This window comes from Streptomyces rishiriensis (assembly GCF_003112535.1).
In the GTDB taxonomy this organism is placed as follows: domain Bacteria; phylum Actinomycetota; class Actinomycetes; order Streptomycetales; family Streptomycetaceae; genus Streptomyces; species Streptomyces rishiriensis.
Genome location: NZ_BEWA01000018.1, coordinates 1 through 56,543, shown reverse-complemented (window position 1 = coordinate 56,543; position 56,543 = coordinate 1). Strand labels below are relative to the sequence as shown.

The following is a 56,543-nucleotide window of genomic DNA, read 5'->3' as shown; positions in this document are numbered from 1 at the left end:
GACCTGACGGGCCGCCAGGACATGGGTGGCGGCGGCCCACACCCATGTCGGCGACGGCGGTTCGGCCGGGATCATCGCCAGCGCCTCGCTGCTGTAGGCGAACGCGGCCGTCAGACTGTCGACGCCCATGAGGGTGCCGGCGAGCGTGTAGCGCACGCGCGCGGCGAGCTCGGAGTCGGCGTCCTGGCCCACGCCCGCGAGCGCGGCCCGGGTCAGGGAGACCGCGCGGTGCGCCTCCCCGGCATGGGCGGCCGCCGCCGAGGCGCGCAGCATGAGCGGGACCCGGTCGCTTCCCTCGCCGGACGGTAGGGCCGAGGCCGGCGCCGCCTCCCACAGGTCGAGGACGGCTTCCAGGTGGTGCAGTTCCTCGGCGGGCGCGCCGACCCGCCGGGCGTGGTCGGCGGCCTCCAGGGAGGCGGCGAGCGCCTCGCCCAGGTCGTGGCTCTCGCGGTAGTGGTGAGCGCGTTCCGCGGCGGTGTCGGCGCGGTGGCCGCGACCGGCCAGCAGCGCGGCGAACGCGCCGTGCAGCCGCGAGCGTTCCCCGGGGAGCAGGTCGGCGTAGACCGCCTCGCGCGCGAGGGCGTGCCGGAAGGCGTACGTGCCGTCGTCGCCCGCGACCAGCAGTTGCCGGCCGACCGCCTCCCGCAGCGCCGACTCCAGGTCCTCCTCGGGCAGCCCCACCGCGTCCCGCAGCAGGCCGTGGTCCACGCGCCGGCCGGCGACGGCGGCGGTGCGCAGCACCTGCTGGGCGGTGTCGGGGAGTTGCTCGACCCGGATGAGCAGCAGGTCGGCCAGCCCGCTGGGCATGCCGCCGGACTCCGCGTCCCGGGCCGCCACCAGCTCCTCCGCGTAGAAGGCGTTGCCCTCCGCGCGCTCCACGATCCGGCGCACCGTGGCCTCCGGCAGCGGACGGTCCTCCAGAGCGCGCACCAGACGGGCCACCTCGGCGTCCGCCAGCGGGCGCAGTTCCAGCCGGTCCACCGCCGGCAGCCGCACCAGCTCGGCCAGCAGCGGCCGGAACGGGTGGCGGCGGTGCAGGTCGTCCGTGCGGTAGGAGGCCAGGACGGCCAGCCGGTGCCCCGGCCCGTTGCCCGTGGGCCGCTGCAGGAACCCCCGGCTGAGCAGGAAGCGCAACACGTCGCGGGAGGACGGGTCGGCCCAGTGCAGGTCCTCCAGGACGAGCAGCAGCGGGGTGACCTCGGAGAGGTCGGCGAACAGCGACGCCATGCCCTCCAGCAGCCGCAACCGCCCACCGCCGGAATCCGAACGGGCCCGGGGACCCTCGTCGTCCGGCGCGGCCTGCGCGCCCGCGCCGAGCAGCCGGTCGACCACGGGGTGCGCGGCGAGGACGGAGGCGAACCGCCCGTCCGCGGCGAGCAGGCCCAGGATCTCCGTGAACGGCAGATACGGCAGGCCCACGTCGCCGAGGTCCACGCAGTGCCCGGTGAGCACGGTCATGCCGGTGCGGGCGGCGCGCACCGCGATCTCGTTCAGCACGCGTGTCTTGCCCACGCCCGCGTCTCCGGCGACCAGCACCGCGCGGGGCTCGCCCTCCCGGGCGCGCTCCAGCACGCCGGAGAGCCGGGCGAGTTCCTCGTCCCGGCCGATGAACGGAGTGGCGAACACGGTCTGCGACACGGCCCCATCCTGGCACGCGCCACCGACAGCGCGGCCCACGACCAGGAACGGAAGCCCTGCCCGGCGGCCCGCGCCGGCCTCAGCGACGCAGCGAGCGGGCCCAGTCCGCGGGCACCCGGCCGGCCGGCCCCGGCGTCGGCTGCTCCGCGGGGTGGCTCACCGGAGGGGCGAGCTCCGGCCCGGACTCGTACAGCTCGTCGGTGGAGTAGTCCCAGAACCACTCCTCGCCCGGCTCGTAGCTGCGCACCAGCGGATGCCCGGTGGCCTTGTAATGCGCGGTGGCGTGCTGGGCGGGGGAGGAGTCGCAGCAGCCGATGTGTCCGCAGCTCGTGCAGCGCCGCAGATGGAACCACCAGCCGCCGCTCGCGTCGCATTCCACGCAGCCCGCGCCGCTGGGCGGCACGCTCGGGTCGATGGGGTCCACGTCGGTCATACCGTCTCCTCGGCGTTCTCGGCGTTCTCGGCGTTCTGGGCGTTCTCGGGCTGCCCGTGCTCGTCCTGGGCGTTCTCGGGGTCGGGGGCGGTCAGCGGCAGCAGCACCTGGAACCGGGTGTCGCCTGGAACGGACTCCACCTGCAGGCTGCCGTGGTGCTTGTTGACGACGATCCGCCAGGAGATGTCCAGGCCCAGACCGGTGCCCTCGCCGACCGGCTTGGTGGTGAAGAACGGGTCGAAGATCCGCTCCCGGATGTCCGGCGGGATCCCGGGCCCGGTGTCGCGGAACTCCACCAGCAGCCGGTCGCCCTCGCGAGCCGTCCGCACCGTCAGCGTGCCTTCCCCGCCGGTGCTGTCGACGGCGAAGACGGCGTTGTCGACGAGGTTCGTCCACACCTGGTTCAGCTCGGCCGGGTAGGCCGGGACCTGCGGGAGCGTGCGGTCGTAGTCCTTGACGACCTCGATGCGCCCGCCGATCTTGCCCGAGAGCATCAGCAGCGTGGAGTCGAGCAGTTCGTGCACGTCGACGACCCGGTAGGGGGCGCGGTCGAGCTGCGAGTACTGCTTGGCGGCGTCGACGAGATGGGAGATGCGGTTGGTGGAGTCGCCGATCTCGTCCATCAACAGCTCGGTCTCGACCGTGTAGTTGAGCCATCCGACCGCGCCGGGCAGGATGTCCGGCTCGACGGCGGCCGCGACCTGCTCCAGCCAGCCCACGTCGAGCCCGGCCTGCACGAACGTCGGCGCGACCCGCCAGCCCTCCTCGATGCCGTGGTCGTCGAGCCAGTCGGCGAGGGCGTCCTCCCGGTCGGAGGCCTCCAGCGGGCTCAGCACCGGGGCCTTGGCGACCAGTTCGGCCGTGCGCTCCTGGATCTCTATCAGCCGCGTCAGGGCCTCGGGGTGGTACGCGCCGGACGCGATGACGGCGAGCTTGTGCCGCATCTTCGCCACCCGCTCGCGCAACGTGGCGGTGGCCCGCACCGCCGCCGCGGCCGGGTTGTTCAGCTCGTGCGTGAGGCCGGCCGACAACGAGCCCAGCGCCAGCAGCCGTTCGCGCTGGCCGATCGCCCGCTGGGTGTTCTTCGAGCCGAAGAACAGCCCCTCCAGCAGATGGGCCGCCATCGGGAACCACTCCCGCATGACGGCCGAGAACGACTCGGCGGGCAGTACGAAGAACCGCGTCGGCTCGGTCACCCGCATCGAGTTGTTGTAGACCTGCGGCACCCGGTCGCCCAGGTAGGCCTGCATGGCCCCGGCGTACACCCCGCGCTGGGACGTACGGCTGACCTCGACGTCGTCCGCGCCGACCCGGCGGTACAGCACGACCGTGCCGTCGAGCATCACGTAGAAGCAGGTCGCCGGGTCGCCCTCGGTGTACACCGGGCCGGGCTCGAACTTCTCCACCCGGCCTTCGCCGCACAGCCGTCCCAGCTGCTCGGGGGAGAGCTTCTCGAACAGGAACAGCGAGCTGATCTCGGCCGGGCTGCACGGCATCAGCTTCCCGCTCATGACTGCTCCAGGTAGCGGTGGACGAGCATCACGGCCATGGCTCCCTCTCCGACGGCGGACGCGACGCGCTTGGCGGACTCCGCGCGCGCGTCGCCCGCCACGAACACGCCGGGGATGTTGGTCTCCAGGTGGTACGGCGGCCGGTCGAGCTCCCAGGCGGCCGGGGGCCGCCCGTCCGGCGTGAGGTCGGGGCCGGCGAGGATGAACCCGCGCTCGTCGCGCAGCACCGTGCCGTCCAGCCAGTCGGTCAGCGGGGCCGCGCCGATGAACACGAACATCCACTGCGCGTCGACGAGTTCGGTCCGCCCGCTCGCCACGTCCCGCAGCGTGAGCTGCTCCAGCCGGCCGTCCCCGTGCGCGGACTCGACCACGGTGCCGGGGCGCACCGAGATGTTGGGCGCCTCCTCGATCTGCTGGATCAGGTAGTACGACATCGACGCCGCGAGCGACTCCCCGCGCACCAGCAGCGTGACCGACTTGGCGCCTCTGGCCAGGTACATCGCCGCCTGCCCGGCGGAGTTGGCGCCGCCGACGATGTACACGTCGTGCCCCTGGCAGGAGGACGCCTCCGTGAGCGCGGACCCGTAGTACACCCCGCAGCCGGTCAGGTCGTCGCAGCCCGGGGCGGCCAGCTGCCGGTAGGACACGCCGGTCGCGAGGATCACGCTGTGCGCGGCCACCGCCGAGCCGTCCGAGAACCGCACCACCCGCGCGGACCCGTTGACCTCCAGCCCCGTCACCTCGCGCGCGGTGAGGATCTCGGCGCCGAACTTGCTCGCCTGCCGCCGCGCCCGGTCGGTGAGCTGGGCCCCGGACACACCGTCGGGGAAGCCCAGGTAGTTCTCGATGCGCGAGCTCTGCCCGGCCTGTCCGCCGGTCGCCGAGCGCTCCACGAGCACCGTCCGCAGCCCCTCGGAGGCCCCGTACACGGCCGCGCCGAGGCCGGCCGGTCCGCCGCCGATCACCACGAGGTCGTAGAAGTCGGCGGTCGGCGTGGTCGCCAGCCCGACGTGGGCGGCCAGTTCGGGCGCGTCCGGCTCGACCAGGGGCGTGCCGTCGGCGGTGACCACCAGGGGCAGCCGCTGTCCGTCCACGCCGGCCGCCGCGAGCAGCCGCCGGCCCTCGGGCTCGTCGGCGGAGTACCAGCGGTAGGGGACCTGGTTGCGCGCCAGGAACTCGCGCACGTCGGAGGAGCGCGCCGACCAGCGGTGCCCGACGACCTTCGTCGCCGGCACGGGCCGGTGGTCGCTGGACAGCCAGGCCTCCAGCAGGTCGTCCAGGACCGGGTAGAGCTTCTCCTCGGGCGGGTCCCACGGCTTGAGCAGATAGTGGTCGAGGTCGACGACGTTGATCGCGTCGATGGCCGCGCCGGTGTCCGCGTAGGCGGTCAGCAGCACCCGCCGGGCGCCCGGGTACACGTCCAGGGCCTGCTCGAGGAACTCGATGCCGTTCATCTGCGGCATCCGGTAGTCGGCCAGGATGACGGCCACCAGGTCGCCGCGGAGCTTCAGCTCGCGCAGGGCGTCCAGCGCGGACTCGCCGGACTCGGCCCGCACGATCCGGTACGAGGCGCCGTAGCGGCGCCTGAGGTCACGGGCGACGGCCCGGGATACCCCCGGGTCGTCGTCCACGGTCAGGATGACGGTCCGCGCGGTGTCGGCGGCCTGTGCCATACGTCTCCCACCCCGAGAGGTTCGTTGCTCGTGGCGGCACGGCAGAGCCCCGCGCCGGCTCCGCCCATCGTATGTTCGATCGCCCCGGTCCGCTGCGGGAGGCCGGTGGACCGTGCGCTCCCGGCACAGAGCGGGGCGCACGCCGTCAAGCCTGCTGCCGCACTCCGAGCACGCAGAACTCGTTGCCCTCCGGGTCGGCCAGCACCACCCAGGGCTGCTCGCCCTGGCCGACGTCCGCGCGCCGGGCGCCCAGGGACAGCAGGCGGTCCACCTCGGCCCGCTGGTCGTCGGGGCGGAAGTCGAGGTGGAGCCGGTTCTTGACGGTCTTCCCCTCCGGCACCGGAACGAAGACCAGACCCGGCAACCGGTCCCGCTGCGGCCGGATCTCGTACTCGTCGGCGGCGTCGCCGACCACCACCCAGCCCAGGGCCGCGGCCCACCAGCGTCCCAACGCCACCGGGTCGGCCGCGTCGACCACCGTCTGCTCCCACTCCAGAGTCATGCCGGCAGCGTAGTGAAGACTGACCCCGACCGATGTGATCACGACACGAGGAGGCGGCGGGATGACGGGCCCGATCACGGCAGGCGTCGACGGGACGGACGAGAGCCTCGCGGCGCTCGCCTGGGCGGCCCGGGAGGCCGTCCGGCGCGACCTGGCGCTGCGGGTGGTGCACGCCTGGCGGTTCCAGCCGAACGCGGCGGCCGACGTGGCGGACCGCGACGCGCAGGAGCGATGGGTGCGCGACGCGGTCGAGCGGGCCGTGGCGGCGGTCGCCGGGCGGCACCCCGCGCTGAGCGTCACCGCCGACGTCGAGGAGGGCGGCCCGGTGGAGTCGCTGGTGGCCGCCGCCGCCGAGGCGGAACTGCTGGTGCTCGGCTCGCGCGGACACGGAACCGTCGTGGGATTCCTGCTGGGGTCGGTCGGCCGGCAGGTGATCGCCGAGGCCGCACGCCCCGTCGTGCTGGTGCGGGCCGGCGACCGCCCGTCGGCCGAGGCGGCCGGGCGCGAGATCGTCGTCGGTCAGCAGGGCGAGCCCGAGGACAGCGCGCCGGCCCTGCGCTTCGCGTTCGAGACCGCGGCCGCGCGGGGCGCGGGCGTGCGCGCGGTGCGGGCCTGGACGCTGCCGCCGGTGTTCGCTTACAGCCCCGGCTCGCTCAAGCTCCTCGACGAGGCCGGCGGTCTGGAGCCGTACGAGAAGAAGGCACTGGCCGAGGCGCTGCTGCCGTGGCGGGAGCGGTTCCCCGACGTGCCGGTGGTGGAGCACGTGGAGATGGGCAGCGCGGGCCAGGTGCTGCTGTCGGTCGCCGGCCGGGCGCAGCTGATGGTGGTCGGCCGCCGCGCCCACCGCACGGCGGTCGGCGCCCGGATCGGCTCCGTGGCGCACGGCGTCCTGCACCACGCGGACTGCCCGGTCGCCGTCGTGCCCCACGACTGACCCGCCCCGGGTCCGCGCCGTACCTGTGAGAAGGCGCTCCCGGAGTCACTCCGGGAGGGTCGGCTCCAGGGTCTCGCGCGCCTTGGGCAGGATGTTCCTGATGTAGTCCTCGACCACGGTGTCGAGCCCGATGTCGTGCTGTGCGCGCTCCGACAGGTACCAGCGGTGTTCGAGGAGCTCGTGGTAGATCTCCGCGGAGTCCATCGAGCCGCGCAGGTCGAGCGGCACCGCCCGCACGGTGGGCCGGAAGACGTCCCGCACCCAGCGGTGCGCCAGCACCTCCGGGCGGGCCGCGAGCGGGTCGCCGGGTGCGTAGTCGTCCTGGGTGGCCATCCAGCTCTCCAGGTCGCTCAGCAGCCGCCGGGCCTGGTTCTCCTCGGTGTCCAGGCCGGTCAGGCGCAGCAGCTGACGCTGGTGGTGGCCCGCGTCGACGACCTTGGGCACGAAGGCGACCGTGTCGCCGTTGGAGGAGTGCTCGATCTGCATCTCGGCGACGTCGAAGCCGAGCTCGTTGAGACGGCGGATCCGGCGCTCGATGTAGTGGTACTCGCCCGCCGGGTAGACCGAGGTGCGGGTCAGCTCCTGCCACAGCGCCCCGTACCGGGCGCAGATCTCCCTGCCGAACTCGATCGGGTCCACCGACGGGTGCAGCGCCCCGGAGGCCTCCAGGTCCAGCAGTTCGCCGCTGATGTTGACGCGGGCGAGGTCGAGGTCGTACTCGCGCTGGCCGGTGCTCAGCTGCGGGTGCAGGTCGCCGGTCTCGGCGTCCACGAGGTAGGCGGCGTAGGCGCCGGCGTCCCGCCGGAACAGCGTGTTGGACAGCGAGCAGTCGCCCCAGGCGAACCCGGCCAGGTGCAGTCGCACCAGCAGGACGGCGAGGGCGTCCATCAGCCGGTGCATGGTGGCCGGACGCATCGTCGTCTCGAACATCGAGCGGTACGGCATCGAACCGCCCAGGTGCCGGGTGACCAGCACCGGCTCCAGGGCCGCCCCGTCGCCGTCGGCGCGTCCGGTGACCACGGCCAGCGGGTCGACGGCGGGGATGCCGATCCGGTCGAGGCCGCGCAGCAGCTCGTACTCGCGCAGCGCGGGCCGCTCGGCGAGCTCCTTGACGGCGATCACCTCGTCGCCGGCCCGGGCGTAGCGCACCACGTGGCGGGAGATGCCGCGCGGCAGCGGGACCAGGACCTCTTCGGGCCACTCCTCCAGGGGCAGGTGCCAGGGCAGTTCCAGCAGGAGTGCCGGGTGCTCCGGGTTGGTGGCGCTGATCTGCAAAGCCATGGCCTGACCTTAGACGGCGCGCTCGTGGGCCTGCTGGGCCGCCGCCTTCACGGAGCCCTGGTGGAGCGGTCCGTGTCCGGGCAGCAGCAGCTCGCCCGTCAGCTCCGCGATCACGTCCAGCGAGGCGACCGCGCGGGCGCGCTCGTGGTGGAACATGTCCGGCAGCAGCTGCGGACCGCGCAGGCGCGACGTCGGGTGCCCGCTGACCAGCGCGTCCCCCGACACGACGATCCCGCGGTCCGGGAGGTGGTAGACGGTGTGCCCGTCGGTGTGGCCCGGGGTGTGCACCGGGACCGGCCGGCCGGGCAGGTCGAGCGGGCCCTCGGCGACGGGGAACGCCTCGGGCGCGGTGACCGGGTGCTGTTCGGTGCCGCCTGAGCGCAGCGCGTGCACCATCCACGGCAGCACGCCCGGCCGCCAGGCGTTGCGCAGCACCTCGCCGACGCTCACCTGCTGGAGGAAGTCGCGGCGGGCGTGCGGCACTTCGGCCTCGTGCAGATACACCGGGACGCCGTACGTCGCGCGCAGGTGCTCGGCGGAGCCCAGGTGGTCGTTGTGGGCGTGCGTGACGAGCACGGCCGTGATCGCCTCCGGGGAACTGCCCACGGAGGCCAGGGAGTCGAGGACCAGCCCGCGGTCTCCCGGGTAGCCGGTGTCGATCAGCGTGACCGCGTCCCCGTCGGTGAGGATGACCCAGTTGGTGTTGCTGCCGTGCACCAGGTAGGTGCCGTCCGCCACTTGCCGTACGTCTGCCCGCATGGCCGTCCCGTGTTGTTCCCGAGGTGCTCGACGGGGACAGCAAAGCAGACCGCCGGGAAGAGGCGGAGGGCGGGGCCGGGCGGGCTACCGGCCCGCCGGAGCGGACCGCGTCCGGCTCGCGCGGGCTTCGGGTGGGCTTCGGGTGGGCTCAGCCCACTCCGCGCGGGCGGAACTGGACGCTGATGCGCGGTCCGGCGGCGCGGGTGGACTTGGGGACGCAGTGTTCCCAGGTCCGCTGGCAGGAGCCGCCCATCACGATCAGGTCGCCGTGCCCCAGCGGGCGCCGCACCGTCTCGCCGCCGCCCGCCGGACGCAGCAGCAGGTCGCGCGGGGAGCCCACGGAGAGGATCGCGACCATCGTGTCGACCCGGGCGCCGCGGCCGATCCGGTCGCCGTGCCAGGCGACGCTGTCCCGGCCGTCGCGGTAGTGGCACAGGCCGGCGGTGACGAACGGTTCGCCCAGCTCGTCGGCGTAGTGAGCGGACAGGGTCCGGCGGGCCTCCTCCAGCACCGGGTGGGGCAGGCCGTCGTCCGCTCCGTAGAACGCCAGCAGGCGCGGCACGTCGACGACGCTGTCGTACATCGTGCGGCGCTCGGCGTGCCAGGGGACCTCGGCCGCCAGGTGTTCGAACAGCGCGTCCGAGCCGGTGAGCCAGCCCGGGAGGACGTCGATCCAGGCGCCCGCCCCGAGCGTGGTGCGGCGGAGCCCGTCGAGCGGGCCGAGGCGCAGTTCGTCGGCCTGGTCGAAGAGGGAGCCCTGGAGGTGGTGCGCGGTCATGCGTCCAGCGTACTCCTTAATCGAAAATGTGTTCGTTACTGTCGGCCCGCCCCGTGCGGGTGCCCTGATGCGGGCCCTTTCGATACATCTTCGTATCGGATACATTCACGTATCGAACGGAGGTCCACCCATGGTCGTACGGCAGCCGGAGCCGACGGGACGCGTCACCCGGCGGCGGGCCCGTACCCGTGCCAACCTGCTCGACGCCGCGTTCGCCGTGTTCGCCGCCAAGGGCTTCGGCCGGGTCTCCATCGAGGAGGTCTGCGACGCCGCCGGCTACAGCAGGGGGGCCTTCTACTCCAACTTCGCCAGCCTGGACGAGCTCTTCTTCGCCCTCTACCAGGAGCGCGCCGACCTCATCGCCCAGCAGGTCGCCGACGCCCTCGCCGCCGACGGGCCCGACCTCGCCGTGCCGGCCTCCGTGGACCGCGTCACCGAGGTGCTCCTCCTCGACCTCGACTGGCTGCTGGTGAAGACGGACTTCCTGGTGCACGCCGCCCGTGACGCCACGGTCGCGCAGACCCTCCTGGAGCACCGGACCAGACTGCGCGGCGCGATCGCCGACCGGCTGGCCCGGGCACGCGGCCACACCCCGCTGCCCGCCGTCCTCGGCGACGCCGAATCCGCCGCCCACGCGGTGGTGGCCGCCTACGACGGGGTCACCACCCAATTGCTGCTGGACAAGGACGTGGACCGCGCCCGCGGCTGGCTGAAGCAGCTCCTCACCGCGCTGCTGACCGACGGCAGCACCCCTCCCGGATGTTCCGAATGAGAAAGGCAACCCACGCCATGGATGCGGACGTCATCGTCGTCGGAGCGGGCCTCGCGGGCCTCGTGGCGGCACACGAACTCACCAGCAGAGGCCGACGGGTCGCCCTCGTCGACCAGGAGAACGCCGCCAACCTCGGCGGCCAGGCGTTCTGGTCCTTCGGCGGACTCTTCCTCGTCGACTCCCCGGAGCAGCGCCGGCTCGGCGTCAAGGACTCCTTCGACCTCGCCTGGAGCGACTGGCAGGGCAGCGCGGGGTTCGACCGGACCGAGGACGAGGACTCCTGGGCGGTGCGCTGGGCGCGCGCCTACGTCGAGTGGGCGGCGGGGGAGAAGCGCACCTGGCTCGCCGGGCACGGGATCTCCTTCGTGCCGACCGTCGGCTGGGCCGAGCGCGGCGACCTGCGCGCCGACGGCCACGGCAACTCCGTGCCCCGTTTCCACGTCGCCTGGGGGACGGGCACGGGCGTCGTCGAACCCTTCGCCCGCTACGCCAAGCAGGCGGCCAGGGACGGCCTGCTGACCTTCTACCACCGGCACCGCGTCGACGCGCTGGTCCTGGCGGACGGCGCCGCGCGCGGGGTGCGCGGCACGGTCCTCGCCGCCGACGACTCCGCGCGCGGCGTCGCCTCCAACCGCGACCCGATCGGCGAGTTCGAACTGACCGCCCAGGCCGTGGTCGTCACCAGCGGCGGCATCGGCGCCAACCACGACATCGTCCGCCGCTACTGGCCCGAGCGGCTGGGCACCCCGCCCGCCGAGATGGTCACCGGCGTCCCCGCCTACGTCGACGGCCGGATGCTCGACATCAGCGCCGAGGCCGGCGCCCGCCTCGTCAACCGCGACCGCATGTGGCACTACACCGAGGGCATCCGGAACTGGGACTCCATCTGGCCCGGCCACGGCATCCGCATCCTGCCCGGCCCGTCCTCGATGTGGTTCGACGCGCTCGGCCGCCGGCTGCCCGACCCCTGCCTGCCCGGCTACGACACCCTCAACACCCTCAAGCACCTGCGCACCACCGAGGACATCGCCGGGTACGACCACTCGTGGTTCGTCCTCACCCGCAGAATCGTCGAGAAGGAGTTCGCCCTGTCGGGCTCCGAGCAGAACCCGGACATCACCGCCAAGGACCGCAAGGCCGTCCTGCGCGACCGGCTGCTCGGCAAGGGCGCCCCGGCGCCGGTGCAGGCGTTCCTCGACCACGGCGCGGACTTCGTGATCGCCGACACCCTGGAGAAGCTGGTCGAGAAGATGAACGGGCTGACGGAGAAGGCGCTGCTCGACGCGGACACCCTGCGCCGGCAGATCGAGGCCCGCGACCTGCAGATGGCCAACCCGTACAGCAAGGACGCCCAGATCCAGGGCATCCGCAACGCCCGCCGCTACATCGGCGACCGGCTCGGCCGCGTCGCCACCCCGCACCGCGTCCTCGACCCGGAGGCCGGCCCGCTGATCGCCGTCAAACTGCACGTCCTCACCCGCAAGACGCTCGGCGGCATCCAGACCGACCTCGACTCGCGCGCCCTGGGCGCCGACGGACAGCCCGTCGAGGGCCTGTACGCGGCAGGCGAGGTCGCCGGCTTCGGCGGCGGCGGCGTCCACGGCTACAACGCGCTCGAAGGCACCTTCCTCGGCGGCTGCCTCTTCTCCGGGCGGGCGGCCGGACGGGCGGCGGCGAAGCAGACGGGCTGACGTCCGCGCGTCGTCAGCGCCGGTCCGCCTCCAGCAGGCGGACCAGCACCGCCGTGTGGCTCTGCTCCGGCGACTTCGCGGAGGTGAGCAGCGTCACCGGCCCCCGCCCGGCCAGATCGCCCACGTGGCCGAGGAGTTCGCGCGCCTCGGGCTCGGCGAGTTCGGCCTCGTAGCGGCGGGCGAACTCCTCGTACGTCCCCTCGCCCGCGTGATACCAACGGCGCAGCTCGGTGGACGGGGTGAGCCCCTTGGGCCACTCGTCCACACGGGCCGCCTCCTTGGACACCCCCCGCGGCCACAGCCGGTCCACGAGGACGCGCACACCGTCCTCGGGCTCGGGCGGGTCGTAGACGCGGCGAACGCGGACCGTCATGGTGGCCGTCCTCGGGTCGGCGGGTTCTCCCAGCGTAGACGCGTGGCGTCCGACACTCCCGCCCGGCTTGACCTGAATGAGGGGGAGAAGCGGCGGGCCCGGTCCCTAGTCTGAGGGGGGTTGATCATCCGCCACCCCCTAGGAGCGCACGTGACACACCCCCGCAGACGCCCCGCCCGGCTGCGCCGCAAGGCCGTCGCCGCCACCGTACCCGTCGCCGTGGCCGCACTGCTCACCGCGGCCGGACCCGCGGTGGCGGCCGGCCCCGTCGGCACGGCCGGCGTCGGCGACCCCTACTTCCCGCTCGCGGGCAACGGCGGCTACCACGTGAGCCATTACGACCTGACCCTGCGTTACGACCCGGCCGGCCGCCACCTCGACGGCACAGCCGTCCTGACCGCCCGCGCCACCCAGCGGCTCACCCGCTTCGACCTCGACTTCAAGGGGCTGAAGATCACCGGCCTGACGGTCGACCACGTCAAGGCCGCACACCGGCGCGACGGCCAGGAGCTCGTCGTCACGCCCCGGCGCGCCCTGCGCGCGGGCGAGCGGTTCCAGGTCGCCGTCACCTACAGCGGGACCCCCGGCCCGGTCACCGACCCGGACGGCTCCCTCGACGGCTGGATCCCCACCGACGACGGCGCGTTCGTCGCGGGCGAGCCGCAGGGCGCCATGACCTGGTTCCCGGCGAACAACCATCCCCTCGACAAGTCCTCCTACGATTTCACCCTCACCGTCCCCCAGGGCCGCACCGCCGTCGCCAACGGCGTCCTGCTCGGACAGCGCACCAGGAAGGGCAGGACCACCTTCCACTGGCGCCAGACCGAACCCATGGCCGCCTACCTGGCCACCGCCACCGTGGGGAAGTTCCAGGTCACGCAGTACACGACCCGCGACGGCGTCAAGGTCTACGACGCCGTGGACGCGCGGGAGGCCGCTGCCGCCGGGCCGGTGCTGAAGAAGCTGCCCTCGGTGCTGGAGTGGGAGAGCAAGCTGTTCGGGCCCTACCCCTACCGTGCGGCCGGCTCCATCGTCGACCACGCCCCGGACGTCGGCTACGCGCTGGAGACCCAGACCAGGCCGGTGTACGACAGCGCCCCCGACCTGAGCACGCTCGTCCACGAGAGCGCCCACCAGTGGTTCGGCGACTCCGTCTCCCTCACGTCCTGGAAGGACATCTGGCTCAACGAGGGCTTCGCCACCTACGCCGAGTGGCTCTACGCCGAGCAGCACGGCGGCGACAGCGCCCGGAAGTCCTTCGACGCCCTGTACGCCCGCCCTGCCACCGACGGCCTGTGGGCGTTCCCGCCCGGCGCCCCAGGCAGCGGCGCCAACATCTTCGGCACCCCCGTCTACGCCCGGGGAGCCATGACCCTGCAGGCCCTGCGCACCGCCGTCGGCGACCGCGACTTCTTCCGCGTCCTGCGCGCCTGGGCCGGGCAGCACCGCTACGGCCACGGCACCAGCGCCCAGTTCGAACGTCTCGCGGAACGGCAGTCCGGGAAGAACCTCGACCGGCTGTTCACGACCTGGCTCTACACGAAGGGCAAGCCCCGCCACCCGTGATCCCCGGCCGAACGGGCATGCGGAACCTGACGAGTTCCACACATCTCTCGGCCAAGGTCACCTCATGATCATGCACCGCCCCCGTGCAGCGCTTCTCGCTGCCTCCCTTCTGCTCACCGGATGCGGCGGGGCCGCGTCCGCGGGACCAGCGCACCCCACGTCCGCCGTCAGGGGCGCCCCGGCGCCTCCCGGGCCCGACGCCTCCGCGGGGGCGGTGCAGCGGGAGATACCCGGCCTCGGGGCCAGGACCCGGGCGGCGGTTCCGGCGAACGCACGGCAGGTGGTCGTGGTGAGCGGCCGCGGCAGGAACTCGCCGCTCTCCACGGTCGTCCTGTACCGGCGCACCGGATCGGGCTGGCAGCCCGGCACGTCCTGGCCCGCGCACAACGCGCTGCACGGCTGGAGCGACCGGCACACGGGCGGCGACCTGCGCTCGCCCATCGGCGTCTACGGCCTCACCGACGCCGGCGGGCTGCTGGCCGACCCCGGCGCGAAGCTGCCCTACGACCACGGCCCCGGCTTCCACTCGCCGGGCACCGGTTTCGAGGGTGAGCCGCTGGACGGTTCCTTCGACTACGTGGTCGCCATCAACTACAACCGCGAGCCCGGCACTTCACCGCTCGACTGGACCCGGCCGCTCGGCGCGAGCCGCGGCGGCGGCATCTGGTTCCACGTCGACCACGGCGGGCCCACGCACGGATGTGTGAGCATCGCCGAGGAGCACATGAAGGAACTGCTGCGCACGCTCGACCCCGCGCTGCACCCCGTGGTCGTCATGGGCGACCATGCCTCTCTGGCCCGCTGAGGAAACGGAGTCGTGGCGTGTGCGCTCATGTGCTGGTGGCCGAGGACGACCCGATGCAGGCCGAACTCATCCGCCGCTCGCTCGTCGCCGAGGGGCACACCGCCACCGTGGTGCACGACGGCTCCGCCGCGCTGGACGCGGTACGGCGCGACCGGCCGGACCTCGTCGTCCTCGACCTGATGCTGCCGGTCATCGACGGCTTCGGGGTCTGCAGGGTGCTGCGCCGGGACGACGACCTGCCGGTGCTGATGCTCACCGCCCGCGCCGCCGAGGACGATGTGCTGCTCGGCCTGGAACTCGGCGCCGACGACTACATGACCAAGCCGTACAGCCCGCGTGAACTCATGGCCCGCATCCGCACCGTCCTGCGGCGCAGCGGACGTCCCGGCGCCGACCGCCGCGACGAGCGCGTCGTGCGGGCCGCGGGCCTCGCCGTCGATCCGGAGCGGCACGAGGTGCGGTGCGACGGCGCACCCGTGGACTGCACGCCCGCCGAGTTCCAGATCCTGCTGGCGATGGCCGCCGAACCCGAACGGGTCTTCTCACGGCGGCAGTTGCTCCAGTGCACCCACGGCTTCGACCGCTCCTCCACCGAACGGGCCGTGGACGTCCACATCATGAACCTGCGCCGGAAGATCGAGGCCGACCCGCGCAGACCCGTACGCCTGCTCACCGTGTTCGGCGTCGGCTACAAGCTCAGCGGCGGCCGCGCGTGACGGGCGCAACCCGGGTCCGGATACCGGTGCGCAAACGGCTGCTGGTGCGCCTGCTGAGCGCGTCGGTGCTGATCGCCGTGTGCTCGGTGGCCGCCACCGCGTGGCTGGCGGTCACGACCACCACCCGTGCGCTGCGCGAGGAGCAGGGCCAGGCCCTGGCCGACGACATGGACATCCTCGCCCGGCTCAGCGGCTACGCGGCCACGCATCCCGACTGGGCAGGCGTCCAGCGGACGGTGCGCGACCTGTCCGCCAGGACCGGCCGGCGCATCGCCCTGACCGGCGCCGACCGCACGCCCCTCGCCGACTCCGCGCCGCGCGGCACCTCGCTGCCTCCTCGCGCCGCCGCCACCGTCGACCCCCTGCGCACCGACACGTACACCGAACGCGGGGCCCAACTCAGCGGCACCGACCCGCGCGTGGTGGGCCCCTACCGGCTCACCACGAGCGAACGCCAGAAGCTCGACGCCGTGGCGCACGCCCGACAGCGGTGCTTCTCCCGCTACGGCCTCGAGACGACCGTCGCCCTGACCCCGAGCGGCCGCCCGGTGCTCACCGGCGCCGACGGCGGTGCGACCACCGACTACGTGCCCGAGGGCTGCGCGGACGGACAGCTCGACACGCCCACCCCCACCGAACAGAAGGCGCTGACCGCGCTCCAGGCCCACGCGATCCCGTGCCTGGTCCGCGTGGGCCTGGACCCGGACACGCCCCTGTACTTCGGAGCGGGCACCCCCGGCGTCAGCGGCCGGGACGCCACCCCCGCGCCCGCGTTCGTCAAGGTGGGCGACGCCAGGAGGGGGCGCGCGGCCCAGACCTGCCTGGAGGAGGCCCGCCGCGCGCAGCTCGACCCGTACGTCGCGCCGGTCGCCGAACTGTTCCTCGGCGGCGGGGACAGCGGCGCGGCGCCCCGCTGGGACATGTCACCGGCAAACAAGACGAAGGTCGTCGGCGCGGCAGGCCTGGTGCTGGCCGTCACCGTCGCCGTGAGCGCGGTCGTCGCCACCCGTCTCGTGCGGCCCCTGCGCGCTCTCACCGAGGCCGCGCAGCAGCCCCCGGACCGGCACGCGCGCGTGCCCGTCACGACACGGGACGAGACCGGGATCCTGGCCGAGGCGTTCAACGACCTCGCCGAGCGCCGGGAACGTCTGGAGGCCCAGCGCAAGGCCCTGGTCAGCGACGTCGCCCACGAACTGCGCAGCCCGCTCACCAACATAAGAGGCTGGCTGGAGGTCACGCGCGACGGACTGGTCGAGCCCGACGCCGAACTGCTCGGCGCCCTGCACGAGGAGGCCCTCGTCCTGCAGCGGGTCATCGACGACCTGCGCGACCTCGCGGCCGCCGACGCCGGCGCCCTGCTGCTGCGCCGCGAGCCGGTGCCCGCCGACGAACTGCTCGCCCAGGTCGCCGCCGCCCACCGAGTGGCGGCCGACGGGGCCGGAGTCGCCCTGCGCACCGAGACCGAGGGCGTGCCCTGGCTGGACGCCGACCCGGTACGGCTGCGGCAGGCGCTCGGCAACCTCGTCGCCAACGCCGTCCGTCACACCCCGCCCGACGGCACGATCACGCTGAGCGCGCGAGGCGACGGCCCCGAAGTGGTGCTGGCGGTCGCCGACACCGGCACGGGCATCGCCGAAGAGGATCTGCCGCACGTCTTCGAGCGGTTCTGGCGTGCCGAGAAGTCACGCAGCCGCCGCACCGGCGGCAGCGGCCTCGGTCTGCCGATCGTCCGGCAGTTGACGGCCGCTCACGGCGGCACGGCGGAAGCGGCCAGCACCCCCGGCGCGGGCAGCGTGTTCACTCTGAGGCTGCCCGCCGCGCCGCCGCCCGCGGACGGCTGACAAGCCCCGCCGAGGCGACCGCCCGCGAGAGGCGACACCCCGGCCGGTACCCCCGCCCGGCCGCAGGAGCGCGTTCCGGGGCCGAGCACCGCGGGGTCGGGCATTGCGGGGTTGGGCGGTACGGGGTCAGGCACTGCGGCGCGCCCTGATGCGGCGCTTGAGGGCGCGGCGTTCCGTCTCGCTCGTGCCGCCCCACACCCCGAGGGTCTGATCGGTCTCCATGGCCCATTCCAGGCACGGTTCGCGCACCGGGCAGCGTCGGCAGACCCCCTTCGCCTGTTCCGTCTGCAGCAGTGCCGGGCCCGAGGTGCCGATCGGGAAGAAGAGGTCGGGGTCCTCGGTGCGGCATTCGGCGTGCTCTCGCCAGTCGTCCATCGAAGTCACCTGCGATCGAGTCGTATGCGCTTTTCCGGATGTGTTGCTTCCGATCGGGTCACCGGCACGGCGGCGCTGAAACAGGGCGAGCCCGGAAAAACGTTCACTGCTCCCGCAGACCCCAAGGGGAGCCGTACTCCGTCAGCAGGTCGAGGAACGGCCGGGCCGGGAACGCCTCGGGGCCGAGCACGCCCGCGCCGGACCAGGCTCCGGTGGCGAGCAACTCCAGGGCCACCACTGGGTTCACGGCCGTCTGCCACACCACGGCCTGGCTGCCGTACTCGGCCATGGACCACTGGTTGTCGACCACGTGGTAGAGGTAGACCTCGCGTGGCGCGCCGTTCTTGACGCCCCGTACCCAGGTGCCCGCACAGGTCTTGCCCTGCATCAACTCGCCCAGCGTCGCCGGGTCGGGGAGACAGGCGGCCACCACGTCCCGCGGCGAGACCGGCACCGGGCCCCGCTCGCTCGGCACGGCCACCGGCGCGGTGCGGTCGAGCCCCAGCCGGTGCAGCGTCTTGAGGGTCTCGACGAACTCTCCGCCCAGGCCGTACTTGAAGGTGACCCTGCGCGCCTTCACCCAGCGCGGCACGAGCAGCACCTCCTCGTGCTCGACGTTCACGCACTCCACCGGCCCGATGCCTTCGGGGAAGTCGAACACCTCGGGCTCGCTGAAGGGCGCGGTGGTGAACCAGCCCCGGTCCGCCTCGTAGACCACCGGCGGGTTCAGACATTCCTCGATCGTGGTCCATATGCTGAAGGAGGGCGCGAAGTCGTGGCCCTCGACGGTGAGGTTCGCGCCGTCGCGGATGCCGATCTCCTCGATCTCGTCGAAGAGTTCGTCGGCGGCGTACCGGGCGAAGACGTCCGACAGCCCGGGTTCGACGCCCATGCCGACCAGGGCCAGAGCGCCCGCCTCGGCCCACTCGTCGGCCTCGGCGAACTGCGCGTCGCCGAGCCGCACGCCGCACTCCTCGTAGGGACGCTCCGGGTGCGGTCGCGACAGCGACATCGCCATGTCGACATAGTGAGCCCCGGCGGCGCGCGCCGCGTGGAACAGGGGCATCACGAACCGTGGGTCGGTGGCGTTGAGCAGGACGTCACAGCGGTGGCGGGCGAGCAGGGCGGTCACGGCCGCCTCGTCGGAGGCGTCCACACGCTCGGCGTGGAACCGGTCGTCGCCGTCGAGCGCGGCGACGGCTGCCGAAGCCCGCGCCGGGTCGTGATCGGCGACGACCATCGCCTCGAAGAACGGACGCCGGGCGGCGATCCGGGTGATGGCGGTGCCCACACCGCCGGCGCCCACGAGAAGGACACGCATGACGAGAACTCCCTCGGTTGAGAGTGCGAACGAAAGTGTGCGAAGCGGGGCCCCTGCTCCAGATACAACGCCGGGGTCCGCGTAAGGTCAATGGCGTTGGCATAAGGGCGACGGGCGCCGGGTGGCGCGGGCACGAGGGAGCGTGGGGCACATGGCCAAGCAGGTCGTCCCCGAGGAGAAACGGCGGCGCCGGCGCCCCACCAGGAGCGGCACCGTGCTGTCCGAGACGCTGATCGTCGACGCCGCGCTGCGTCTGCTGCGCGAGCACGGCAGCGCGGGGCTCAGCGCCCGCCGTCTCGGGCTCGCCCTCGACTGCGACCCCAGCACCCTCTACCGCTACTTCCGGGGCATGGACGAACTCACCCTCGCCATCGGCGACGCGCTGATCGGCGAGGCGCTGCGCGGCTGGCGGCCGACGGGGGAGTGGCGGGCGGATCTGCACGCCGTAGGCCTGCGCATCCACGCCGCCTACGTCGCCCATCCGCAGGCCGCACAGCTCACCGCGAGCCGGGTCACCGGCCGGGCCAACGAACTCGCCGCCGACGAGGCCGTCCTGGACATCCTGCGCAACGCCGGGTTCCCGCTGCCGGACACCGTGCGGATCTACCACGCCTTCATCGACCAGACTCTCGCGTTCGCCGCTCTGGACGCCGCTTCCCTGGCGCTGCCCCGCGCCGCACAACGCGCCGACGACGCGATCTGGCGCTCGACCTACGCGCGGCTGCCCGCCGAGACGCACCCGAGGATCGCCGAGGCGGCCCCGCTGCTGTCGACGCGCATGGTCACCAGCGCCTACCCGACGGCGCTGGAGATGCTCCTGGACAGTGCGCAGGCCCGGCTGGCGGCCCTCACGGCGACGGGCGGTCTGCCCTAACGGGCGGTCTGCCCTAACGGGCGGTCTGCCCTAACGGGCGCGGTCGAGTGACTCGGCCGCCGTCGCGGCCACCGCGTCCGCCACCGCCGCGAGGGCCGGAGAGTCGAGTTTCCACTGCTGCCAGTACAAGGGGACGTCCAGCGGCCGGTCGGGGGCGAGGGGCACCAGACGGCCCGCGCCCAGCAGCGCCTCTCCCTGGACCTCGGGCACCATGCCCCAGCCGAACCCGGCCGCGACCGAGGCGACGAAACCCTCCGAGGTCGGCACGGCGTGGCGTACCGGCCCCGCGCCCCGGACACCCCGCCGCAGGCCGCGCACGAAGGCGTCCTGGAGGTCGTCGCTGCGGTCGAAGGTCATCACGGGGGCGCGCGGCAGGGTTTCGTGGAGCGGGCCGTCGGCGAGGTGGCGGGCGACGAAGTCGGGGCTGGCCACGGCCAGGTAGCGCATCGTGCCCAGCGCGCGCACCGAGCAGCCGGTCACGGGGACGGGCGACGAGGTCACCGCGGCCATCACCAGCCCCTCCCGCAGCAGTTCGGCCGTGCGGGTCTCGTCCTCGCGGTGCAGTTCGAAGCAGAGCGGCGGTTCCTGAGCCACTGTGGCCAGGGCCGGCAGGAACCAGGTGGCCAGCGAGTCCGCGTTCACCGCCACGGTCACCCGGGTCGGTTCGCCCTCGCCGCTCATACCCAGCTCGGCCCGCGTGTCGCGCTCCAGCCGGGCCAGCTGGCGGGCGAACCGCACGACGATCTCGCCGGACTCCGTGGGGCGCACCGGCTTGGTGCGCAGCAGCAGGACCCGGCCGGTGCGCTGCTCCAGCGCCTTGACGCGCTGGCTGACGGCGGACGGCGTCACATGCAGGGCGGCCGCCGCCGCGTCGAAGGTGCCCTCGTCGACCACGGCGAGCAGCGTGCGCACCTGGTCGAGCGGGAGGTCCGTCATCATCGCCGCACCACCGTGATCATCGCCGCACCGCCGGCATTCGTGTCTTCACGGATACTGATGATACGTAAGAATCTTTAGCTGTACCTACAGTGATCGACTGCCTAGCGTGGACGGCATGTCCCACGCACTCACCGCCGCGGCCGCCGGCTTCGGCACCGGTCTCTCGCTCATCGTCGCCATCGGCGCCCAGAACGCGTTCGTCCTGCGCCAGGGAATCCGCCGGGACGCCGTCCTGGCCGTCGTGGGGATCTGCGCCCTGTCCGACGCGCTGCTCATCGCGCTCGGCGTGGGCGGGGTCGGGGCGGTGGTGGTCGCCTGGCCCGGGGCGCTGACCGTGGTCGGCTGGATCGGCGGGGCGTTCCTGCTCGGGTACGGGCTGCTCGCGGCCCGCAGGGTGTTCCGGTCCGGCACGGACGCCCTGCGCACGGACGGCGAGGCCGCGGGCTCGCGCCGCCGGGCCGTGCTCACCTGCCTCGCGCTGACCTGGCTCAACCCGCACGTCTACCTCGACACCGTCTTCCTGCTCGGCTCGATCGCCGCCGACCGCGGCCCGCTGCGCTGGACCTTCGGCCTCGGCGCCGCGCTGGCCAGTCTGTGCTGGTTCGCCGCCCTGGGCTTCGGCGGACGGCTGCTGGGCCGCTTCCTGGCCCGCCCCGCCGCCTGGCGGGTCCTGGACGGCCTGGTGGCCGTCACGATGATCACGCTCGGCGTGCTGCTGATCGCCCGGGCCTGATGTCCGCGATCCGGGACGGCAGGTCCGAATGAGCGGCGCAGGCGCAGGAGGGCTGCGATAGTGACCCACGGAATCGAAAGATGTAACGAGCAGCCAGGAAGTGCGTGGACACCAGCGAGAGCACCCCCGCCCCCGACGCCGAGGAGACCGACCCGGGTCCGCGCCCTGTCCGGCGCGGCTGGCGCCGCTGGGCCATGGACACCAGGCCCCTGCGCCGCCCGGCCTACCGGCGGCTGTGGTCCTCGACCATCGTCACGGCCGTGGGCAGCCAGCTCACCGCCGTCGCCGTGCCCAAGCAGATCTACGACATCACCGGCTCGTCCGCCTGGGTCGGCTACGCCAGCCTCGCCGGACTGGTGCCGATGGTGCTGTTCGCGCTCTGGGGCGGCGCGGTCGCCGACACCGTCGACCGCCGCAAGCTGCTGCTGGTCACCAACAGCGGCATCGCCGTCACCTCGGTGCTGTTCTGGATCCAGGCGGTCTCGGGGCTCGACTCGGTCGCCGTGCTGATGGTGCTGCTCGCCGCCCAGCAGGCGTTCTTCGGCCTCAACTCGCCCGCCCGCAACGCCTCCATCGCCCGGCTGGTCCCGGCGGAGGAACTGGCCGCCGCCAACGCCCTCGGCTCCACCGTCATGCAGACGGGGCTGGTCGCGGGACCGCTGCTCGCGGGCGCCCTGATACCCGTGATCGGGCTGCCCGAGCTGTATCTCCTCGACGCCGTCGCACTGTGCGTGACGCTCTGGGCGGTGTTCCGGCTCCCCGCGCTGCCCCCGTCGGCGAGCGCGACCGTGCGGCGCGCCGGGCTGCGCGAGATCGCTGAGGGTTTCCGCTACATCTCCCTGCACAAGGTCCTGCTGCTGTCCTTCCTCGCCGACGTCATCGCCATGGTCTTCGGCATGCCCCGCGCCCTGTTCCCGCAGCTCGCCGCCCAGACGTACGCCTCGTACGGCGAAGGGCTCGCCCTCGGTCTGCTGTTCGCGGCGATCCCGATCGGGGCGGTGCTGGGCGGGCTGTTCTCCGGCACGTTCTCCCGGGCGCGCAGGCACGGCTGGATGGTCATCGGCGCGGTCGTCGTGTGGGGGGCGTCGATCGCCGGCTTCGGGCTGAGCCGCAGTCTGTGGGTCGCGGTGGCGTTCCTCGCCTGCGCCGGCGTCGCCGACATGGTCTCCATGGTCTTCCGGGGGGCGATCCTGCTGTCCGCCGCCACCGACGAGATGCGCGGCCGTATGCAGGGCGTCTTCACGGTCGTCGTCGCGGGCGGCCCCCGGCTGGCCGACGTCCTGCACGGCACCGCGGGCGCGGCCTTCGGGCCCCGCGCGGCCGTCGCCGGCGGGGGCCTGCTGGTCGTCGTGCTCATGCTGGGCCTGGCGGTCGCGGTGCCCGCGTTGCGCCGGTACCGCATCTGAGCGGGCCCTCGAACCGGTGACCGGGCGAGGGCGAGGGCGAGGGCGCGGGCTCAGAGCATCGGGCCGGGGCCCAAGAGGGCGTCGGCCGTGCTGAAGGGGGACGGACTGCCGGGCCGGGCGGCTGTCGGCTACAGCACCCCATGCCGGTGGGAGCCGTACTGCTCCATCAGCCTGCCCCGGGTCATCTCCAGCCGGTGCGCGAGGATCTCCGCCACGATCCGCACCAGCGACATCCCGAGCGCCGGTTCCTCCTCGCAGAGTTTGAGCACGGGCTGCGCCTCGAACTCGTAGGCGCGCACGGGGCTGAAGGCCTCGGCGCCGAAGTCCCAGCGGTACGGCGGGAACAGCCACGACCAGCCCAGCAGGTCGCCGGCGCCGAGACTGGCGACGGTGACCCGCCGCTGGGGCGTGACCTGCTGGACGAGCGAGACGGCGCCGGACCGGACGACCCAGAAGCGGTCGGCCAGGCCGCCCGCCTCGAAGATCCGGGCATCCTCGGCGAAGGAGACCTCCCTGGAGAGCTCCATCAGGCGTCCGCGCTGGGGCGGGGGAAGGGCGGTCAGCAGTCTGGTCGCTCTGGTCATGGCGCGGGGCTCCTCGCCGACGATCCGGTGGGGGTGTTCTCCCCTTCCCATTTCAGCCGCTGCCGCCGCCCCGGGCACCTCGGCGGACGGTACTTTCCCGGTTTCCGCCCGTCCCGGTCTCCGGACGGGCACGTCCCGTGCCCCGGGCGCTTCGTGCGCGGGCGGGGTCAGGACATGGAGAGGCCCTGGCTGGACGGGGGAAGCCAGCCAGGGCGGTAAAGGGTGGCGGACGGAGGAGAAGGAGCGTCGACCCCGTCCACCACGTATGGATGAACCGTAAACCATTCACGGAGGTTTCACACACGGGAAACCCGGTCCAGTGACCTGTTTCACTCCGCGTCCGGCGCATCCCGGCCATCTCCGCGGCGATCACCCGCAGTTCGGCCCCGCCGGCGCCACGGCCGACGAGGCGATTCGCAACTGCGGTGCCGTGCACACGAGTTCCGGTTCAGGTGTCGTCGGCGGAGCGTCCGGGCGTCAGGATCTCGTCCAGCACTCTGACCACGGCCTCGTAGGCGAGACCCCGTATGTGGGCGTCGCGCGCCCCGTCCGGATCGGTCTGGGAGAGATCGGCGTTGCGGGCCCGGCAGGCCAGCAGTTCCTCCCGCGCGCAGGTGCGGGAGCGCCGGATGCGCCGCAGCAGTTCGTCGGAGTCCACCACATCGGTCATGCAGGTCGCCTACCCGCACAGGGCCGGACGATGGCTCCCCGGTGCTCCCCGGTGCTGACCACTGTTCCCCGGAACGCCCGGGACGAATGTTCCAGGTCCGGGAGGTTTGGCCGTCACGGGGAAGGTCAGCTGAACAGGAGACAACAGGAGAGACCGCACCGTCCGGCCGGACGGCCGGGTGCGGAGGGGCGTCGAGGCCGCCGCCCGGATCGGCGGCCGGCCGGGGAGCCGCTCGAGCACGGCTCGCCCGCTCGGTCCGCTGGTCGACTCGGTCCGCGGCCCATTCGATCTCGATCCGTCGCCCCACCCACAGCCCGATCCACAGCCCAGCCGTCATAGTCAGGGGAGCGAAAGGATGCGTACGAACGACTCGACCGACCGTGTGAGGGCGCCCGAGGACCCCTCGTCCCGGTGCGAGGGTCGCCGGCAGTGCCGGCCGGCCGACGTCCGCAGCGCCGTGAGAAAGGCCGTGAACGGCCGGTGCGGAGCCGTCGGGCGCCGATGCGACGAGGAGGCGCTCTCGGACGCGCTGCTCGTCGCCACCGAGCTCACCAGCAACGCCATCCTCCACGGCGGCGGCGTCACCGGCTTCGACGTCGACATCGAGGGGCGGTCGGTGCGCGTGTCCGTGAGCGACCGCAGCGACCGTCTTCCCGTCGCCGTCGGCCCCTTCGACGAACAGGGGCGACGGCGGGTCGGCGGGCGCGGCTGGCCGATCGTCTGCCGGCTCGCCCGTGACGTCGAGGTCCGCGATCTGCCGGCCGGCGGCAAGCGCGTCACCGCCGTGGTCCCCGTGTTCTGATCCGTGATCCGGCCGCCTTGCGGTCCGCTTCGCGGTCGCGTCCCGACCCGCGCCGCGGCAGCCCGGCCGGGGTCGGTGGGCCCGGCGGCGGGGGCTTCGTGAACACCTTTCGCCCATGCGGAGTTTGTACGTCCAGGGGCAGGGCAGACGGAGGTTCGTGCTTCGGACCGGAGGCGCGCCGACGGGAGCGGTGGGACCGCTTCTGGGCGCTGCTCGTGCCCCGGGTGTCAGGAGCCCTCCCGTCGTCAGTCACCTGAAACAACCGTTCAGGAGCGTTTACGCATGCTCATCGACATGTCGACAAGCCGTCCCGCCGCATCGGCCGCCACCGCCGCGCCGCGACGTACCCACGACGACGCGCCCGACACCGCGAGCCGGTTCGCCCGGCTGGTCGCCCTGGAGGAGGGGCCCGAGCGGGACGCCGTGCGCGACGAGATCGTCACCGCCTGGCTGCCCATGGCCCACCGGATCGCCGGCCGCTTCCGGGACCGCGGGGAGGCGATAGAGGACCTGCGCCAGGTGGCGGCCCTCGGACTCGTGAAGGCCGTGGACCGATTCGACCCTGAGCGCGGGGCTTTCGAAAGCTACGCCGTGCCCACCATCACCGGCGAGATCAAGCGGCACTTCCGCGACCGCATGTGGGCCCTGCGGGTGCCCCGCCGGGTGCAGGAACTGCGCAACAAGGTGCGCGTCGCCCGCCGTGAACTCGCCCAGAGCCCCGGGGCGCCCGAACCGTCGGTCGCCGACCTGGCCGCCCACACCGGCCTGACCGAGGACGAGGTGACCGCCGGCCTGGAGGCCCTGGAGAGCTTCAGCACCCTGTCGCTGGACGCCGAGGTCCCCTCCGGCGACGACGGCTACAGCCTCGCCGACACCCTCGGGGCGGCCGACTCCTCCTTCGACGTCGTGATCGACCGCGAATCCGCCAAGGAAGGCCTGCGACGCCTTCCGGAACGTGAGCGCGCCATCCTCTACATGCGCTTCTTCGAGGACATGACGCAGAGCAGGATCGCCGACCAGCTCGGCATCTCCCAGATGCACGTCTCCCGGCTCATCAGCCGCAGCTGCGAGCGAGTGCGCCAGGAAGCTCTGCGCTGACAGCAGGACACCCGCACAGGCCGTACCCCCACTTTCGACGTCAGGAGTAGCCCGCCGATGCTCATGCCCCATCCCGCCGTCCTGCGCACGCTCGTCGACGAGTACGAGGCGCTGTCCGTGACCGCTACCGCCGAGGCCCGCGCGCAGGAGCGCGACCTCGCCTACACGTTGTGCGTGTCCACCGGTACGAGGGACGTGAACGAGGCCCTGCGGACGGCCCGCCGCTGGCTGGAGGCGGCCTCCGCCGCCGACACCGCGGCCCGCCCGCAGGCGACCGCGCCGAGTCCGAAGACGACTGCGGCCCGTCCGCAGACGACGGTGGTCCGCCCGCAGACGACCGCTGCCCGTCCGCAGACCGGCAAGGCCCGTCCGCAGACCGACGACGGCCCCCGCGTCTACGCCTGAATGGCGCGGGGGCCGCACGCACCAGGGCGGTGCGCGGTGACCTGACCGTTGGTCCGCGAGACCGCCGAGGCGGCGTCCGACCAGCCCGTCCCGCACCGCCCCGCACCGCGCTGTCTTCCCGCCCCCGCACTGCGGCCGGCCACCCCGACCAGGGGCGGCCGGCCGCAGGTGTGTGTACGCCCGTACGTGTGTGCGCCCGGAGCCGGGGCAGTCGGACTCTGCGAAATTCGGGGAGACTTCAGGGAGGGGACGCAATGAACGCGAGCGCCATGGCGCGCAACGGCCGTGCCGGAGCACAACGGGCGGCACGCGGCTCGGTGACGAAGGGGGGCGCCAAGGCCGGGTTCGCCGCGCGCGGCGTGATCTATCTGCTGGTCGGGCTGCTGGCCCTGCAGATCGCCTTCGGCGACACCAAGGAGGAGGCCGACCGCCGGGGCGCCCTGGCCGAGATCTCCCAGAAGCCCTTCGGCTCGGTGGTGCTGTGGGCGCTGGGCGTCGGTCTGGTCGGCATGGCGCTGTGGCGGCTGTCCGAGGCGGTCTTCGGCGGGGTCGGCGCCGACGGGCACAGCGCCAAGAAGCGGCTGGTCGCGTTCGCCCGGTGCGTCTTCTACTCCTTCGTCGCGTACTCCGTGCTCGCCTTCGCCGCGGGGTCGGGCAGCGGTGGCGGCTCGAGCGACGAACAGTCCCGCGACGTCACCGCACGGGTGCTCGACCTCCCCGGCGGACAGTGGATCGTGGGCGTCGCCGGCGTCGGGATCGTCGTCGCGGGCCTGTGGATCGGCGCCCGCGCCGTCATGCGCTCCTACCGCAAGAAGCTGCGGCTGGGGGAGATGTCCCCGCGCGTGCGACGCCTGGTGGACGTCACCGGGGTGGGCGGCGGCGCGACCCGCGGCCTGGTCTTCGCCGCGGCGGGCGTGTTCGCCGTGCGGGCCGCCGTCGAGTACGAGCCGGACAAGGCCAAGGGACTGGACGACACGCTGCGCTCATTCGCCGGCACCCCCGCCGGTCCCGGCCTGCTGGCCTGCGTCGCGGCCGGGCTCATGCTCTTCGGACTGTTCTCCTTCGCCATGGCCCGCTGGCGCAAGGTCTGACGTCGGTCTCACGGGGAACACGGACGAGATGAACGATGCAGAGTTCCCGCGCGACGGACGGCCCGTGGACATGTACCTCGACCTGCTTCGCGTCCGCATGGACAGCGAGGACTATCAGCTCCTGCTGAAGGTCGTGGCGCCTGCGCTGCGCGCCCTGGACGAACAACCCCCCGAAAGCCTCGACTTCGCCCTCGATCCCGAGGAGACCGAGGACCTGCCCCAGGAGATCCGCGACGAGGCGGCCCTGGTCATCGCCACCGCGGTCACCGGCCGGCTGGACAACCAGCTGGTGGAGATCCAGGTCGACGGAACCGGCCCGGTCCGGGTGGTCACCGACGCGGCCACCGCGTCCGACCCCGGTCGCCTCGCCGAGATCGCCGGCTGCATCCAGCAGCGCCAGCAGGACACCGAGGCGCTGCGGGGCATAGCGGCCGCGAGCGGCATGTCCACGGACTTCTGAGCGCACGCCCGAGCCCGGCGGCCGGGGCCCGCCTCACTGCGGCGGCGCCACCGGCGCGTCGAGCGGACGGGCGAGGCCGACCACCGCCTCGTCCAGACGCTGGAGATGCCGCAGCACCCGGTCGGTCACCCGGCCGTAGCGGGGTGTCCCCGGCACGCCCGGCTCCAACAGCGCCGCGATGCTGGGCCCGGCCAGGACCTCGGCGGTGCTCGGCTCCTGCGCGACCCGCGCGGAGATCGCCCCGATGTTGTGCCGGATGCGCTGCCCCGCCCGCCGTAGCCGGGGGTCCGCCGCTATCGACGGGTGCGTCGGCAGCAGCTCGGCCGTGGCCGCCAGCGACCGGGCGTGATAGGCGCAGGTCTCCAGGAGCGCCACGACGTAGCGAGCGGTGTCCCGCCGCGTGCGCAGCGGCGTCACCGGGTGCGTCAGCGGCTGGATCGCCGCCCGCAGGTCGGCCAGCGCCTGGTCGAGATCGCGGGCCCGGTCCAGCAGATCGGCCGGGGGAGCGCCGCTCAGCTGCTCCACGGCCGCCTCGGTGACCTCGTCCAGCCGCTCCAGCACGGCCGTCAGCAGCTCGTTGGTCCGCCGGTCCGTGTGCACGGGCAGCACCAGCGCCGCCGCGACGATCCCGCAGGCCGCGCCGAGCGCCGTCTCCTCCACCCGCAGCGCCAGCACCGACAGGCTGTAGGTGTGCAGCAGCGTGTACAGCACGCCCAGGGCGGCCGTCACGAAGAACGACATCAGGGTGTACGACAGCGGCGCCGTGTAGAACATCGCGAACACGCACAGCAGCACCACCGCGAACGCGGTCCACGTGTGGTGCCCGACCACCCCCGCCAGCAGGATGCCGGCGATCACGCCCAGCACGGTGCCCAGCAGCCGCCGGTAGCCCTTGACCAGGATCTCCCCGGTGGAGGCGGTGTTGATGAACACGATCCAGCAGGTCAGCACAGCCCAGTACCAGCGCTGCGAGGAGAGCAGCTCGCCGCCGACGATGGCCAGCGCCGAGCCGACCGCCACCTGCACGGCGGCCCGCGTGGTGGGCCGCCGCAGCCCCGTGGCCTGCTCGGCCGTCCCCTCGTCCTCCTCGGCTCCGCCGATCGCGGCGTCCTCGGCGTCCAGCTCCTCGCGCGAGCGCGCCGTCTCCGCACTGTCGGCGGACTCGTCCTGCGGGCCGTCCAGCGCGATCCGCAGCCCCAGCACCGCCCGCGCCGCCTCGCCGAGGCCCCGGAAGACGTCCTGCACCGCGGGCGGCGCCTCGGGCAGGTTCTCCTCGTCCCGGTAGCCGAGCAGCCGGTTGCGCACCTGCGACAACGCGGTCCCCGACCCCGCGGCCGCCGGGTGCCGCACGAGCAGCCGCAGGGCCAGCAGATCGCGGCGCAGGATCTCCAGGGCCTCGTCGCGCACCGGCAGCCGGCCGCGTTCGGGCAGAAGCGCGCCCGGCAGGTGCATGGTCAGCGTGTCGGCGCGCTCGGCGCTGCGGGCCGTCAGCAGCAGCAGGCCGAGGCGCTCGGCGGCGATCTCCGCGTCGGCGATCCGCCGTTGCACCAGCCGGGCCACCGCCTCGTCCGGGGTGCCCTCGTCCAGCCGGCCCTGGATCATCATGGCCGTCTCGTGCAGCCGGGCGGTGCCCTCGCGTACCTGGGCGACGGCCTTGACCACGTCGTCCGGCGCCGCGTCCAGCAGGTCGAGCTGGGCGTCGAGCAACTGCGCCAGACGTGCGCGGAAGGCCTGGCGCAGGCGCAGCAGAATCCCCGTCGGCGTCTGCGGCACGAGTGCGAACCGGGCCGCCGCGCTGCTCGCGAAGGCCACGGCGATCACCCCGTAGTACCCGGGCAGCGACGACGTCCCGACGCCGACGAACAGGGACATGAAGTAGATCTGGAAGCCGATCAGCCCCAGCGCCGTGCCCCGGTCGCCGAACCGGCGGCCGTAGACCGCGCAGAAGATCAGCGCGAGGCAGAAGAGGTCGCCGACGACCGTCCGGGAGCTGAGCAGTGCCGCGACCGACAGCGACGCCAGCGCGACCGGCAGGCCCAGCGCCAGGGTGACGGCCTGCCGGTCCCGCTGCTTCTCCCGGACGGCGAAGGTGGCGACCATCGCGGCGATCGCGCCGGCCACCAGGTGCGAGACGTCGGCGCCGAGCAGCGAGAGCACGGCCAGCGTCACGGCGATCGCGCCCACCGTCCGCAGTCCGGCCGCCAGCCGCAGCAGCCCGGGGTCGGACGCCGCGACCCGATCCAGCAATCGTGTGCCGAACGCCCGTGCCGCCGCCCTCACGCCGCCGTACTCTCCCTTGCCCGTACTGTTCCTCGCCGTGTGGGTCTCAGGCGGAATCCGGCCCGGTCCCCTCCACCTGCGCCCGCACCTGCTCCGGCGTCAGATAGCTGTCGGTGTACTCGAAGTCCTTCAGCTTCGCCGCGCGGCGGGCCTGGAACCCGGTACGGACGAAATCGTCGCCCGCGATCGCGTTGAGCGTCCAGTTGGTCAGCACCCGGGCCTTGGCGACGCCCGTGCGCAGGGCCGACCAGTGGTAGCCGCGGGCCACGGCCTGCGCGGGCAGCCCCCGCAGTTCCACGCCGAGCGGCTTGGACACCGCGTCCTTGCCGCCGAGGTCGACGACCAGGCCGAGGTCCTTGTGCACGTAGGGCCGCATCGACTGCCCGCGCAGCGTCGCGATGACGTTGTCGGCGACGGCCTTGCCCTGCCGCATGGCGTGCTGCGCCGTGGGCGGGCAGACGGCGCCTTCCTCGCCCTTCGCCTTGTCGGGCACGGCGGCGGCGTCCCCGAGCGCGAACACCCCGTCGTTGCCGGGCAGGTTCATCTCGGCTTCCACGGCGAGCCGCCCGCGGACCGTCTCGGCCCCGAGTGTGGCCATCAGGGGGCTCGCCACGACGCCCGCCGTCCAGATGAGCGTCCGCGTCGGGACGACCCGCCCGTCGGTGAAGGTGACCTCCTGCGGGCCCGCCTTGGCGATGGACACGCCCAGCGAGATGTCGATCCCGCGCTTGCGCAGCACCTCCTGGGCGCTGCGGCCCAGCTTGTCGCCGAGCTCCGGCATCAGCTTCGGGGCGATGTCGATCAGATGCCACTTGATCAGGCCGGGATCCAGCCGCGGATAGCGCTTGACCGCGTTGTGGGTGAGCAGTTGCAGACACGCGGCGGTCTCGGTGCCGGCGTAGCCGCCGCCGACGACCACGAACTGCAGCCGTCCGGCCCGCTCGACGGGGTCGTTGCTGGCGTCGGCGAGGTCGAGCTGGCTGATGACGTGGTCGCGGATGTACGCGGCCTCCGCCAGCGTCTTCATCCCGAAGGCGTGGTCGGTCAGCCCCGGGATGTCGAAGGTGCGGGTGACGCTGCCGGGAGCCAGCACGATGTAGTCGTAGGGCTCGTTGACGATCTCGTCGGTGATGGTCCGGATGACGCAGACCTTCGACTTGAGGTCCACGCCGATGGCGCCGCCGGGAATGATGCGCGTGCGGTACTTCTTGCTGCGGCGCAGCGATACGGCGATCGACTGGGGCGTCAGCACGCCGGAGGCGACCTGCGGCAGCAGCGGCAGATAGAGCTGGTAGGCGAACGGCGTCACCAGTGTGACGTCGGCCTCCGCGGCGGAGAGCGCGCGTTCCAGACGCCGCACGCACCCCACTCCGGCGAAGCCCGCGCCCACCACCAGGATCCTGGGTCGTGTCACGATGTCCATCCCTTTCTGCGGCTCCAGGCGGTCTGCCCGACCTGATGCGCGTGCCCCGCCCCCGGGCGCTTCGCACCTCATCGATCCCACCGCGCCCGAACCGGTTGCGCCAGTCGGACGAGGCAAGCAGACGAACGTTTCTCCTGAGGCTGCCTCCGTACCCGCGGATGGGCCTGTGTACGCCCCCTGCCTTCGGGTAGCCCGACGTACATGACATTCGCGGTGGTCTCAGAGCGATGACGGCGGGCTGTGCGGAGGGCGCCGGCGACGACCGGTGGGACGCTCGGCGGGACGGCGGGCGGGCACAGGCCCGGCAGGTCGCGGACGCGGTCGAGAGCCTGGTGGCCTGCTGGCTGACGGCCGCGGAGGAGACGGCGCCGCTGCTGCCCGCCCGGCAACTGCTCGCCCTGCGGACGGTCCGGCGCAGACCGGAGCTCAACCTGACCGCCCTGGCCGAGTGCCTCGACGTCGGCCTGCCCACCGCGAGCCGGCTGTGCGACCGGCTGGAGGCCGCGGGCCTGCTGGAGCGCGCCGTCCACCCGCGCAACCGGCGCGAGGTCCGGCTCGTGCTGACCGCGTACGGAAGGCGGGTCCTCACCGACGTGGGCGAGCGCCGCGTCGGGCGGCTCGCGGCGGTGTTCGAGGACATGTCGCCCGCCCAGCGCGCCGCACTGGAACAGGGCCTGTACGCCTTCCACCGGGCGCACGCCAGGAGCTGCGGGACCGGACGCGGGCACGGGGCCGCCGGGCCGGACGGCTGAGCGCCCTTCAGGACCCGGCCGCCAGGCGCCCGTCGACACGCCCGCCGAGACGGCTGCCCCCGAGCCGGCCGCCCAGGCGGCCCCCCAGGCCGTCCGGGGGGACGTCGAGCCGGCCGTCCAGGTGGCACAGCAGCAGACAGACGTCGTCGTCGCGCTCCGAGTCGCTCAGCATCGGCTCCAGGATGCGCTCCGCGGAGCCGTCCAGGTCCGCGTCCAGCTCGTCGGCGCGGAACGCCCCCAGCGCCGCCGACAGCCGCTCGATCCCGGGATCTATGCCCTGGGCGCGCCGCTCCACCAGTCCGTCGGTGTACAGCGCCAGCGTGGATCCCGGCTCCAGCGGCACGGTGTGGTCGGAGATCTCCTGGTGCAGCGGGATGCCCAGCATCGCCCCCGGTTTGGCGTCCAGCGTGCACACCCGCCCGTCGGGCCCGCGCAGCACCGGCGGCGGATGCCCTGCGGCCGCCCATGTCAGCACCGGCTCGCCGGGCTGGAAGCGTGCGATCACGGCCGTGGCGTACAGATCGGGCTGAAGGTGGTGCAGGAAGGTGTGCAGCCGCGTCAACAGCTCGCCGGGGGTGCCGCCGTCGACGGCGTAGGCGCGCAGCGCGGTGCGCAGCTGGCTCATCATCACCGCCGCGTGCAGCCCGTGCCCGGTCACGTCGCCGATCACGGTGATCAGACTGCCGTCGGGCTGCCGGAACGCGTCGTACCAGTCGCCGCCGATGTTCAGCCCGTAGGTCGCCGGCAGATAGCGCGCCGCCAGGCGCAGACCGGGCAGGGCCGGCAGCTCGGTGAGCAGGGCGCGCTGGAGGGTCTCGGCGATGTCCTGGTTGTGCTCGAAACGGCGGGCGTTCTCCAGCGCGCCGCCCGCCCGACGGGTGAGTTCAAGGAGCATCACGGCGTCGTCCGGGTCCCAGCGTTCCCCGGGCGGGGTCAGCGTCAGCACGCCGAGGGGCGCGCTGCGCGACGGCAGCGGCACGCACAGCAGGGGCCGGTCGGGCAGCAGCGCCGACGGCGGCTGGTCGTCGACCCCGGGCAGGCCGCCGGGCTCCGCCGCCGCGTACTGGGCCCGGCCCGTGCGGGCCGCGAGCACGGCGGCGGCCGGACGCGGGACGGAGGGGCCGCGGTCCTCCTCGCCGTCGAAGAGCCACACGTCGACCGTGCGGGCGTACTCGGGGACCAGCAGGTCCGGCAGCCGGCGCACGATCTCCTCGTGGTCCAGGGAGGCCGTCAGCGCCGCGCTCGCGTCGGCCAGGAAGGTCAGTCTGCGGCGGGCGGCCTCCGCCTCCCGGCGCGCCGCGCGCTCCGCCGCGAAGGCCTCGCGCTGCGCCCGCCCGGCGGCGTCGAGCTCCGCGTGCAACGCCAGGACGCCCTGGTTGGTCTGGTGCAGCTCCTCCCGGTGGAAGGCGACGAGTTCCTCCTGCTCGACCAGCCGGTCCAGCACGGCGGCGGCGTCCTCGTCGGCGCCGAGCAGGGCCTCGGAGACCACCGCGGCGTCGTCCGCGACGGAGTCGCTCACCGGCCCGGCGGCGGGTTCCGGGCAAGGCGCGGTGATCAGCCACGGCGGTTCGCCGTCGGCGGGGGAGGAGGTCAGCTCGACCCGCAGGGTCTTGTCGTCCGGTGTCAGAGCGAGCCGCCAGACACCGCCCTCGGCCAGACACCGGCGCAGCCGCGTGCCGAGCGCGGCGGCCAGCCGGGTGCGCTCCAGCGGCGGCACGCCGCAGTCGGCGGCCACCCGTGCGGTCGCGATCCGCGCCCGTGCGGCGTCGGTGACGGTGCTGATCTCCCAGGTGCGCGTCATGAGCGGTCCGGCGGGGTCGGGGACAGGACGGCCACGGCGGTGTCGTCACGCACCGGACGGGCGGAACTCCCGGCGTCGCGCACCGTCACGGCGGCGGTGAGCGCGGGGTCGGCGGACAGCAGACGGGGATCGGCGGGCGGCGCCCAGCGGCTGGGCAGCCCGTCGCTGTGCAGGACCAGGAGACGGTCCGGGCCCCAGGCGACCGCCGTCTCGGGCAGGGTCCTGGGCCGGTGCGTGCCGACGATGCCGGGCCGGGACAGCAGGTGCCGCCAGGAGTCGCCCTCGCGCAGCCGCGCGCCCACGTTGCCGACGCCGCAGAAGCGCAGCCGCCCGGCCCGCGGGTCGAGCTGGGCCACCGCGACCGCCGCTCCCCGCGTGCCGCGCAGCGCCTCGTCCAGCCGGCGCAGCAGCTCGGCCGGCGGCAGGTGACCCGAGCACCGCACCTCCTCCACCGCCGCGGTCGAGGCGAGGGCCGCCTCGGGGCCGTGCCCCAGCCCGTCGGCCAGCATCAGCGTCAGCAGATCACCGGCCCGTACACAGGTCCAGGCGTCGCCGGACTGCTCGGCGCCCCGGAAGGGGACGTTGACGCCGCCGACCCGCACACCGAGGGGCGTGTCCACGGCGTCCGCGACGTCCGCGCCCGCCGCGCCGGAGCCGGTCCGGCCCCCGGCCGCGTCGCGGCCGCCGCGGGAAGCCCCCGCACCCCCTATCCGGGCGAGGGCGACCGTCCCGCGTCCCGGGACGCTGTGCAGGTCGAAGTCGTCGGCCAGCCGTCGGCAGGTGCCCAGGCCCGCGCCGAGCGAGCCGGCCGTGGAGAACCCGTCGCCGAGGGCCGCCGGGACGTCGGACATGCCCGGCCCGTGGTCCACGGCGGCGATCTGGACCATGAGGCCCCCCGCCCGTCCGCCGGGTGCGGAGACCGCCTCCACCAGGAGCTGCCCGCCGTGCGCGTGCTTGAGCAGGTTCGTCGCCAGTTCCGTCGCCACCAGCGCGGCGGCGTCGGTGCGCGCCCGGTCCAGACCGGCCAGCGCCGACGCGCTCTCCGCGGCCACCCGTGCGTCGCGCAGCCGCGTCGAGTCGTGCACGGGAACGTCCCACACGCGCGTCATCGCAGCTCCTCACGCGGCCGGGGCGGGCGCGTGGCCCAGGAGGTCACCGTGACCGTGGTCCCGGAGCCGGGCGTGCTGTCGATGGCGAACTCGTGCACCAGCCGACGCGCTCCGCCCAGGCCGAGGCCCAGTCCGTCGCCCGAGGTGTAGCCGTCGCTCAGGGCCTTTTCCAGGTCGGGGATGCCCGGCCCGCGGTCGGTGAAGGTCAGCCGCAGTCCGTGCGCCGCCCTCCCGTCCGACACGCGCTCGGTCGTCACCTCGCCGCCCCCGCCGTACACCAGGGTGTTGCGGGCCAGCTCGCTGGCGGCCGTGACCAGCTTGGTCTGCTCGACCAGGCCGAAGCCGACCGCGGCGGCCGCCTGGCGCACGTGCTGGCGCACCCACACCAGGTCCAGGTCCGAGCGGATCGGCAGGCGGGCGTCGACGCCCGCGGCCGTCCCGCTCACCGCGGCTCCCGGTGCGGGCGGTCCGCAGGCTCCGCGAGCAGTTCCAGGGCCGCCTCCGTGCTGAGCGCGGTCCGCAGTCCCGGAAGCGTCAGCCCCAGCTCCACCAGGGTGATCGCCACGGCGGGCCGCATGCCCGCCACCACGGTCCGGGCGGCGAGCAGACGTGAGCCGGCCGCGATCTCGGCCAGCACGCGCCCGAGGTAGGAGTCGATGATCTCGACCCCGGAGATGTCGATGACCACTCCGGTCACCCGGCTGCGGACGATCGACTCCGCGATGTCCCGCTGCAGTTGCTCCGCGGTGCCGTCGTGCAGGTCGCCCTGCAGGGTGATCAGCAGGACGTCGCCGAGCCGGAGCACCGGCACGGGGGCGGCGGCCGCGCGGGGGAGTTCGTGGTTCACCGGGTACCAGCACCGCCGGGCGTCACGGAGACGATGTCGGCGCCCAGCCGGTGCAGGGCGTAGGCCAGCGCGTCGGCGAGGCTGGAGCGGGTGACCACGGGCAGGTCCAGGCCGAGGTGGACGATCGTCTGCGCGATGGCGGGCCGGATGCCCGAGACGACGCACTCCGCGCCCATCAGCCGCACGGCGGCCACGGTCTTCATCAGGTGCTGCGCCACCAGCGAGTCGACCGTCGGCACCCCGGTGATGTCCAGGATCGCGAACCGCGCCTGCTGGTCGACGACCGACTCCAGCAGGGTCTCCATCACGACCTGGCTGCGGGCGCTGTCGAGCGTGCCGATCAGCGGGACGCCGACGATGCCGTCCCAGAGCCGGATGACCGGGGTGGCGACCTCCAGCAGTTGCACCTGCTGCCGGTCGATGAGGGCCTGGCCCTCGGTGAGCGACGTCTCCATCACCACCAGCCGCAGCGTCCCCATCAGCGCGGTGAGGGTCGTCGCGCACTCCCTGACGTGCTCGGACGACGCCTGCGGAAGGTCGGCCACGAGCAGGTCCACCGCGGGTCGGCGCAGGGCGTCGACCTCGCGGGAGATCTGCGCGGCGGTCAGGCCGGCGCGGCCCCGGGAGGCCGCCATGCGCGTCAGCTGCTCGCGCACCGGCGTGAAGCCGGGGCTGTCGGTGTCCTCCACCCGGCCGGATCCGGCCACCTGGGCGAGTGCGTCGGCGACCGCCCGGCCCGCTTCCACCGCCTCGTCGCGCGAGACGGTGAACACCGCGCGGAACAGGGGTTCGTCGGCCCATCGCTGGGCGAGCTGCTCACGGCGGCGGCCCAGGAACGCGCCGACCTCCTGTGTGGGCACCGGGTTCTCCGTGTTCCGTGCCGTCGTGTGGTGTTCCGGCAACTGCTTCACTCCTCGTCCGCGTGGTCTCGCTGTGGTCCCGTCGATGGCGAGGGGACCGTGCTGTGCCCGTCTTCGGGCGACAGATCGGCATCGGGGCGGCCGGACGGCGACACGGGTCGTCCTCCGAACCAGTCGAGACACACGACCAGCGCGTCGTCGTCCGGCTCGGGTCTGCCCCGGTGACCGGTGAGGTCGCGCAGCACCGCGCCGGGGACGTCGGCCGCCGGCAGCAGGGCCGCCGACGCCACCGCCCGGGCGAGCGCGTGCTCGCCGTAGGTCTCGCCGCTGGGCGAGGCGACCGCGTGCACCCCGTCGCTGACGAAGATCAGCCGGTCGCCGGGGAGCAGGCCGAACTCCTGCGCCGTGTAGTCGGTCTCCTCGAACATGCCCAGCGGCAGCTGTGCGTCGAGCGCCACCCGGGTCAGGGTCCGGTCGCGCACCAGCAGCAGCTGCGGCGAACCGGCGTCGACGACCCGCATGCGTCCCGTGGACAGCTCGATCTCCACCAGGAGCACCGACAGATGCGCCTCGCCCCGGTAGTGGGCGTGGATCGCCTGGTCGGCGAGGGCCGCCTGGTCCGCGATCGGGATCCCGGCCCGGCGCGCGTTGCGCAGCGCGTTGATCCCGAGCCCGGTCAGCAACGACGCCTCGATGCCCTCGCCCATGCCGTTGGTGACGTAGACCATCAACCGGTCGGCGGAGGCGGCCCAGTCGAAGTTGTCGCCGAAGACGGCGTAGGCGGGCTCCAGTTGGGCGCCCAGCGCGTACTCGTCGCCGGCGCAGGACCGGGCCGGGAGCAGCTCCCACTGCATCTCGGCCGCCAGCGTCAGCCGGTCCGTGCGGCGCGCCTGCCGGTAGACGTCGGTGTCGCGTTCGGCGACGACGACCTCGTGCCCCAGGAGCTGCGCCAGCTCGGCGAGTTCGGCCAGCCGCCGGTCGTCGGACTCCGCGCCGGGCAGCGTGACCGACAGGACGCCCAGCCGGTCGCCGCGCACGGTCACGGGCAGATGCGCGAGGACGAACCCGTCGTCGAGGTCCTCCAGGTACGGTTCCTGGGCCCCGAAGGCGCGGCCGGGGGCGCTGCCGTGCAGCGGGACCGTCCGCCGGTCCCGCACGCCGGGCCCGTCGGACGCCACGCTCAGCAGCGCGGTCATCCCGTAGTCGGCCAGCAGGAGGTCGACCGCTTCGGCCGCGTAGTGGGCGCGCAGCACGGTGTGCAGAGCGCCGGGCAGCCGGTGCGGTGACGCCGTGCGCAGAGCGCGCGCGGCGGCGACGAGTCTGTTCACGCGGTCGGTCCCGTCGTCTCCCGCGGGCGGGGGTGGGCTGACAGCCGTCGAGAAGCCTGCGAGAGTGTCACCGTGATGTCGCCCTCCTCGCGCTCCTCGCGTCCGCAGCCCCAGCAGGTGGCGCGTGTGACCTCACAGGCGTCGGAGCTGCTGGAAGTGCTCTGGGGCCGCGCCTCCACGGCGCCGGTCTCCGCCTCCCAGCTGCGGGTGCTGTTCATCCTGGAGCACCACGAGGGCATCAACCTGCGCACGCTCGCCGACTCCCTCGGGTCCACTCCGCCGTCCACCAGCCGGCTGTGCGACCGGCTCCAGGCCGTCGGCTTCGTCGAGCGGCGCACCTCCGCCGGGAGCCGCCGGGAGCTGGAGCTGTTCCTGAGCCGCCGCGGGAGCGCCTTCCTCGCCGACCTCAGGTCGCGCCGGGAAGCGGCGCTGGAAGGCGTGCTGGAGCAGATGCCGGCCGCGCAGCGCACCGCGCTGCTGAGCGGCCTGGAGGCGTTCTGCGCGGCCGCGGCCGCGCAGATCCACGAGTCCGGCGCCGCTGACGCCCGGACCGCCTGACGCTGTTCCCGGGTGATCGGGTTCGCCCACCGGCGCATCCGTGATCCCTCCCGCCCGCATCTGTCCCGCTCACTCTGTTGCTTCCCGCGCACAGTTGTCAAATGACAACTATTGGACGACAGTCGTCCGCACCTGCGTGTTTTCCTGGCCCGGCCCGGCGCCGGAGACCCGGCGGACGGTGTCCCGCCGCTCAGTCCCCGGACGGCTCGGACGACTCGGACGCCTGCTGCCGGTCGATGAGCTCCAGGGCCTGCTCAGGCTTGTCCGATATGGGCACGGTGATGCTGACCCCGGTGAGGTCCAGGACCCGGCGCACGGCCGGCGTCGGATTGATCACATGCACACTGCCCGGCAGGCTCCGGGCCTCCTGGTAGACCCGCAGGATGATGTTCATCCCGGACGAGTCCATGAAGGGGACCTCGGAGAGGTCGATGAGGAAGTGCCTTCGTCCGTGATGGAGCTGGTTGGCCAGATGGGCCTGGAACTCGGTCGCGGTGTCGAGATCGAGATGCCCCGCGACCGTGACCAGGGCGACGTCCTCACGAGGGAGGGTGACCTCGACGGACAGGGGGTTCTGGGCGATGGACACGTGTTCCTCCGAAAGCTGGCGGTCGGGGGCGTCTTGCCCCGGCGAGCGACATCGATGCGCCGTGACGGTGGACGGGGCCGACGGGCTGCGGCACGGAGACGTTCCGCATGGTCCGGTCCAGCCCCTTCCACCCGCCGAATCCCGGCCTGTTGGTGCGCACAGCCGGATACCCCCGATTCGCCGGGACATGCATCGGAGCCGCACACGCGTGACGGCCCGGCCTCCTAACGCAGCCTGATGCCCACGATGCAGGTGTCGTCGTCCGTGTCGGACCTGCTGTACGTGAGCAGCCGGTCCAGCTGCTGGTCCAGGGTCGGCGGCGCCGTGCGGGCCTGCACCAGCAGCTGGGTCAGCGACTCCTCCACGGAACGGTCGCGCCGCTCGATCAGTCCGTCGGTGTACATCAGCAGGGTGTCGTCCGCGGCGAGCTGGACCTCCTCCTCCTCGTACTCCGTGTCCGGCACGGCGCCCAGCAGCATCCCCCTGAGCAGGGGCAGCGGGGCCGCCTGGGCGTCCCGCACCAGCACCGGCGGCAGATGACCCGCCCGGGCCCAGCGCAGGGTGTGCCGGGACGGGTCGTACAGACCGCACACCGCGGTGGCCGTGATGGAGCCCGTCAGATGATGGGCGACGATGTTGAGCCACGACAGCAGCTGCCCCGGGCCCGCCCCGGTCACCGCCAGTCCGCGCAGCGCGTTGCGCAGCACCACCATGCTGGTGGCCGCCTCGATGCCGTGCCCGGCGACGTCGCCCACGCACAGCATCACCAGCCCGGAGGGCAGCACGACGGCGTCGTACCAGTCGCCCCCCACCAGATGCTCCTCCTCGGCCGGCCGGTAGCGGACGGCCACCTGGAGGCCGGGGGCCTCCAGCGGGGCCCGGGTGGGCGGCATGATCGCGTGCTGGAGCTGCAGCGTCAGCCGGCTGCGCTCGCTGGCCTGCTGCTCGGTCTGCGCCAGCTGGTCGCGGGTGGCGGCCAGCGCCACCTCCGTCCAGTGCTGGGAGGAGATGTCCTGGTACGCCCCGCGTACGGCGACCAGCCGCCCGTCGGTGTCCAGCACCGGCTCGGCCACGATCCGCATGTGCCGGGTCACCCCGTCCGGCCGCTGCAGCCGGAAGGCGGCGGACGCGGGCCGGCGGTGGTGCAGCAGCGTGCGCAGCAGACGGCCCACGACGACCGCGTCGTCGGGGTGGGTGTGCTCCGACAGTTCCTCCAGCCGGACCGGGGAGCTCGACAGCGGCCGCCCGTACAGGGCGAACAGCTGCCCGTTCCAGGTGGTCTCGCCGGTGAGGAGGTCCTCCTCGAAGCCGCCGATGCGGCCGAGCCGCTGGGCGTTCTGCAACAGGCTCGCCAGCCGCGCCGCCTCGTCCTCGATCCGCCAGATCAGCAGCACACACGTGCCGTGCCGGCTGATGCTGAGGTCGGCCACCGCCGCCAGCGGCACCTCGCCGACCAGCGCGGTCAGACTCATCCGGCGGGCCCGGAACGGCTCGCCCGTCGCGTGCACGCGCTCGATGCGCTGGAAGAGGTCGCCCCCGCCGGCGGCCATCGGGTAGGCCTCCAGCAGCAGCGCGCCGTTGATCACGGCCCGCGGCCGGCCGGCCGGGTCGAGGAAACGGTCGTTGGCGTGCTGGATGCGGAAGTCCAGGAGCTTTCCCGACCCGTCGACGTGCGGCACGAGCACCAGCGCCGGATCGTGCAGGCCGTCCGTCAGGTCCATCAGCTCCGCCGCGTCCGGCAGCACGACCGACCGCTCGTCGTGCCCGCGCACATGCGCGTACGACTGCAGCGTGTGCGCGCACAGCTCCGCCAGCGCCTCCACCTGGCGCATCACCTGGGGCGGCTGCGGTGGCAGCGGCGCCGGCCAGGCGATCTCCAGGATCCCCTGGACGCGCCCGGCGGTCGCGGCGGGCACGGCGACCCGCCCGCCGTCGGGGTGCAGCTGACGGCCGAGGGTGGGCAGTCCGGTCCGTTCGAGTGAGCCGATCCACTGGGTGGAGCCCTCGCTGAGCGCGACACGGGCCACCGTGGCCACGTCCGGTGGCACGTACCGCCAGCGCTCGGCCTCGCCGGGGGAGAAGCCCGCGCTTCCGGCCAGAGTCAGCGAGCCGTCGGAGCCCGTGGCCCAGATCGCCACGGCCACCGCGCCCAGCGGACCCAGGGCGTGCTGGAGCAGGGAGTCGGCCACGGCCTGGGTGTCGTGCGCCGCCGCCAGCGCCGCGCTCTCGGCGGCCCGCAGCCTCACCGCGACCGACTCCGTCGGCTCGTCCGACCCGCGGACGACGGCGAGGAAGGCCTCGGTCACCTCCGAGACCCGGTCCTTGGCCGCCTGGTTGATGACGTCGACCGCCAACTCCAGCGGCGTCGTGCCGGCCTGCTCGGCCAGGTCGGACAGCTGCTGGGCCGCCTCGGCCGGCCCGCAGCCCAGGCGCTCCACCAGGATGCCCTTGGCGAGCTCGACCAAGGCCCGGCCCTCGGCCTCGGCCTGGGCCGCCTGCACCTCCCGGCGCAGCCGGTCCACCGTGGCGGCGAGCCGGCCCACCGGCGAGGAAGCGGCGTCGGCCTCCGGCCGGCCCGCGTCCGGCCCGGACACGCGCTCGTGCCCGGCCGGCGGGGCCGGGCTCGCCGTGGCGGTCGTGGCCCCGACGGTGCCGGCCGGCGCCGGCAGGGACCGGGCGTCACCGGATTCGGTGGGCTGGGCGGGAATGGTCACGGTGTGCGGTCTCCTCGGCTGGGGACGCCTGGGGCGCGGGGCGGGCAGGACGTCCTCAGACGGTCAGCCAGCGTCGGACGCAGGCCATGAGGTCATGGGTGTCGACCGGCTTGGTGACATAGTCGCTGGCCCCTGAGGCGAGGCTCTTCTCCCGGTCGCCGGGCATGGCCTTGGCGGTCACCGCGACGATGGGCAGCTCGGCGTACTCGGGCATGCGGCGGATCTCGGCCGTGGCCGTGTACCCGTCCATCTCGGGCATCATCACGTCCATCAGCACCATCGCGACGTCCGGGTTGTTGCGCAGGGTGTCGATCCCCTCGCGGCCGTTCTCCGCGTGCAGCACCCGCACGCCGTGCAGCTCCAGGATGCCACTGAGCGCGAACAGGTTGCGCGCGTCGTCGTCGACCACGAGGACCGTGCGGCCCACGACGGCGTCGTCGACCGGCGGCGGCCCCTCGGGCTGCTGCGGCTCGTCCGGGCGGACCAGCGCCAGGACGTCCCCCGGCTGCTCCGCCGACAGGTGCAGCGTGATGCGCTCGCGCAGCTCGTCCAGGCTGGAGAGGAACTCCATCGGCTTGCCCGCGGCCCGCGACTGCAGGCTGCGCTCCTGGGCGAGGTCCGCGCGGTGCCCGCTGTGCACGAGCACCGGCACGCCGGTCAGCGCCGAGTCGTTGTGCAGGGCCTCCAGGAACCGCGACGCCTCCGCGTCCGGCATGCCCAGTTCCAGCACGACGCAGTGGCAGGGCTCCGCGGCCAGCGCGCCCGCGGCCTCGTGCGCCCCGACGGCGGTGACGATGTCGACGGGGGCCGCCGACGTGCCGTCCTCCCGGCCGCGCGCCATGTCCGCGACGACGCTCTCGGCCACCAGCGTCAGCAGACCGCGGGGCCGCTCCTCCACCACCAGCAGCCGGCGCGGGCGCCGCGGGGCGGCCACCGGGAGGCCCGGGGGGCCGACGGGGATCGCCGTGGGCGGTTCGCCGAGGGCCCGCTCAGCCGACCGGCCGCCGTCGATGACCTCCTGGAAGTCCCGCCGCGCCACCGGCAGATAGAGCGTGAACGTGCTGCCGCGTCCCGGGGTGCTGTCGACCGTCACCGCGCCGCCCAGCAGGTGCGCGATCTCGCGGGTGATGGACAGCCCCAGGCCCGTGCCGCCGTACTTGCGGCTGGTGGTGCCGTCCGCCTGCTGGAAGGCGCCGAAGATGGTCTCCAGCTGCTGCTCGGGGATGCCGATGCCGGTGTCCCTCACCCGGAACGCCACCACCGTGCCGCCGCGCACCACGCCGCCCGGCACCTCCTCGTCGGAGGCCGGCTCGATGCGCAGTTCCACGCTGCCCTGCTCGGTGAACTTCACCGCGTTGGAGAGCAGGTTGCGCAGCACCTGACGCAGCCGGGAGTCGTCGGTCAGCAGGTCGGCGGGGGCGCCGGCGGCCGTGTCGATGACGAACTCGAGGCTCTTCTGCGACGTCATCGGCCGGAAGGTGGCCTCGACGTACTCGATGAGCTGCCGCAGCGAGACCCGCTCCGGCGAGACGTCCATCTTGCCGGCCTCGACCTTCGACAGGTCCAGGATGTCGTTGATCAGCTGCAGCAGGTCCGAGCCGGCGGAGTGGATGATGCCCGCGTACTCGACCTGCTTCGGGGTGAGGTTGCGCGAGGGGTTCTGCGCCAGCAGCTGGGCCAGGATGAGCAGGCTGTTGAGCGGGGTGCGCAGCTCGTGGCTCATGTTCGCCAGGAACTCCGACTTGTACTTGGAGGCCAGCGACAACTGCTGCGCGCGTGCCTCCAGCTCCTGCCGGGCCTGCTCGATCTGCAGGTTCTTCGCCTCGATGTCGCGGTTCTGCGCCACCAGCAGCGAGGCCTTCTCCTCGAGTTCGGCGTTGGAGTGCTGCAGTTCCTCCTGCTGCGACTGCAGCTCGGCGGAGCGGGCCTGCAGTTCGGCGGTCAGCCGCTGGGACTCGTCGAGCAGCTCGTCGGTGCGGGCGTTCGCCACGATGGTGTTGACGTTGACGCCGATGGTCACCCGCAGCTGCTCCAGGAAGTCCACGTGGGTCTGCGTGAAGGAGGTGACCGACGCCAGCTCGATCACGCCGAGCACCTGGCCCTCGAAGACGATGGGCAGCAGGAGCAGGGCGCTGGGCTCCACCTCGCCCAGACCCGAGGAGACGGTGACGTAGCCGGGCGGCAGCTCGTCGACGGTGATCGTGCGGCGGCTGCGCGCGGCCTGGCCGACCAGGGAGCGGCCGAAGGGGATGCGGGTGGGACGGGTGTCGTCGGCGGGGTAGCCGTAGGCGCCCACGAGCCGCAGCTCGGGGCCTTCGGGGCCGTCCTCGGCGAGATGGAAGGCGCCGAACTGGGCCGACACCAGCGGCACCAGCTCGTCCATGATCAGCTCGGCGACCACGGGCAGGTCGCGGTGGCCCTGCATCAGGCCCGAGATGCGCGCCAGGTTGGTCTTGAGCCAGTCCTGCTCCTGGTTGGCCCGGGTGGTCTCGCGCAGGGACTCCACCATCGAGTTGATGTTGTCCTTGAGGTCGGCGACCTCGCCGGAGGCCACCACGGTGATCGACCGGGTGAGGTCGCCCTCCGCGACGGCGCTGGTGACCTCGGCGATCGCCCGGACCTGGCGGGTCAGGTTCCCGGCCAGCTCGTTGACGTTCTCCGTCAGGCGCTTCCAGGTGCCCGAGACGCCCTCCACCTCGGCCTGGCCGCCGAGGCGTCCTTCGGTGCCGACCTCGCGGGCGACGCGGGTGACCTCGTCGGCGAACGCGGAGAGCTGGTCGACCATCGTGTTGATCGTCGTCTTCAGTTCGAGGATCTCGCCGCGGGCGTCGACGTCGATCTTCTTCGACAGGTCGCCGCGGGCCACGGCCGTCGTCACCAGCGCGATGTTGCGCACCTGGCCGGTGAGGTTGTTGGCCATGGAGTTGACGTTGTCGGTGAGGTCCTTCCAGGTGCCGGCCACGTTCGGGACCTGCGCCTGGCCGCCGAGGCGTCCTTCGGTGCCGACCTCGCGGGCGACGCGGGTGACCTCGTCGGCGAACGCGGAGAGGGTGTCCACCATGGTGTTGATCACGTCGGCCAGCGCGGCGACCTCGCCCTTGGCCTCGACGGTGATCTTCTGCGACAGGTCGCCGCGGGCCACGGCGGTGGCGACCTGGGCGATGGAGCGCACCTGGCCCGTCAGGTTCGACGCCATGACGTTGACGTTGTCGGTGAGGTCCTTCCAGGTGCCGGACACCCCGCGGACCGTGGCCTGGCCGCCGAGGTTGCCCGCCGTGCCGACCTCGCGGGCGACGCGGGTGACCTCGTCGGCGAAGGCGGAGAGCTGGTCGACCATCGTGTTGATGGTGTTCTTGAGTTCGAGGATCTCGCCGCGGGCGTCGACGGTGATCTTCTGGGAGAGGTCGCCCTTGGCCACCGCGGTCGCCACCTGGGCGACGTTGCGGACCTGGTTGGTGAGGTTTCCGGCCATGAAGTTGACCGAATCGGTGAGATCTCGCCAGGTGCCCTTGACGCCCTTGACGTCGGCCTGGCCGCCCAGGCGTCCTTCGGTGCCGACCTCGCGGGCGACGCGGGTGACCTCGTCGGCGAAGGCGGAGAGCTGGTCGACCATCGTGTTGATGGTGTTCTTGAGTTCGAGGATCTCGCCGCGGGCGTCGACGGTGATCTTCTGGGAGAGGTCGCCCTTGGCCACCGCCGTCGTCACCTGGGCGACGTTGCGGACCTGGTTGGTGAGGTTTCCGGCCATGAAGTTGACCGAATCGGTGAGATCTCGCCACACACCGGCCACCCCCGGCACCTGCGCCTGGCCGCCGAGGCGTCCCTCCGTGCCGACCTCGCGGGCGACGCGGGTGACCTCGTCGGCGAAGGCGGACAGCTGGTCGACCATCGTGTTGACGGTCTCCTTCAGCTGAAGGATCTCGCCGCGCGCCGGCACGTCGATCTTCTGGGAGAGGTCGCCCTTGGCCACCGCCGTCGCCACCTGGGCGATGTCGCGCACCTGCGTGGTGAGGTTGCCGGCCATGGCGTTCACGGAGTCCGTGAGGTCGGCCCACGTCCCGGAGACCCCGGGAACCTCGGCCTGTCCCCCCAGAGTGCCCTCGGTGCCCACCTCCCGGGCCACGCGGGTGACCTCGGAGGTGAAGACCGACAACTGGTCGACCATGCCGTTGAAGACCGTGGCGATGTCGCCCATGAGGCCGTCGCCGTCGGTGGGCAGCCGGGTGCCGAAGTCCCCGTCCCGTACGGCCGTCAGGCCGGCCAGGAGCTGGCGAAGCTCGTGGTCGCCGGGAACCGTGTCCAACGACTCGGTCGCGTTGCTGGTCATGCGTATCCTCGTTCCGCTCCCCAGGAGCCCCCCGGGCGGGGACTCGGAACCGGGCCGCCCGGGTGAGCGGCCCCGCATGTCGCGCCTGTGTTTCCGCAGTTCACGGAAGTGTGCGATGAGAGAAATCCGCCGCAGGCTAACCCACACGAGCGCACGGAAACAAAGCCTCACGTCACGTCGCCCACACAGGAATTCCAGACGGTGCACACCATGCATGCATGACCGGAAGCTGGGTACCCGAACATGTTTGTGCCCGGAACGGCGGCCTGCGCCGTCCCGGGCGGGTGAGGTGATGCGGGCCCGGATCCACCGGGCGCGGGTCAGGCGATCTCGGGCCCCAGCAGACCGGTCCGCAGCCGCTGCACCATGCGGCTGATCAACCGAGAGACGTGCATCTGCGAGATGCCGAGCTCCCTGCCGATCTCCGCCTGGGTGCGCTCCTCGACGAACCGCAGGTGGAGGATCCGCCGCTCCCTCTCGTCGAGCTCGGCGACCAGCGGCGCGAGCGAGTGGAAGTCCTCCACCAGCTCCAGCGCGGGATCCTGCACGCCGATGAAGTCCGCCAGCACGGACTCCCCGTCCGCGCCGCCGTCGGAGGTGAGGGCCGCGTCCAGGGAGGCGGAGGTGTAGCAGTTGGACGCCTTGCGCGCCTCGATGACCTCCTCCTCGGACAGCGACATCAGCTGCGACAGCTCACGGGTGGTGGGCATCCGGCCCAGCCGCGTCTGCAGTTCCTCGGTGGCCTTGGCCAGTTCGACCCGCGCCTCCTGAAGCCGGCGCGGCACGTGCACGGCCCAGCTCGTGTCACGGAAGAAACGCTTGATCTCACCGACGATGTACGGCACGGCGAAGGAGGTGAACTCGACCTCGCGGGTGAGCTCGAACCGGTCGATGGCCTTGATCAGCCCGATGGTGCCGACCTGGACGATGTCCTCCATCGTGTCGCCCCGGCCGCGGAAGCGGGAGGCCGCGTACCGCACGAGGGAGAGATTCATCTCGATCAGGGTGTTGCGCACGTACTGGTGCTCGCGGGTGCCCTCCTCCACGACGGCCAGCCGGTCGAAGAAGCGGCGCGACAGCTCCCGCGCGTCCTTCGGGCTCACCTGGGCGGGGGCGTCGATGAACGGAACCCCTTCGCACGGGCTGTCGGCGTCCGCCCGTGCTGCCGTGGCCGTCGGTGCCTGTGCCGTCACGGCATTCATGTCCGCTCACTCCGTTCGTCGAGCCCCTCGATGACGCAGTCCCGCCTGCCCCTGCGCCCCCGAGTCATGCGGGTGTCATGCACCGATCTTTCCGCGCGGGCGTCTCTGCCCGCCCTTCGAGGCCCGAAACGGGCCGACACGCACCGAATGCGGCTGCTCCGGCAGGGTATCTGCAGCTGTGGAACGCGAGAAGGGAGCAGCGTGACCATCCACGGAATCTGGTCGTATGCGCCGGGCAGCGGTCATGTCGAGGGACAGGACCTCACCGGCTACGCCGTCGTGACGACCGACGGCGCCCTGGGGCATGTGGAACGCGAGGCCGGGCCGCAGGGGATGCGGCACCTGGTCGTCGACACCGGTGTCTGGGTGTTCGGCAGGAGCGCCGTCGTCCCGGTGGGCGTGGTGAAGGGCGTCGACCACGCGGCCCGCGAGGTCTCGCTGGCCTGCACCGGGGACGAGGTGAAGGAGGCGCCGCGCTTCCGCACCGACAGCGAGACGAGCGACCCCGCCTATCTGGCCGCCGTCGGCGACCACTACGGCCGCCCGGCCCCGCGGGGGATGTCATCGCCGTGTGGGAGGGGGAGTCCGCGACCGCAGGGACGTCCGCGCCCGCGACGCCGGTGACGACCGCGGCGTCCGCCCGGGCCCACGCCCGCGCGGTGGTGGCCTCCGAGTGGGATCCCGGCACGCGCCCCGCGCGTGACGAGGACGTGATCGATCTGCTGCTGGTCGTGTCGGAGCTGGTGAGCAACGCGCTCCGGCACGGCGGCGGACTGGCCGGGTTCGAGGCGACGCCCGTCCCCGACGGGATCCGCGTCGCCGTCCGGGATCGCAGCGATGCCGTGCCGGCCGCGGCCTTCGGGCCGGACTCCCCGCCCCCCGGGTGCCGCACGGGCGGCTACGGCTGGCCGCTGGTCGTCCGTCTGGCCCGGGAGATCGACATCGAGAAGCGGTCCGCGGGCGGCAAGACGATCAGCGTGTTCCTGCCGATCCGCGAGCTCGACCGCCCGGTCTGAAGGGCGCGCACCGCGCGCCCGCCCCGGGCGCGACCTCACCACGGCAGGAAGACGTGGACGTCCTTGCCCGGCTCCTGGCCCTCGTCCGCGGTCACCACGCTGACCTGGGAGCAGAGCGTGTGCACCAGGTACCAGCCGATGCCTCCGCCGCCGCTGTCGGGGTGGAACGGCCGCGGGGTCGGCGGAGTGCTGCTGGTGTCGTGCACCGTGACGTGCACCCCGTCGAACGTGCGGCGCAACTGCAGCTCGAACGGTCCCGGAGCGTACTGGACCGCGTTGGCGGCCAGTTCCGTGACGATCAGCACGATGTCGTGCCAGCACTCCGCCGCCGTCGGCGGCGACGCCCGCGCCAGGTCGTGGAGGAACTCCTCGGTGGTCAGTCGTGCACCCGTCACGTCGTGCGGTTCACCCGCAAAACGGGCCGTTCGGCTCGGAATCGCCCAGGAGGACAATGCTTCGTTACCCCGCGGCTCGGTTGCCATGTCAGTGTGCGGTCCCGTCTCGGCCGGGACCGTCGTCCTTTCTCGTACGGCTGTGTCTGGCTTCGCCCTTTGCTGGGTTCCCGGGGCTGTCCAGGCTACGCGTCCGTCCGGTCGCCGCATACGGCCTCGTCGGACCACGCGGCGCCGCCCCCGGCGAACGCGCCGCACGGGATCCGACGGTCCGTCACCAAGCGATCACCCCGCGTGCCGGAGCGGGCCGTGGTCCCGGGGCGTCCACACCGTCCCGCGGACGGCCGCGGCCGGCTCAGCGGAACACGTCGTCCGCGTCGTCCCAGCTCAGGACCTCCTCCTGAGGGCTCTGCCGGGGCAGTCGCGCCCGAGCCTGGTACATCGCCTCGATCTCCGCCGCGTAGTGCGCCACGATCGAGTCGCGGCGCAGCTTCATCGAGGGGGTCAGCAGCCCGTTGGTCTGGTCGAAGGGCTGCGGCAGGATGCGGAAGGCCCGGATCGACTCCGAGCGCGACACCGCGCTGTTGGCGGCGGCCACCGCCCGCCCGATCTCCTCCCGCAGCGCGTTCTCCTCGCGCGCCTCCCGGCTCTGCGTGTCGCCGTGCAGCGTCAGGCTCCCGCGCCAGTGCGCCAGGAAGTCGGGGTCGAGGGTGATCAGCGCGCCCACGCAGGGCCGGTTGTCGCCCACCACCACCGCCTGGTGGACGAGCGGGTGCATCCGCAGCCGCTGTTCCAGCGCGGTGGGCGCCACGCTCTTGCCGCCGCTGGTGATGATGACGTCCTTCTTGCGGCCGGTGATCGTGAGATAGCCGTCGGAGTCCAGGTAGCCGAGGTCCCCCGTGGCCAGCCAGCCGCCCGACAGGGCCGCCCGCGTCGCCGCGTCGTCGTTGACGTAGCCCTGGAAGACCGACGGGCCGCGCACCAGGATCTCCCCGTCCTGCGCCACCCGGACGTCCGTGCCCGGCAGCGGCTGTCCGACGGTGCCGGACTTCTCCTGGCCGAGCGGCTGCATGGTGATCCCGCCGCTGGTCTCGGTCAGGCCGTACCCGTCGTGCACGTAGATGCCGATGCCCTCGTAGAAGAGGGACAGATCGCGATGGAGGGGCGAGCCGCCCGAGGTGGCGCGGTGGACCCGGCCGCCGAGCGCGGCCCGGAGTCTGCGGTACACGGTCCGCTCGAACAGGGCGTGCTGCAGCCGCAGATCGAGGCCGGGGCCGGAGCCGCGCCCCAGGCGCTGCCGCTCGACGGCGGCCGCGAAGACCCGCGCCGTCTCCGCCGCCCGCTCGAACAGGGCGCCGCGGCCCGACTCCTGGGCCACCCGCAGGAAGTTCTTGTAGATCTTCTCGAACACCGAGGGGACCGCGTACAGATACGTGGGACGGAAGGTGCGCAGCGACTCCGTGAGCGCTGCGGCGCCGAGGTCGGGCTCGTGCCCCATCAGGATGCCCCCGCGCAGGCACAGGCCCTGGATCATCAGTCCGTAGACATGGGAGAACGGCAGGAAGGCGAGGACGCTCGCCTGCTCGCCCGCGGCCGCCGCGGTGTGTCCCCAGCCGGCCAGGAGCGTGTCGCACGGACTGGCCAGACTGCGGTGGCTCAGCGCGCAGCCCAGCTGCCGCCCGGAAGTGCCGGAGGTGTACGCGATCACGGCCGTGGAGTCGGGCAGCACGATCCGGCGCAGCGAGTTCACCGTGGTGAGCGCCACCGACTCGCCGCGCTGCGTGAGCTGTTCGAGCGCTCCCGCGTCCAACTGCCATACGTGCCGCAGCAAGGGCAGGGCGGCGCACACGGATCCCACGGTCATGACGCTCTGTTCGTCCTCGACGACCACCCCGACGCAGCCCGCGTCCCGCAGGATCCACTCGACCTGCTCGCGCGAGGACGTCGGATACACGGGCACGACCTCGGCGCCCACGGCCCACAGCGCGTGACACAGCACCGTCCACTCGTACCGGGTGCGCGCCATGACGGCGACGCGGTGGCCGGGCGAGATCCCCGACGCCACGAACCCCTTGGCGAGATCGACGACTTCGTCGCGCAGCTCGACGGCCGTGACCTCCTGCCAGCCGGCGGAGGCGTCCGCGCGCCGGGCGAGCACCGGGAGCGCGGGGGTACGGGCGGCTGTCTCGAAAACGCTGTCGGCGAGCCCTCCGGTCAGGGGCGAGGCGGCTGGGGGAGCGAGGGCGAAGTCGCGCATGCGCTGCTCCTGACGTGTACGGGCTGTGACTCCGCCGACGAGAACTGTCATCGACGGTGGTCGAATGTAGCCCAGGTGGGACCGCTTGTGGCCAGGAACGTATATGTAATCCGCCTTGATGATCTCGGCCCGCGGGCCGGGCGGCTCAGGCCTGCGTGTGCTCGACGCAGGCGGTGACGACCTCGCGCAGACTGCCGGTGCGCTCCCACACCTCGCGCTGGATCCGGGCGCCGTTGCCGTGCCGGAGCAGTCCGGCACAGGACGTGCGGGCCCGCTCCAGGTCGCCGCTGTCCGCCAGGGCGCCCTCCACGTGCTCCAGCAGAGCCTGTACGACCGTCTCGGCGGGGGTGCGCCGCATGGTCGCCGGGTGCAGCAGATCCCCGGTGAGCCCGGTGCGGGCGGCGCGCCAGTTGGCCAGCCGCAGCAGGCTCACGCTGTGGTCGAGCGGATCCCGGCCCGCCTGCCAGTCCCGGGAGGCGGTCTCGACGAGCCCGCGCACCAGCGTGGCGACCAGCACGGCGGTGTCCGCGTGCAGACAGACGTCCGCCACCCGCACCTCCACCGTCGGATAGCGCGCCGAGAGCCGGGCGTCGAAATAGACCATGCCCTCGTCCAGGATCGTGCCCGTGTCCACCATGTCCGCCACCCGCCGGTGGTAGCGCTCCGCCGAACCGAACAGCTCGGTCGGACCCGCCGACGGCCAGCGCTGCCACACCCGGCTGCGGTAACTGGCGTAGTCGGTCTCCCGGCCCTGCCAGAAGGGCGAGTTGCCGCTCAGCGCGATCAGCACCGGCAGCCAGGGCCGGATCCGGTCGACGACGGCCACGCCCTCGTCGTCCGACTCGACGGACACATGCACATGGCAGCCGCACACCATCTGCTCACGCGTCGCGATCCCGTACTGCTCCGCCATCCACTGGTAGCGCCGGTTCATGCTGATGGAGGGCTGCACCGGCAGCGGAGAGGTGGCGAGCGCCGCGACGGAGCACCCGGCCTCCCCGGCATGCCGTGCCGCCTCCCCGCGGATGCGCACGATCTCCGCGCCGAGCTCGTCCATGCCCGACTGCGGGTGGGTGCCGAACTCGAGCATCTGGTTGTGCAGTTCCTTCTCGAAGACGTCCTTCTCCTCCTCGCACCGCGAGGCGCGGGCGAGGACCGCGGCGGACAGGGACTGGGGCTCCCCGGTCTCGGGGTCGACCAGGAGGAGTTCCTCCTCCACTCCGACGGTGCGCACGCGAGGTGACCTTCCTGTGGTGGGTGGTACGCACCCGACTGCCCCGTCCGCCGGTGTTCAAGCGGACGTGGGCGCCAGCCACACCGTGGCCAGCGGCGGCAGCGTCAGCCTGAGCGCGCCCTCGCGGGACGCCACCGGGGCGCCCCCGCCGACACCGCTGCCGCCATAGCGTCCGGCGTCGGTGTTGAGCACTTCGCGCCAGGCCGGGACGTCACCGGGGACCGTGAGCGGGTAGTCGTGGCGCACGACCGGGGAGAAGTTGCTGACCGCGAGCAGCGACGCCCCGTGGGCGTCGTGCCGGAGGAACGCGAAGACGTTGTCGTCCGCCGCGTCGCCGAGCACCCAGCGAAAGCCCGCCGGGTCGGTGTCCCGCTCCCAGAGCGCCGGGGTCGCGCGGTACACGGCGTTGAGGTCGCGCACCAGATCCTGCACACCCCGGTGATCGCCCGCCGAGGCGTAGCCGGGGTCGAGCAGCCACCACTCCGGCCCGTGCTCCTCCGACCACTCCGCTCCCTGCGCGAACTCCTGCCCCATGAAGAGGAGTTGCTTGCCCGGGTGGGCCCACATGAAGCCCAGGTAGGCGCGGTGGTCGGCGCGTCGCTGCCACCAGTCGCCGGGCATCTTGGAGACCAGCGCCTGCTTGCCGTGGACCACTTCGTCGTGGGAGATGGGCAGCACGTAGTTCTCGCTGTACGCGTACACCATCGAGAACGTCATCTCGTTGTGGTGGTACTTGCGGTGCACCGGCTCCTTGGCCATGTACTGGAGCGAGTCGTGCATCCAGCCCATGTTCCACTTCAGCCCGAACCCGAGACCGCCGCTGTCGGTCGGCCGGGTGACCCCCTCCCAGGCGGTCGACTCCTCCGCGATGGTGACGACGCCGGGACTGCGGCGGTACACCGTCGCGTTCATCTCCTGCAGGAACGCCATCGCGTCCAGGTCCTCCCGGCCGCCGAACACGTTCGGCGTCCACTGTCCGGAGTCCCGCGAGTAGTCGAGGTAGAGCATCGAGGCGACGGCGTCCACCCGCAGTCCGTCGACATGGAACTCCTCACACCAGTAAGTGGCGTTCGCCACCAGGAAGTTGCGCACCTCCACCCGCCCGAAGTCGAACTCGAACGTCCCCCAGTCCGGGTGCTCGGCCCGCCGGGAGTCCCCGGGTTCGTACAGCGGGTCCCCGTCGAACCGCCCCAGCGCCCAGTCGTCCTTGGGGAAGTGCGCCGGCACCCAGTCCACGATCACACCGATCCCGGCCCGGTGCAGCGCGTCCACCAGGTACTTGAAGTCGTCCGGCGTGCCGAGCCGGGAGGCCGGCGCGTAGAACCCGGTGACCTGGTAGCCCCAGGAGCCGGAGAACGGGTGCTGGGCGACCGGCATGAACTCCACATGGGTGAACCCGAGGTCGCCGACATACGCCGGCAGCGCCTCGGCCAGCTGACGATAGGTCAGTCCCGGCCGCCAGGACGGCAGATGGACCTCGTACACGGAGAACGGCGCCACGTGCACGGGGACGTCGCCCCGGTGCGCCATCCACTCCTGGTCCGCCCATTCGTAGTGCGAGGCGTGCACGATCGACGCGGTGTCCGGCGGCACCTCGGAGCGCCGCGCCATCGGGTCGGCCTTGAGGAAGCGGTGCCCGTAGCGCGAGGTGATCTCGAACTTGTAGCAGGCGCCCTCGCCGATCCCGGGCAGGAACAGCTCCCACACCCCGGACGAACCCAGGGACCGCATCGGGAAGGCCGTCCCGTCCCAGAAGCAGAAGTCCCCGGCGACCCGCACTCCCTGGGCGTTCGGCGCCCACACCGTGAACCGGGTGCCGACCACGCCCTGGTGCGCCATCGGCTCCGCGCCGAGCGCCTTCCACAGCTCCTCGTGCCGCCCCTCGCGGATCAGATGCAGATCGAGGTCGCCGAGGGCGGGCAGGAAGCGGTACGGGTCGTCCATCTTGTGCTCGACGCCGTCGTACGACACCAGCAGTGTGTACGCGGGCGTCTCGGCGAGCGGCAGGACGGCGGCGAACAGACCGTCGCCCTGGGAGGTCAGCGCAGTGGCGTCGCCGTCGATCACGACGCTCACGGCGTCCGCGAAGGGGCGCAGGGCCCGGAAGAGGACGCCGCCGCCCGGCACCGGATGCGCGCCCAGCAGCGCGTGCGGATCGTGGTGGGCGCCCGACAGCAGACGGCCGCGGTCGCCCGGATCGAGTGCGGGCGCCGTGCGCGGGCGGGGGCCGGCCGACTCGGGCGGAGAGGTGTCACGCAGGGCCACGGGGGTCAGCCTCCTCGGACGGCGAGTCGTTCGATCGCCGCCATGGGTACGGGCAGCCAGTCGGGACGGTTACGGGCCTCGTACAGCACTTCGTACACGGCTCGGTCGGTCTCGTAGGCACGCAACAGGGCATGTTTCTTACGGGGGTCCCAGCCCGCGCGGGCCGCGTAGCCCGCGCAGTAGGCCTCCCGGCAACGCCGCGCCCACTCCGGCCGCCACGGGCGGCGCTGGCGGGCGGCGTAGTCGAAGGAGCGCAGCATCCCGGCGATGTCCCGGACCGGGGAGTGGGCGCTGCGCCGCTCGGCCAGCGGCCGCGAGGGCTCGCCCTCGAAGTCGATGACGAACCAGTCGCGCCCGGCGCGCAGGACCTGACCGAGGTGCAGGTCGCCGTGGATGCGCTGGGCGGGCGGCCCGGCGTCGCACACGGCGAGCGCGCCGAACGCGGTGGTCAGCCCGGGGACGAACGGCCGCAGCGCCGGCACGTGGTGCGCCGCCGCCTCCAGCCGCTCCGTCATCGCCGCCGCGGTCCGTCCGTCCTCCGCGTCCGGGCCGGCCGGGAGGGCCGCGGCCAGCGCCAGGTGGACGTCCGCGGTGGCCCGTCCCAGGTCCTCGGCCTCGGCCGTGAAGTCATCGCCGCGGGCGAGGGCCCGCAACGCCAGCGTCCAGCCGTCGGAGGCGTCGGGCAGGAACGGCTGGAGGACGCCGAGGGTCGCCTCCTGCGGATGCGTCGTGCGGAACCAGGCGACGGGTGCGGGCACCCGCCCGCACCCCTGCCCGGCCAGCGCGACCGGCACCTCCAGATCGGGGTTCACCCCGGGCTGGACGCGCCGGAAGATCTTCAGGATGAACGCGTCCCCGTACACCAGCGAGGTGTTGGACTGCTCGGCCTCCAGCAGACGCGGCGCGAGCCCCGGGGGCAGCGACACGGACGGGTCGGACTCGAAGCACAGCGGGCCCAGGGGGCCGGGATGGCGCATCCGCTCCAGGAGCAGCTGCGCCGACCGGGGGTCCTGCAACGCGTCATGGACCGTCAGCCCGGCCAGCGGCCCCTCCTCGACCCTCCCGATCAGAGCACGCCCCAGCCGCGGCGACAGATGCTCCTGCACGCCCAGCAGCAGCTGGTAGCAGTCGCCGGCCGGGGGAGTCCCGCCGGGGGTCGGGACCCCCGACTGGTCGGCGTGCACGAGCAGATGCAGACAGCCCGGATACAGCTCGGTCATCGAGAGCATGCGCAGGTCGGTGAGCGGCCGGTCCTTGCCGGCGAACCAGCGCTGCCGGGGCAGCCACTCGCACAGCAGCGCGGCGAGCGGTCCGACGGAGCGGACGCCGGTCGCGCTGCCCGGTCGCAGGGGTGCGGTCCTCGTCACGGTGACCCATCCTTTCCGCGGCGCACGCTCACCGGCGGCGACCGATCCGGGACGCGGCTCTGGTGAGCCGGAACCAGTAGAAGCCGTGGCCCGCGAGGGTGAGCAGGTAGGGCAGTTCACCGATGGCGGGGAAGCGGACTCCGCCGAACAGCTCGACGGGATGGCGGCCGTCGTAGCGGCTGAGGTCGAGT

The 56,543-nt window shown here is 73.1% G+C and carries 51 protein-coding genes (1 of these 51 running past the window's edge); 19 read left to right on the top strand and 32 right to left on the bottom strand.

Going from position 1 to position 56,543, the window contains the following annotated elements; all coding sequences use genetic code 11:
* The 5 genes from Sri02f_RS29725 to Sri02f_RS29705 all read right to left on the bottom strand — a co-directional run.
* Positions 1-1,638: the 5' portion of an ATP-binding protein gene (locus Sri02f_RS29725; protein ID WP_109004420.1), read on the bottom strand. It extends 1,356 nt beyond the left edge of the window; only the first 1,638 of its 2,994 coding nucleotides appear in the window; the start codon lies at positions 1,636-1,638; its stop codon lies off the left edge, out of view.
* Positions 1,639-1,717: 79 nt separating this feature from the next.
* Positions 1,718-2,071: a UBP-type zinc finger domain-containing protein gene (locus tag Sri02f_RS29720; protein ID WP_109004419.1), complete on the bottom strand. Its 354-nt coding sequence runs from the start codon at positions 2,069-2,071 to the stop codon at positions 1,718-1,720.
* Entirely contained in the window at positions 2,068-3,582 is a 1,515-nt protein-coding gene (locus tag Sri02f_RS29715) for an ATP-binding protein (RefSeq protein ID WP_245970866.1), read from the bottom strand. Before Sri02f_RS29715 ends, Sri02f_RS29720 begins: the two co-directional genes overlap by 4 nt.
* Positions 3,579-5,255: an NAD(P)/FAD-dependent oxidoreductase gene (locus Sri02f_RS29710; protein ID WP_109004418.1), complete on the bottom strand. Its 1,677-nt coding sequence runs from the start codon at positions 5,253-5,255 to the stop codon at positions 3,579-3,581. The genes Sri02f_RS29715 and Sri02f_RS29710 overlap by 4 nt, the downstream gene beginning before the upstream one ends.
* Positions 5,256-5,400: 145 nt before the next feature.
* Complete coding sequence (locus tag Sri02f_RS29705; protein ID WP_109004505.1) at positions 5,401-5,757, bottom strand: VOC family protein; 357 nt, start codon at positions 5,755-5,757, stop codon at positions 5,401-5,403.
* Between the two features lie 61 nt (positions 5,758-5,818).
* On the opposite strand from Sri02f_RS29705, the gene Sri02f_RS29700 reads away from it, so the two are divergent.
* Positions 5,819-6,691 carry a universal stress protein gene (locus tag Sri02f_RS29700; protein ID WP_109004417.1) on the top strand — a complete coding sequence of 291 codons (873 nt, stop codon included), beginning with the start codon at positions 5,819-5,821 and terminating at the stop codon, positions 6,689-6,691.
* A 45-nt stretch (positions 6,692-6,736) separates the two neighbouring features.
* Here Sri02f_RS29700 and Sri02f_RS29695 read toward each other — a convergent pair whose 3' ends face one another.
* The 3 genes from Sri02f_RS29695 to Sri02f_RS29685 form a co-directional block, all read right to left on the bottom strand.
* Positions 6,737-7,972, bottom strand: coding sequence for a DUF4032 domain-containing protein (locus tag Sri02f_RS29695; RefSeq protein ID WP_109004416.1), 1,236 nt, complete (start codon positions 7,970-7,972; stop codon positions 6,737-6,739).
* 9 nt (positions 7,973-7,981) lie between these two features.
* Positions 7,982-8,731: an MBL fold metallo-hydrolase gene (locus Sri02f_RS29690; RefSeq protein WP_109004415.1), complete on the bottom strand. Its 750-nt coding sequence runs from the start codon at positions 8,729-8,731 to the stop codon at positions 7,982-7,984.
* Positions 8,732-8,879: 148 nt separating this feature from the next.
* Entirely contained in the window at positions 8,880-9,509 is a 630-nt protein-coding gene (locus tag Sri02f_RS29685) for an alpha-ketoglutarate-dependent dioxygenase AlkB (RefSeq protein WP_109004414.1), read from the bottom strand.
* 130 nt (positions 9,510-9,639) lie between these two features.
* Here Sri02f_RS29685 and Sri02f_RS29680 point away from each other — a divergent pair, with 130 nt between their 5' ends.
* Both Sri02f_RS29680 and Sri02f_RS29675 read left to right on the top strand, forming a co-directional pair.
* Positions 9,640-10,281, top strand: coding sequence for a TetR/AcrR family transcriptional regulator (locus tag Sri02f_RS29680; RefSeq protein WP_109004413.1), 642 nt, complete (start codon positions 9,640-9,642; stop codon positions 10,279-10,281).
* 17 nt (positions 10,282-10,298) lie between these two features.
* A complete protein-coding gene (locus tag Sri02f_RS29675; RefSeq protein ID WP_109004412.1) occupies positions 10,299-11,972 on the top strand; it encodes an FAD-binding dehydrogenase in 1,674 nt (557 codons plus the stop codon).
* 13 nt (positions 11,973-11,985) lie between these two features.
* On the opposite strand, the gene Sri02f_RS29670 is transcribed toward Sri02f_RS29675, so the two are convergent.
* Positions 11,986-12,345 (bottom strand): DUF488 domain-containing protein, encoded by a 360-nt coding sequence (locus tag Sri02f_RS29670; RefSeq protein WP_109004411.1) that lies wholly within the window; start codon positions 12,343-12,345, stop codon positions 11,986-11,988.
* 150 nt (positions 12,346-12,495) lie between these two features.
* Between Sri02f_RS29670 and Sri02f_RS29665 the strand changes: the two genes are divergently transcribed.
* The 4 genes from Sri02f_RS29665 to Sri02f_RS29650 all read left to right on the top strand — a co-directional run bounded on the left by Sri02f_RS29665 (position 12,496) and on the right by Sri02f_RS29650 (position 17,273).
* A complete protein-coding gene (locus Sri02f_RS29665) occupies positions 12,496-13,911 on the top strand; it encodes a M1 family metallopeptidase (RefSeq protein WP_109004410.1) in 1,416 nt (471 codons plus the stop codon).
* A 64-nt stretch (positions 13,912-13,975) separates the two neighbouring features.
* Entirely contained in the window at positions 13,976-14,716 is a 741-nt protein-coding gene (locus tag Sri02f_RS29660) for a L,D-transpeptidase family protein (protein ID WP_109004409.1), read from the top strand.
* Positions 14,717-14,733: 17 nt separating this feature from the next.
* Positions 14,734-15,432: a response regulator gene (locus tag Sri02f_RS29655; protein WP_109004408.1), complete on the top strand. Its 699-nt coding sequence runs from the start codon at positions 14,734-14,736 to the stop codon at positions 15,430-15,432.
* The gene (locus Sri02f_RS29650) at positions 15,429-17,273 is read left to right on the top strand and encodes a sensor histidine kinase (protein WP_109004407.1); all 1,845 of its coding nucleotides are present in this window, start codon (positions 15,429-15,431) and stop codon (positions 17,271-17,273) included. The genes Sri02f_RS29655 and Sri02f_RS29650 overlap by 4 nt, the downstream gene beginning before the upstream one ends.
* A gap of 126 nt (positions 17,274-17,399) precedes the next feature.
* Here the strand turns inward: Sri02f_RS29650 and Sri02f_RS29645 are convergent, their stop codons facing one another.
* Entirely contained in the window at positions 17,400-17,648 is a 249-nt protein-coding gene (locus Sri02f_RS29645) for a WhiB family transcriptional regulator (RefSeq protein WP_109004406.1), read from the bottom strand.
* 103 nt (positions 17,649-17,751) lie between these two features.
* Positions 17,752-18,969 carry a saccharopine dehydrogenase family protein gene (locus tag Sri02f_RS29640; RefSeq protein ID WP_109004405.1) on the bottom strand — a complete coding sequence of 406 codons (1,218 nt, stop codon included), beginning with the start codon at positions 18,967-18,969 and terminating at the stop codon, positions 17,752-17,754.
* Between the two features lie 151 nt (positions 18,970-19,120).
* Here Sri02f_RS29640 and Sri02f_RS29635 point away from each other — a divergent pair, with 151 nt between their 5' ends.
* On the top strand, positions 19,121-19,843 hold the full coding sequence (locus tag Sri02f_RS29635; RefSeq protein ID WP_109004404.1) for a TetR/AcrR family transcriptional regulator: 723 nt from the start codon (positions 19,121-19,123) through the stop codon (positions 19,841-19,843).
* A 30-nt stretch (positions 19,844-19,873) separates the two neighbouring features.
* Here the strand turns inward: Sri02f_RS29635 and Sri02f_RS29630 are convergent, their stop codons facing one another.
* The gene (locus Sri02f_RS29630) at positions 19,874-20,782 is read right to left on the bottom strand and encodes a LysR family transcriptional regulator ArgP (RefSeq protein ID WP_109004403.1); all 909 of its coding nucleotides are present in this window, start codon (positions 20,780-20,782) and stop codon (positions 19,874-19,876) included.
* 115 nt (positions 20,783-20,897) lie between these two features.
* Between Sri02f_RS29630 and Sri02f_RS29625 the strand changes: the two genes are divergently transcribed.
* Positions 20,898-21,515 (top strand): LysE/ArgO family amino acid transporter, encoded by a 618-nt coding sequence (locus tag Sri02f_RS29625; protein ID WP_109004504.1) that lies wholly within the window; start codon positions 20,898-20,900, stop codon positions 21,513-21,515.
* A 104-nt stretch (positions 21,516-21,619) separates the two neighbouring features.
* Entirely contained in the window at positions 21,620-22,921 is a 1,302-nt protein-coding gene (locus Sri02f_RS29620) for an MFS transporter (RefSeq protein WP_109004402.1), read from the top strand.
* A 128-nt stretch (positions 22,922-23,049) separates the two neighbouring features.
* Here the strand turns inward: Sri02f_RS29620 and Sri02f_RS29615 are convergent, their stop codons facing one another.
* Together Sri02f_RS29615 and Sri02f_RS29610 are read right to left on the bottom strand one after the other, a co-directional pair.
* Positions 23,050-23,505, bottom strand: a complete 456-nt coding sequence (locus Sri02f_RS29615) for a cyclic nucleotide-binding domain-containing protein (RefSeq protein WP_109004401.1) — start codon at positions 23,503-23,505, stop codon at positions 23,050-23,052.
* A 448-nt stretch (positions 23,506-23,953) separates the two neighbouring features.
* A complete protein-coding gene (locus Sri02f_RS29610; protein WP_109004400.1) occupies positions 23,954-24,175 on the bottom strand; it encodes a hypothetical protein in 222 nt (73 codons plus the stop codon).
* Between the two features lie 355 nt (positions 24,176-24,530).
* Between Sri02f_RS29610 and Sri02f_RS29605 the strand changes: the two genes are divergently transcribed.
* The 5 genes from Sri02f_RS29605 (at position 24,531) to Sri02f_RS29585 (ending at position 28,031) form a co-directional block, all read left to right on the top strand.
* A complete protein-coding gene (locus Sri02f_RS29605; RefSeq protein WP_109004399.1) occupies positions 24,531-24,977 on the top strand; it encodes an ATP-binding protein in 447 nt (148 codons plus the stop codon).
* 282 nt (positions 24,978-25,259) lie between these two features.
* Positions 25,260-26,075: a SigB/SigF/SigG family RNA polymerase sigma factor gene (locus Sri02f_RS29600; protein WP_109004398.1), complete on the top strand. Its 816-nt coding sequence runs from the start codon at positions 25,260-25,262 to the stop codon at positions 26,073-26,075.
* A 57-nt stretch (positions 26,076-26,132) separates the two neighbouring features.
* Positions 26,133-26,480 (top strand): DUF5133 domain-containing protein, encoded by a 348-nt coding sequence (locus tag Sri02f_RS41400; protein ID WP_159106799.1) that lies wholly within the window; start codon positions 26,133-26,135, stop codon positions 26,478-26,480.
* 254 nt (positions 26,481-26,734) lie between these two features.
* The gene (locus Sri02f_RS29590) at positions 26,735-27,571 is read left to right on the top strand and encodes a DUF1206 domain-containing protein (protein ID WP_109004397.1); all 837 of its coding nucleotides are present in this window, start codon (positions 26,735-26,737) and stop codon (positions 27,569-27,571) included.
* Positions 27,572-27,599: 28 nt separating this feature from the next.
* Positions 27,600-28,031: a hypothetical protein gene (locus Sri02f_RS29585; protein ID WP_069772077.1), complete on the top strand. Its 432-nt coding sequence runs from the start codon at positions 27,600-27,602 to the stop codon at positions 28,029-28,031.
* A 33-nt stretch (positions 28,032-28,064) separates the two neighbouring features.
* Here Sri02f_RS29585 and Sri02f_RS29580 read toward each other — a convergent pair whose 3' ends face one another.
* On the bottom strand, positions 28,065-30,311 hold the full coding sequence (locus Sri02f_RS29580) for an FUSC family protein (RefSeq protein WP_167467644.1): 2,247 nt from the start codon (positions 30,309-30,311) through the stop codon (positions 28,065-28,067).
* 46 nt (positions 30,312-30,357) lie between these two features.
* On the bottom strand, positions 30,358-31,734 hold the full coding sequence (locus Sri02f_RS29575; protein ID WP_167467643.1) for an NAD(P)/FAD-dependent oxidoreductase: 1,377 nt from the start codon (positions 31,732-31,734) through the stop codon (positions 30,358-30,360).
* Between the two features lie 227 nt (positions 31,735-31,961).
* On the opposite strand from Sri02f_RS29575, the gene Sri02f_RS29570 reads away from it, so the two are divergent.
* Positions 31,962-32,486: a MarR family winged helix-turn-helix transcriptional regulator gene (locus Sri02f_RS29570; RefSeq protein WP_109004394.1), complete on the top strand. Its 525-nt coding sequence runs from the start codon at positions 31,962-31,964 to the stop codon at positions 32,484-32,486.
* Positions 32,487-32,493: 7 nt separating this feature from the next.
* On the opposite strand, the gene Sri02f_RS29565 is transcribed toward Sri02f_RS29570, so the two are convergent.
* Genes Sri02f_RS29565 through Sri02f_RS29540 form a run of 6 tightly spaced genes read right to left on the bottom strand, consistent with a single transcriptional unit; the run spans position 32,494 to position 38,431 of the window.
* Entirely contained in the window at positions 32,494-34,287 is a 1,794-nt protein-coding gene (locus Sri02f_RS29565) for a PP2C family protein-serine/threonine phosphatase (protein WP_109004393.1), read from the bottom strand.
* Positions 34,284-35,396, bottom strand: a complete 1,113-nt coding sequence (locus Sri02f_RS29560; RefSeq protein ID WP_109004392.1) for an ATP-binding SpoIIE family protein phosphatase — start codon at positions 35,394-35,396, stop codon at positions 34,284-34,286. The genes Sri02f_RS29565 and Sri02f_RS29560 overlap by 4 nt, the downstream gene beginning before the upstream one ends.
* Positions 35,393-35,842 carry an anti-sigma regulatory factor gene (locus Sri02f_RS29555; protein ID WP_109004391.1) on the bottom strand — a complete coding sequence of 150 codons (450 nt, stop codon included), beginning with the start codon at positions 35,840-35,842 and terminating at the stop codon, positions 35,393-35,395. Before Sri02f_RS29555 ends, Sri02f_RS29560 begins: the two co-directional genes overlap by 4 nt.
* The gene (locus Sri02f_RS29550; RefSeq protein WP_109004390.1) at positions 35,839-36,243 is read right to left on the bottom strand and encodes an STAS domain-containing protein; all 405 of its coding nucleotides are present in this window, start codon (positions 36,241-36,243) and stop codon (positions 35,839-35,841) included. Before Sri02f_RS29550 ends, Sri02f_RS29555 begins: the two co-directional genes overlap by 4 nt.
* A complete protein-coding gene (locus Sri02f_RS29545; RefSeq protein ID WP_174855732.1) occupies positions 36,240-37,145 on the bottom strand; it encodes an STAS domain-containing protein in 906 nt (301 codons plus the stop codon). The genes Sri02f_RS29550 and Sri02f_RS29545 overlap by 4 nt, the downstream gene beginning before the upstream one ends.
* A gap of 5 nt (positions 37,146-37,150) precedes the next feature.
* On the bottom strand, positions 37,151-38,431 hold the full coding sequence (locus Sri02f_RS29540) for a PP2C family protein-serine/threonine phosphatase (RefSeq protein WP_109004389.1): 1,281 nt from the start codon (positions 38,429-38,431) through the stop codon (positions 37,151-37,153).
* 75 nt (positions 38,432-38,506) lie between these two features.
* Here Sri02f_RS29540 and Sri02f_RS29535 point away from each other — a divergent pair, with 75 nt between their 5' ends.
* A complete protein-coding gene (locus Sri02f_RS29535; protein ID WP_109004388.1) occupies positions 38,507-38,989 on the top strand; it encodes a MarR family transcriptional regulator in 483 nt (160 codons plus the stop codon).
* A gap of 190 nt (positions 38,990-39,179) precedes the next feature.
* Here the strand turns inward: Sri02f_RS29535 and Sri02f_RS29530 are convergent, their stop codons facing one another.
* The 4 genes from Sri02f_RS29530 to Sri02f_RS29515 form a co-directional block, all read right to left on the bottom strand.
* On the bottom strand, positions 39,180-39,578 hold the full coding sequence (locus tag Sri02f_RS29530) for an STAS domain-containing protein (protein ID WP_109004387.1): 399 nt from the start codon (positions 39,576-39,578) through the stop codon (positions 39,180-39,182).
* A 224-nt stretch (positions 39,579-39,802) separates the two neighbouring features.
* On the bottom strand, positions 39,803-42,172 hold the full coding sequence (locus Sri02f_RS29525) for a SpoIIE family protein phosphatase (RefSeq protein WP_245970872.1): 2,370 nt from the start codon (positions 42,170-42,172) through the stop codon (positions 39,803-39,805).
* Positions 42,173-42,347: 175 nt separating this feature from the next.
* Positions 42,348-46,619 (bottom strand): HAMP domain-containing protein, encoded by a 4,272-nt coding sequence (locus Sri02f_RS29520; RefSeq protein WP_109004385.1) that lies wholly within the window; start codon positions 46,617-46,619, stop codon positions 42,348-42,350.
* Between the two features lie 320 nt (positions 46,620-46,939).
* Positions 46,940-47,821, bottom strand: coding sequence for an RNA polymerase sigma factor SigF (locus Sri02f_RS29515; protein ID WP_245970865.1), 882 nt, complete (start codon positions 47,819-47,821; stop codon positions 46,940-46,942).
* 201 nt (positions 47,822-48,022) lie between these two features.
* Here Sri02f_RS29515 and Sri02f_RS29510 point away from each other — a divergent pair, with 201 nt between their 5' ends.
* Together Sri02f_RS29510 and Sri02f_RS29505 are read left to right on the top strand one after the other, a co-directional pair.
* Positions 48,023-48,445, top strand: a complete 423-nt coding sequence (locus Sri02f_RS29510; protein ID WP_109004384.1) for a hypothetical protein — start codon at positions 48,023-48,025, stop codon at positions 48,443-48,445.
* Positions 48,442-48,837 (top strand): ATP-binding protein, encoded by a 396-nt coding sequence (locus Sri02f_RS29505; protein WP_245970864.1) that lies wholly within the window; start codon positions 48,442-48,444, stop codon positions 48,835-48,837. The genes Sri02f_RS29510 and Sri02f_RS29505 overlap by 4 nt, the downstream gene beginning before the upstream one ends.
* A gap of 35 nt (positions 48,838-48,872) precedes the next feature.
* Here Sri02f_RS29505 and Sri02f_RS29500 read toward each other — a convergent pair whose 3' ends face one another.
* The 6 genes from Sri02f_RS29500 to Sri02f_RS29475 all read right to left on the bottom strand — a co-directional run.
* Positions 48,873-49,319 carry an ATP-binding protein gene (locus Sri02f_RS29500; RefSeq protein ID WP_109004382.1) on the bottom strand — a complete coding sequence of 149 codons (447 nt, stop codon included), beginning with the start codon at positions 49,317-49,319 and terminating at the stop codon, positions 48,873-48,875.
* A 265-nt stretch (positions 49,320-49,584) separates the two neighbouring features.
* Complete coding sequence (locus Sri02f_RS29495; protein WP_109004381.1) at positions 49,585-51,486, bottom strand: AMP-dependent synthetase/ligase; 1,902 nt, start codon at positions 51,484-51,486, stop codon at positions 49,585-49,587.
* A gap of 145 nt (positions 51,487-51,631) precedes the next feature.
* Positions 51,632-52,720 (bottom strand): glutamate--cysteine ligase 2, encoded by a 1,089-nt coding sequence (locus tag Sri02f_RS29490; protein WP_109004380.1) that lies wholly within the window; start codon positions 52,718-52,720, stop codon positions 51,632-51,634.
* 57 nt (positions 52,721-52,777) lie between these two features.
* On the bottom strand, positions 52,778-54,985 hold the full coding sequence (gene glgB, locus Sri02f_RS29485) for a 1,4-alpha-glucan branching enzyme (RefSeq protein ID WP_109004379.1): 2,208 nt from the start codon (positions 54,983-54,985) through the stop codon (positions 52,778-52,780).
* Between the two features lie 5 nt (positions 54,986-54,990).
* Positions 54,991-56,352, bottom strand: a complete 1,362-nt coding sequence (locus Sri02f_RS29480; RefSeq protein WP_109004378.1) for a maltokinase N-terminal cap-like domain-containing protein — start codon at positions 56,350-56,352, stop codon at positions 54,991-54,993.
* A gap of 28 nt (positions 56,353-56,380) precedes the next feature.
* Positions 56,381-56,543: alpha-glucosidase C-terminal domain-containing protein (locus Sri02f_RS29475; protein ID WP_174855731.1), on the bottom strand; the 163-nt coding region annotated here is incomplete at its 5' end.

Coding starts and splice junctions, on each gene's coding strand:
- Sri02f_RS29720 (WP_109004419.1), bottom strand. CDS start 2,071: ATGACCGACGTGGACCCCATCGACCCGAGCGTGCCGCCCAGCGGCGCG.
- Sri02f_RS29715 (WP_245970866.1), bottom strand. CDS start 3,582: ATGAGCGGGAAGCTGATGCCGTGCAGCCCGGCCGAGATCAGCTCGCTG.
- Sri02f_RS29710 (WP_109004418.1), bottom strand. CDS start 5,255: ATGGCACAGGCCGCCGACACCGCGCGGACCGTCATCCTGACCGTGGAC.
- Sri02f_RS29705 (WP_109004505.1), bottom strand. CDS start 5,757: ATGACTCTGGAGTGGGAGCAGACGGTGGTCGACGCGGCCGACCCGGTG.
- Sri02f_RS29700 (WP_109004417.1), top strand. CDS start 5,819: ATGACGGGCCCGATCACGGCAGGCGTCGACGGGACGGACGAGAGCCTC.
- Sri02f_RS29695 (WP_109004416.1), bottom strand. CDS start 7,972: ATGGCTTTGCAGATCAGCGCCACCAACCCGGAGCACCCGGCACTCCTG.
- Sri02f_RS29690 (WP_109004415.1), bottom strand. CDS start 8,731: ATGCGGGCAGACGTACGGCAAGTGGCGGACGGCACCTACCTGGTGCAC.
- Sri02f_RS29685 (WP_109004414.1), bottom strand. CDS start 9,509: ATGACCGCGCACCACCTCCAGGGCTCCCTCTTCGACCAGGCCGACGAA.
- Sri02f_RS29680 (WP_109004413.1), top strand. CDS start 9,640: ATGGTCGTACGGCAGCCGGAGCCGACGGGACGCGTCACCCGGCGGCGG.
- Sri02f_RS29675 (WP_109004412.1), top strand. CDS start 10,299: ATGGATGCGGACGTCATCGTCGTCGGAGCGGGCCTCGCGGGCCTCGTG.
- Sri02f_RS29670 (WP_109004411.1), bottom strand. CDS start 12,345: ATGACGGTCCGCGTTCGCCGCGTCTACGACCCGCCCGAGCCCGAGGAC.
- Sri02f_RS29660 (WP_109004409.1), top strand. CDS start 13,976: ATGATCATGCACCGCCCCCGTGCAGCGCTTCTCGCTGCCTCCCTTCTG.
- Sri02f_RS29645 (WP_109004406.1), bottom strand. CDS start 17,648: ATGGACGACTGGCGAGAGCACGCCGAATGCCGCACCGAGGACCCCGAC.
- Sri02f_RS29640 (WP_109004405.1), bottom strand. CDS start 18,969: ATGCGTGTCCTTCTCGTGGGCGCCGGCGGTGTGGGCACCGCCATCACC.
- Sri02f_RS29635 (WP_109004404.1), top strand. CDS start 19,121: ATGGCCAAGCAGGTCGTCCCCGAGGAGAAACGGCGGCGCCGGCGCCCC.
- Sri02f_RS29630 (WP_109004403.1), bottom strand. CDS start 20,782: ATGATGACGGACCTCCCGCTCGACCAGGTGCGCACGCTGCTCGCCGTG.
- Sri02f_RS29625 (WP_109004504.1), top strand. CDS start 20,898: ATGTCCCACGCACTCACCGCCGCGGCCGCCGGCTTCGGCACCGGTCTC.
- Sri02f_RS29615 (WP_109004401.1), bottom strand. CDS start 23,505: ATGACCAGAGCGACCAGACTGCTGACCGCCCTTCCCCCGCCCCAGCGC.
- Sri02f_RS29610 (WP_109004400.1), bottom strand. CDS start 24,175: ATGACCGATGTGGTGGACTCCGACGAACTGCTGCGGCGCATCCGGCGC.
- Sri02f_RS29605 (WP_109004399.1), top strand. CDS start 24,531: ATGCGTACGAACGACTCGACCGACCGTGTGAGGGCGCCCGAGGACCCC.
- Sri02f_RS29600 (WP_109004398.1), top strand. CDS start 25,260: ATGCTCATCGACATGTCGACAAGCCGTCCCGCCGCATCGGCCGCCACC.
- Sri02f_RS41400 (WP_159106799.1), top strand. CDS start 26,133: ATGCTCATGCCCCATCCCGCCGTCCTGCGCACGCTCGTCGACGAGTAC.
- Sri02f_RS29590 (WP_109004397.1), top strand. CDS start 26,735: ATGAACGCGAGCGCCATGGCGCGCAACGGCCGTGCCGGAGCACAACGG.
- Sri02f_RS29585 (WP_069772077.1), top strand. CDS start 27,600: ATGAACGATGCAGAGTTCCCGCGCGACGGACGGCCCGTGGACATGTAC.
- Sri02f_RS29575 (WP_167467643.1), bottom strand. CDS start 31,734: ATGGACATCGTGACACGACCCAGGATCCTGGTGGTGGGCGCGGGCTTC.
- Sri02f_RS29570 (WP_109004394.1), top strand. CDS start 31,962: ATGACGGCGGGCTGTGCGGAGGGCGCCGGCGACGACCGGTGGGACGCT.
- Sri02f_RS29565 (WP_109004393.1), bottom strand. CDS start 34,287: ATGACGCGCACCTGGGAGATCAGCACCGTCACCGACGCCGCACGGGCG.
- Sri02f_RS29560 (WP_109004392.1), bottom strand. CDS start 35,396: ATGACGCGCGTGTGGGACGTTCCCGTGCACGACTCGACGCGGCTGCGC.
- Sri02f_RS29535 (WP_109004388.1), top strand. CDS start 38,507: ATGTCGCCCTCCTCGCGCTCCTCGCGTCCGCAGCCCCAGCAGGTGGCG.
- Sri02f_RS29520 (WP_109004385.1), bottom strand. CDS start 46,619: ATGACCAGCAACGCGACCGAGTCGTTGGACACGGTTCCCGGCGACCAC.
- Sri02f_RS29515 (WP_245970865.1), bottom strand. CDS start 47,821: ATGAATGCCGTGACGGCACAGGCACCGACGGCCACGGCAGCACGGGCG.
- Sri02f_RS29500 (WP_109004382.1), bottom strand. CDS start 49,319: ATGGCAACCGAGCCGCGGGGTAACGAAGCATTGTCCTCCTGGGCGATT.
- Sri02f_RS29495 (WP_109004381.1), bottom strand. CDS start 51,486: ATGCGCGACTTCGCCCTCGCTCCCCCAGCCGCCTCGCCCCTGACCGGA.